53 protein-coding genes (2 of these 53 cut by a window edge) are annotated in these 56,773 nt (G+C 70.4%); 33 read left to right on the top strand and 20 right to left on the bottom strand.

Annotation, left to right across the window (positions count from 1 at the left end):
- Both ftsH and folE read left to right on the top strand, forming a co-directional pair.
- Positions 1-541 carry the 3' end of an ATP-dependent zinc metalloprotease FtsH gene (ftsH, locus tag V1460_RS34255; RefSeq protein ID WP_338677475.1) on the top strand. The gene continues 1,493 nt to the left of window position 1, outside the view, so the window shows 541 of its 2,034 coding nt (coding positions 1,494-2,034); its start codon lies beyond the left edge, outside the window; the stop codon is at positions 539-541.
- 123 nt (positions 542-664) lie between these two features.
- Positions 665-1,270, top strand: coding sequence for a GTP cyclohydrolase I FolE (gene folE / locus V1460_RS34250; protein ID WP_338677474.1), 606 nt, complete (start codon positions 665-667; stop codon positions 1,268-1,270).
- A gap of 95 nt (positions 1,271-1,365) precedes the next feature.
- Here the strand turns inward: folE and V1460_RS34245 are convergent, their stop codons facing one another.
- The 6 genes from V1460_RS34245 to V1460_RS34220 form a co-directional block, all read right to left on the bottom strand.
- Positions 1,366-1,860 carry a DUF3180 domain-containing protein gene (locus tag V1460_RS34245; protein ID WP_338677473.1) on the bottom strand — a complete coding sequence of 165 codons (495 nt, stop codon included), beginning with the start codon at positions 1,858-1,860 and terminating at the stop codon, positions 1,366-1,368.
- Positions 1,861-1,969: 109 nt separating this feature from the next.
- Positions 1,970-2,557, bottom strand: coding sequence for a 2-amino-4-hydroxy-6-hydroxymethyldihydropteridine diphosphokinase (gene folK, locus V1460_RS34240; protein ID WP_338677472.1), 588 nt, complete (start codon positions 2,555-2,557; stop codon positions 1,970-1,972).
- Positions 2,554-2,913 carry a dihydroneopterin aldolase gene (folB, locus tag V1460_RS34235; protein ID WP_338677471.1) on the bottom strand — a complete coding sequence of 120 codons (360 nt, stop codon included), beginning with the start codon at positions 2,911-2,913 and terminating at the stop codon, positions 2,554-2,556. The genes folK and folB overlap by 4 nt, the downstream gene beginning before the upstream one ends.
- Positions 2,914-3,177: 264 nt before the next feature.
- On the bottom strand, positions 3,178-3,684 hold the full coding sequence (locus V1460_RS34230; RefSeq protein ID WP_338677470.1) for a nuclear transport factor 2 family protein: 507 nt from the start codon (positions 3,682-3,684) through the stop codon (positions 3,178-3,180).
- A complete protein-coding gene (folP, locus tag V1460_RS34225) occupies positions 3,681-4,538 on the bottom strand; it encodes a dihydropteroate synthase (protein ID WP_338678336.1) in 858 nt (285 codons plus the stop codon). Before folP ends, V1460_RS34230 begins: the two co-directional genes overlap by 4 nt.
- Before the next feature lie 84 nt (positions 4,539-4,622).
- Positions 4,623-6,470: a phosphatidylglycerol lysyltransferase domain-containing protein gene (locus V1460_RS34220; RefSeq protein ID WP_338677469.1), complete on the bottom strand. Its 1,848-nt coding sequence runs from the start codon at positions 6,468-6,470 to the stop codon at positions 4,623-4,625.
- A 225-nt stretch (positions 6,471-6,695) separates the two neighbouring features.
- On the opposite strand from V1460_RS34220, the gene V1460_RS34215 reads away from it, so the two are divergent.
- Together V1460_RS34215 and V1460_RS34210 are read left to right on the top strand one after the other, a co-directional pair.
- The gene (locus V1460_RS34215; protein WP_338677468.1) at positions 6,696-7,808 is read left to right on the top strand and encodes an alpha/beta hydrolase-fold protein; all 1,113 of its coding nucleotides are present in this window, start codon (positions 6,696-6,698) and stop codon (positions 7,806-7,808) included.
- A gap of 147 nt (positions 7,809-7,955) precedes the next feature.
- On the top strand, positions 7,956-8,972 hold the full coding sequence (locus tag V1460_RS34210; RefSeq protein ID WP_338677467.1) for a hypothetical protein: 1,017 nt from the start codon (positions 7,956-7,958) through the stop codon (positions 8,970-8,972).
- Positions 8,973-9,144: 172 nt separating this feature from the next.
- Here the strand turns inward: V1460_RS34210 and V1460_RS34205 are convergent, their stop codons facing one another.
- Positions 9,145-10,287, bottom strand: coding sequence for an NADH-quinone oxidoreductase subunit D (locus tag V1460_RS34205; protein WP_338677465.1), 1,143 nt, complete (start codon positions 10,285-10,287; stop codon positions 9,145-9,147).
- A gap of 220 nt (positions 10,288-10,507) precedes the next feature.
- Positions 10,508-11,653 (bottom strand): SAM-dependent methyltransferase, encoded by a 1,146-nt coding sequence (locus tag V1460_RS34200; protein WP_407077571.1) that lies wholly within the window; start codon positions 11,651-11,653, stop codon positions 10,508-10,510.
- 95 nt (positions 11,654-11,748) lie between these two features.
- Between V1460_RS34200 and V1460_RS34195 the strand changes: the two genes are divergently transcribed.
- The 3 genes from V1460_RS34195 to V1460_RS34185 all read left to right on the top strand — a co-directional run bounded on the left by V1460_RS34195 (position 11,749) and on the right by V1460_RS34185 (position 14,522).
- Entirely contained in the window at positions 11,749-12,948 is a 1,200-nt protein-coding gene (locus V1460_RS34195) for a sensor histidine kinase (RefSeq protein ID WP_338677464.1), read from the top strand.
- 290 nt (positions 12,949-13,238) lie between these two features.
- Positions 13,239-13,946: a response regulator transcription factor gene (locus V1460_RS34190; RefSeq protein ID WP_338677463.1), complete on the top strand. Its 708-nt coding sequence runs from the start codon at positions 13,239-13,241 to the stop codon at positions 13,944-13,946.
- Between the two features lie 357 nt (positions 13,947-14,303).
- The gene (locus tag V1460_RS34185) at positions 14,304-14,522 is read left to right on the top strand and encodes a hypothetical protein (RefSeq protein WP_338677462.1); all 219 of its coding nucleotides are present in this window, start codon (positions 14,304-14,306) and stop codon (positions 14,520-14,522) included.
- Positions 14,523-14,698: 176 nt separating this feature from the next.
- Here the strand turns inward: V1460_RS34185 and V1460_RS34180 are convergent, their stop codons facing one another.
- Entirely contained in the window at positions 14,699-15,916 is a 1,218-nt protein-coding gene (locus V1460_RS34180; RefSeq protein ID WP_338678334.1) for a beta-eliminating lyase-related protein, read from the bottom strand.
- A 256-nt stretch (positions 15,917-16,172) separates the two neighbouring features.
- Between V1460_RS34180 and V1460_RS34175 the strand changes: the two genes are divergently transcribed.
- From V1460_RS34175 to V1460_RS34130, 10 genes are all read left to right on the top strand, one after another.
- Positions 16,173-17,111: a DUF2520 domain-containing protein gene (locus tag V1460_RS34175; RefSeq protein WP_338677461.1), complete on the top strand. Its 939-nt coding sequence runs from the start codon at positions 16,173-16,175 to the stop codon at positions 17,109-17,111.
- Positions 17,108-18,205 (top strand): pantoate--beta-alanine ligase, encoded by a 1,098-nt coding sequence (gene panC, locus V1460_RS34170; protein ID WP_338677460.1) that lies wholly within the window; start codon positions 17,108-17,110, stop codon positions 18,203-18,205. Before V1460_RS34175 ends, panC begins: the two co-directional genes overlap by 4 nt.
- Entirely contained in the window at positions 18,202-20,016 is a 1,815-nt protein-coding gene (locus tag V1460_RS34165) for an L-aspartate oxidase (protein WP_338677459.1), read from the top strand. Before panC ends, V1460_RS34165 begins: the two co-directional genes overlap by 4 nt.
- Complete coding sequence (gene nadC, locus V1460_RS34160) at positions 20,013-21,056, top strand: carboxylating nicotinate-nucleotide diphosphorylase (protein WP_338677458.1); 1,044 nt, start codon at positions 20,013-20,015, stop codon at positions 21,054-21,056. Before V1460_RS34165 ends, nadC begins: the two co-directional genes overlap by 4 nt.
- A complete protein-coding gene (locus V1460_RS34155) occupies positions 21,056-21,853 on the top strand; it encodes a type III pantothenate kinase (RefSeq protein ID WP_338677457.1) in 798 nt (265 codons plus the stop codon). Before nadC ends, V1460_RS34155 begins: the two co-directional genes overlap by 1 nt.
- Before the next feature lie 139 nt (positions 21,854-21,992).
- Positions 21,993-22,676 (top strand): hypothetical protein, encoded by a 684-nt coding sequence (locus V1460_RS34150; RefSeq protein ID WP_338677456.1) that lies wholly within the window; start codon positions 21,993-21,995, stop codon positions 22,674-22,676.
- A 13-nt stretch (positions 22,677-22,689) separates the two neighbouring features.
- A complete protein-coding gene (locus V1460_RS34145; protein WP_338677455.1) occupies positions 22,690-22,857 on the top strand; it encodes a hypothetical protein in 168 nt (55 codons plus the stop codon).
- Between the two features lie 467 nt (positions 22,858-23,324).
- Positions 23,325-23,867: a BlaI/MecI/CopY family transcriptional regulator gene (locus V1460_RS34140; RefSeq protein ID WP_338677454.1), complete on the top strand. Its 543-nt coding sequence runs from the start codon at positions 23,325-23,327 to the stop codon at positions 23,865-23,867.
- Positions 23,868-23,876: 9 nt separating this feature from the next.
- Complete coding sequence (locus V1460_RS34135; protein WP_338677453.1) at positions 23,877-24,416, top strand: amino-acid N-acetyltransferase; 540 nt, start codon at positions 23,877-23,879, stop codon at positions 24,414-24,416.
- A 167-nt stretch (positions 24,417-24,583) separates the two neighbouring features.
- The gene (locus V1460_RS34130) at positions 24,584-24,919 is read left to right on the top strand and encodes an Lsr2 family protein (protein WP_338677452.1); all 336 of its coding nucleotides are present in this window, start codon (positions 24,584-24,586) and stop codon (positions 24,917-24,919) included.
- Here the strand turns inward: V1460_RS34130 and V1460_RS34125 are convergent.
- A complete protein-coding gene (locus V1460_RS34125; protein ID WP_338677451.1) occupies positions 24,898-25,572 on the bottom strand; it encodes an SCO3374 family protein in 675 nt (224 codons plus the stop codon). The genes V1460_RS34130 and V1460_RS34125 overlap by 22 nt on opposite strands.
- Positions 25,573-26,046: 474 nt before the next feature.
- Between V1460_RS34125 and V1460_RS34120 the strand changes: the two genes are divergently transcribed.
- Together V1460_RS34120 and V1460_RS34115 are read left to right on the top strand one after the other, a co-directional pair.
- Positions 26,047-28,572, top strand: a complete 2,526-nt coding sequence (locus V1460_RS34120; protein WP_338677450.1) for an ATP-dependent Clp protease ATP-binding subunit — start codon at positions 26,047-26,049, stop codon at positions 28,570-28,572.
- A gap of 931 nt (positions 28,573-29,503) precedes the next feature.
- The gene (locus tag V1460_RS34115; protein ID WP_338677448.1) at positions 29,504-30,097 is read left to right on the top strand and encodes a M23 family metallopeptidase; all 594 of its coding nucleotides are present in this window, start codon (positions 29,504-29,506) and stop codon (positions 30,095-30,097) included.
- Between the two features lie 24 nt (positions 30,098-30,121).
- Here the strand turns inward: V1460_RS34115 and V1460_RS34110 are convergent, their stop codons facing one another.
- Entirely contained in the window at positions 30,122-30,694 is a 573-nt protein-coding gene (locus V1460_RS34110; RefSeq protein WP_338677447.1) for a helix-turn-helix domain-containing protein, read from the bottom strand.
- A gap of 190 nt (positions 30,695-30,884) precedes the next feature.
- Between V1460_RS34110 and V1460_RS34105 the strand changes: the two genes are divergently transcribed.
- Positions 30,885-32,510 carry an MDR family MFS transporter gene (locus V1460_RS34105; protein ID WP_338678333.1) on the top strand — a complete coding sequence of 542 codons (1,626 nt, stop codon included), beginning with the start codon at positions 30,885-30,887 and terminating at the stop codon, positions 32,508-32,510.
- A gap of 66 nt (positions 32,511-32,576) precedes the next feature.
- Here the strand turns inward: V1460_RS34105 and cseC are convergent, their stop codons facing one another.
- The 5 genes from cseC to V1460_RS34080 form a co-directional block, all read right to left on the bottom strand.
- The gene (gene cseC / locus V1460_RS34100; RefSeq protein ID WP_338677446.1) at positions 32,577-33,902 is read right to left on the bottom strand and encodes a two-component system sensor histidine kinase CseC; all 1,326 of its coding nucleotides are present in this window, start codon (positions 33,900-33,902) and stop codon (positions 32,577-32,579) included.
- Between the two features lie 240 nt (positions 33,903-34,142).
- Positions 34,143-34,847: a two-component system response regulator CseB gene (cseB, locus tag V1460_RS34095; RefSeq protein ID WP_338677445.1), complete on the bottom strand. Its 705-nt coding sequence runs from the start codon at positions 34,845-34,847 to the stop codon at positions 34,143-34,145.
- Positions 34,848-34,935: 88 nt separating this feature from the next.
- Positions 34,936-35,661: a hypothetical protein gene (locus V1460_RS34090; protein ID WP_338677443.1), complete on the bottom strand. Its 726-nt coding sequence runs from the start codon at positions 35,659-35,661 to the stop codon at positions 34,936-34,938.
- Complete coding sequence (locus tag V1460_RS34085) at positions 35,649-36,281, bottom strand: SigE family RNA polymerase sigma factor (protein WP_338677442.1); 633 nt, start codon at positions 36,279-36,281, stop codon at positions 35,649-35,651. The genes V1460_RS34090 and V1460_RS34085 overlap by 13 nt, the downstream gene beginning before the upstream one ends.
- 216 nt (positions 36,282-36,497) lie before the next feature.
- Positions 36,498-37,424: an A/G-specific adenine glycosylase gene (locus V1460_RS34080; RefSeq protein ID WP_338677440.1), complete on the bottom strand. Its 927-nt coding sequence runs from the start codon at positions 37,422-37,424 to the stop codon at positions 36,498-36,500.
- A gap of 307 nt (positions 37,425-37,731) precedes the next feature.
- On the opposite strand from V1460_RS34080, the gene V1460_RS34075 reads away from it, so the two are divergent.
- Positions 37,732-38,535 (top strand): hypothetical protein, encoded by an 804-nt coding sequence (locus V1460_RS34075; RefSeq protein WP_338677438.1) that lies wholly within the window; start codon positions 37,732-37,734, stop codon positions 38,533-38,535.
- 87 nt (positions 38,536-38,622) lie between these two features.
- Here V1460_RS34075 and disA read toward each other — a convergent pair whose 3' ends face one another.
- Complete coding sequence (disA, locus tag V1460_RS34070) at positions 38,623-39,756, bottom strand: DNA integrity scanning diadenylate cyclase DisA (protein WP_338677437.1); 1,134 nt, start codon at positions 39,754-39,756, stop codon at positions 38,623-38,625.
- A 44-nt stretch (positions 39,757-39,800) separates the two neighbouring features.
- A complete protein-coding gene (gene radA, locus V1460_RS34065) occupies positions 39,801-41,210 on the bottom strand; it encodes a DNA repair protein RadA (RefSeq protein WP_338677436.1) in 1,410 nt (469 codons plus the stop codon).
- Positions 41,211-41,462: 252 nt separating this feature from the next.
- Here radA and V1460_RS34060 point away from each other — a divergent pair, with 252 nt between their 5' ends.
- Positions 41,463-43,334, top strand: coding sequence for a BACON domain-containing protein (locus V1460_RS34060; protein ID WP_338678332.1), 1,872 nt, complete (start codon positions 41,463-41,465; stop codon positions 43,332-43,334).
- A 188-nt stretch (positions 43,335-43,522) separates the two neighbouring features.
- On the opposite strand, the gene V1460_RS34055 is transcribed toward V1460_RS34060, so the two are convergent.
- The gene (locus V1460_RS34055; RefSeq protein WP_338678330.1) at positions 43,523-44,350 is read right to left on the bottom strand and encodes a hypothetical protein; all 828 of its coding nucleotides are present in this window, start codon (positions 44,348-44,350) and stop codon (positions 43,523-43,525) included.
- 181 nt (positions 44,351-44,531) lie between these two features.
- Between V1460_RS34055 and V1460_RS34050 the strand changes: the two genes are divergently transcribed.
- The 4 genes from V1460_RS34050 (at position 44,532) to ilvD (ending at position 49,060) form a co-directional block, all read left to right on the top strand.
- Complete coding sequence (locus V1460_RS34050; protein WP_338677435.1) at positions 44,532-45,464, top strand: Ppx/GppA phosphatase family protein; 933 nt, start codon at positions 44,532-44,534, stop codon at positions 45,462-45,464.
- 82 nt (positions 45,465-45,546) lie between these two features.
- Entirely contained in the window at positions 45,547-46,407 is an 861-nt protein-coding gene (locus V1460_RS34045; RefSeq protein ID WP_338678329.1) for a sugar phosphate isomerase/epimerase, read from the top strand.
- Entirely contained in the window at positions 46,404-47,024 is a 621-nt protein-coding gene (locus tag V1460_RS34040; RefSeq protein ID WP_338677434.1) for a TetR family transcriptional regulator, read from the top strand. The genes V1460_RS34045 and V1460_RS34040 overlap by 4 nt, the downstream gene beginning before the upstream one ends.
- Before the next feature lie 185 nt (positions 47,025-47,209).
- Positions 47,210-49,060: a dihydroxy-acid dehydratase gene (gene ilvD, locus V1460_RS34035; RefSeq protein WP_338677432.1), complete on the top strand. Its 1,851-nt coding sequence runs from the start codon at positions 47,210-47,212 to the stop codon at positions 49,058-49,060.
- A 115-nt stretch (positions 49,061-49,175) separates the two neighbouring features.
- On the opposite strand, the gene V1460_RS34030 is transcribed toward ilvD, so the two are convergent.
- A complete protein-coding gene (locus V1460_RS34030; RefSeq protein WP_338677431.1) occupies positions 49,176-51,389 on the bottom strand; it encodes a serine/threonine-protein kinase in 2,214 nt (737 codons plus the stop codon).
- 159 nt (positions 51,390-51,548) lie between these two features.
- On the opposite strand from V1460_RS34030, the gene V1460_RS34025 reads away from it, so the two are divergent.
- From V1460_RS34025 to proC, 7 genes are all read left to right on the top strand, one after another.
- Positions 51,549-51,857: an SH3 domain-containing protein gene (locus V1460_RS34025; protein ID WP_338677430.1), complete on the top strand. Its 309-nt coding sequence runs from the start codon at positions 51,549-51,551 to the stop codon at positions 51,855-51,857.
- A gap of 48 nt (positions 51,858-51,905) precedes the next feature.
- Positions 51,906-52,460, top strand: a complete 555-nt coding sequence (locus tag V1460_RS34020; RefSeq protein WP_407077570.1) for a hypothetical protein — start codon at positions 51,906-51,908, stop codon at positions 52,458-52,460.
- Positions 52,461-52,536: 76 nt separating this feature from the next.
- The gene (sigJ, locus tag V1460_RS34015) at positions 52,537-53,403 is read left to right on the top strand and encodes an RNA polymerase sigma factor SigJ (protein ID WP_338677429.1); all 867 of its coding nucleotides are present in this window, start codon (positions 52,537-52,539) and stop codon (positions 53,401-53,403) included.
- Between the two features lie 48 nt (positions 53,404-53,451).
- Positions 53,452-54,579, top strand: a complete 1,128-nt coding sequence (locus tag V1460_RS34010) for an FAD-dependent oxidoreductase (protein ID WP_338677428.1) — start codon at positions 53,452-53,454, stop codon at positions 54,577-54,579.
- A gap of 65 nt (positions 54,580-54,644) precedes the next feature.
- Positions 54,645-55,454: an ABC transporter ATP-binding protein gene (locus V1460_RS34005; protein ID WP_407077569.1), complete on the top strand. Its 810-nt coding sequence runs from the start codon at positions 54,645-54,647 to the stop codon at positions 55,452-55,454.
- A complete protein-coding gene (locus V1460_RS34000) occupies positions 55,451-56,290 on the top strand; it encodes an ABC transporter permease (protein WP_338677427.1) in 840 nt (279 codons plus the stop codon). Before V1460_RS34005 ends, V1460_RS34000 begins: the two co-directional genes overlap by 4 nt.
- A 117-nt stretch (positions 56,291-56,407) precedes the next feature.
- On the top strand, positions 56,408-56,773 hold the 5' end (the start) of the coding sequence (gene proC / locus V1460_RS33995; protein ID WP_338678326.1) for a pyrroline-5-carboxylate reductase. Its footprint extends 444 nt past the window's final position; the window shows 366 of its 810 coding nt (coding positions 1-366); its start codon is at positions 56,408-56,410; its stop codon lies beyond the right edge, outside the window.

Here is a 56,773-nt window from a genome sequence, read left to right as displayed (position 1 = left end):
CTTCCACGACCCGACCACGGGCGCGGCGAACGACATCGAGAAGGCCACGACCACGGCTCGCGCCATGGTCACCCAGTACGGGATGACCGAGCGCCTTGGTGCGATCAAGTTCGGCGGTGACAACACCGAGCCGTTCCTGGGCCGCGAGATGGCGCACCAGCGCGACTACTCGGAAGAGGTCGCGGCGCTGGTGGACGAAGAGGTCAAGAAGCTCATCGAGACCGCGCACAACGAGGCCTGGGAGATCCTGGTCGAGAACCGCGATGTGCTCGACAACCTCGTCCTCGCCCTGCTGGAGAAGGAGACCCTCGGCAAGGAGGAGATCGCCGAGATCTTCGCCCCGATCGTGAAGCGCCCGGCCCGCCCGGCGTGGACCGGCTCCGCCCGCCGCACCCCGTCCACCCGCCCGCCGGTGCTCTCCCCGAAGGAGCTGGCCCTGACCAATGGCGCGGCCAACGGCACCGCCGGGACGAGCAGCACGGTGACGGATGTCACCAAGACCGCGGCCGAGCCGGTCGCGGAGGATCGACCGGAGACCTGACCAGGCGGTTTCGCCCCAGAGGTCCGATTTCCGGAATGAACACGGCACTCCCCGGGTTTTAACCTGGGGAGTGCTGCGTTATGCACGTTTTCACGCCGATGGCAGGACAGGAACGAGGCACACATGACCGACCCGGTGACGCTGGACGGCGAGGGCACGATCGGCGAGTTCGACGAGAAGCGCGCCGAGAACGCGGTGCGCGAGCTTCTCATCGCGGTCGGCGAGGACCCGGACCGTGAGGGCCTGCGGGAGACACCGGGGCGGGTGGCGCGCGCCTACAAGGAGATATTCGGCGGGCTCTGGCAGCGGCCGGAGGACGTGCTGACGACGACGTTCGACCTGGGGCACGACGAAATGGTCCTGGTGAAGGACATCGAGATCACCAGTTGCTGCGAGCACCATCTGGTCCCCTTCCGGGGTGTGGCGCACGTCGGCTACATCCCGTCCACCAGCGGCAAGATCACCGGGCTTTCCAAGCTGGCCAGGCTCGTGGACGTGTACGCCCGTCGCCCGCAGGTGCAGGAGCGGCTGACGACGCAGATCGCGGACTCCCTGATGAAGATCCTTGAGCCGCGCGGTGTGATCGTCGTGATCGAGTGCGAGCACATGTGCATGTCGATGCGAGGGATCCGCAAGCCCGGTGCCAAGACGATCACTTCGGCGGTCCGGGGGCAGCTGCGGGACGTGGCGACACGCAATGAGGCGATGAGCCTGATCATGGCGGACTGACGCGCCCCGTGCCGGCCGCCTGTCCGGCGGTTTCGGCGGCCGGGGTCCGGGCCCGCGGCGCCTGTCGCGCCCCACCGGGTCCGGTCCGGCCTTTTTCAACCGGTCGGTACGCGGCCCGCGCCGTTGTGCGCGTTGTCGCCGTCTTCCGGGAGTTTGCAGACCCGTTCCAGGAAGAGCGCCGCTGCGATCACCGCGAAGCCCGCGAGCACCGCGAAGCCGGCATAGATCGCCTGGTCGCGGCGCGCCGGGATGTCGAGGGAGCCGAGCAGGAAGACGGCGGTCCCCGCGTACATGCCGCTCACCAGCGCGGCGACCAGGGCGCTGGCCTGGCCGAAGACGACGGCGCGGGCGGCCATCATGGGTTCGACGCCCTTGGCCCCAGGGCGCCGTTCGCGCTGGGCGCGGAGGCGGTTGCGCAGGGAGAGCGCGGTGGCCGCCAGGACGGCGGCGATCACGGCCAGGACGATCGGCGCGGCGAGCGGCACACCCGGCAGCGTGCCGTACGCGTTCCACAAGCGCGCGGCGCCCCAGGACAGCACCCCCGCCGCCACGAAGAGCCCGGCCAGTACCCCGAGCCGCAGTTGCTTCACCGTGTGTCCCTGTGTCCCTTGTGTCTTCGCCGCGGTGCCACCGGAGGTGCCAGCCGTCCGGAAACACCAGCCGTCCCGGAGGTGTCGACGGCCCCGTAGAGCCTAACGACTACTCAGGCAGCCGGAGTTCCAGGTCGGCGCGCGCCACGACACCCTCCCGGCCGAGAGCCGCGAGCAGCTCGGCGATCGCTCCGCGACCCGGCAGCTGGGCGGCCGGGTCCACATCGCTCCACGGGGCGAGGACGAAGGCCCGCTCATGGGCGCGGGGGTGCGGCAAGGTGAGGAAGGGGTCGTCGGAGACGACTTCCGCATAGGACACGATGTCCACATCGATGGTGCGCGGACCCCAGCGCTCCTCGCGCACCCGGTCGAACGCCTCCTCGATGGCGTGGGCGCGCTCCAGCAGGGAGCCGGGCGGCAGGGTGGTCTTCACCACCACCACGGCGTTCAGATACGCGAGCTGGGAGCCGGGAGCGACGCCCCAAGGCTCCGTCTCGTAGACCGGTGAGACCGCCTTCACCCGGACTCCAGGGGTGTCCTCCAGGGCGTCCACGGCGCCCTGGAGGGTCTCCAGCCGGTTGCCCAGGTTGGAGCCGAGTGCGATCACGGCCCGCTTCGGGTTGGAGAGCGTGATGTCCGCGGCGTCGACCTGTTCGACGACGGCGGCGGGCACCGGCTGCACTGTGGGGTCGCTCATGCTCGGCTCCGGGTGATCGTGATGGTCACGTCGTCGAACGGGACGGTGATCGGGGCGTCGGGCTTGTGCACGACGACCTCGACCTGCTGGACCCCTTCGTGCTTGAGGCACTGCTGGGCGATCCGCTCCGCCAGTGTCTCGATGAGGTCCACCGGCTCGCCCTGGACGAGGGCGACGACCTCTTCCGCCACCACTCCGTAGTGCACCGTCTTCGAGAGGTCGTCGTCGGCCGCGGCGGGACGGGTGTCGAGGCTGAGCACCAGGTCGACGATGAAAGTCTGGCCCTCCTCCCGCTCCCGGGGGAAGACACCGTGGTGCCCGCGGGCCTTGAGGCCGCGCAGCGCGACACGATCCACGCGAATCACTCCAAGTCGTCGGTACGGCCCGCCGGACGTCCGGCGGGGCAGCGGTGGTGCGGCTGGCGCACGGTTCTGAATCTACCTGCGGGGTCCGACAGCACGGGCGCGCGGGGGAGTGGACGGCGCCGGGCAGCGGACTGGAAACGGCGCCTACCCGGCCGGGTCCGGATCAACCCGGGCAATTCCCGGTGCCCACCCGGGCCGGTGTGCCCTGCGGGTCCCTTCAGGGCCCTTCACGTCCTTCAGGGCCCCGCAGGCCCCTCAGGCGGGGGAATCGTCCTCGTCCTCGTCGTCGGATTCGGTCAGTACGGGTGACCCGTGATGTGACCAGATCCGCCAGCCGTCCGGTGTGCGGCGGAACACATTCGTCGCCACGACGAGCTGCCCGACCAGCGGTCCGAGCTCGCCCGCCTCTTCCGACGGCCCTCCGCTGAGGATGTTCTCGGTGCAGGTGACCACGGCTGTGTCGGCGGCCACGCTGACCCGTACGTCCGTGAGGAAGAACTGGATGTACTCGGTGTTCGCCATGATGAGCGCGTAGGAGCGGAGCACCTCGCCGCGCCCCGACAGCACGGGCCAACCGGGGTGCACGCAGGAGATGGCGTCCCCCTCGACGTCTCCGCCGCTGTCCGGGTTGTCGTCGAGCCAGAGGGTGGCGAGCTCCTCGAAGTCGCCGCGTTCCATCGCCTCGTAGAAGGCGGTGTTGGCGGTTTCGACCTCTTCGATGTCCGTGGGGGGCGTATGGGGCGTGGCGCCGGCGTCGCTCACAGGGCTCCCTCGACAGCGCGTGCGACCCGTACGGCGTCCGCCGTGGCCCGTACCTCGTGCACCCGTACCGCCCAGGCGCCCTCGTGCGCGGCGATCGCCGAGACCGCGGCGGTCGCCGCGTCGCGTTCACGGGCGGGCGGCGGGCCGGCCGCTCCTTCGGCGAGTACACGGCCGAGGAAGCGCTTGCGGGACGCCGCGACCAGCAGCGGTCGCCCGAGTGTGCGGAGCTGGGCCAGATGGGCGACGAGCGCGAGGTCGTGCTCGGCGTGCTTGGCGAAGCCGAGACCGGGGTCGATCACGATCCGTTCGGCGGAGACCCCGCCGTCGACCACCGCGTCCATCCGTTCGCGCAGCTCGGCGAGTACTTCGGCGACCACGTCCCCGTAGACCGCGCGGCTGTTCATGTCCTCGCTGAAACCGCGCCAGTGCATCACCACGAAGGGCACGTCCACGTCGGCGACCGCGGGGATCATCCGGGGGTCGGCGAGCCCGCCGGAGACGTCGTTGACCAGGGTCGCGCCCGCCGCGACGGCCCGCGCGGCGACGGAGGCGCGCATGGTGTCGACGGAGACGGTGATGCCTTCCGACGCCAGTCCCCGGACGACGGGGACGACGCGCCGCTGCTCCTCGTCCTCGTCCACCCTGGTGGCGCCGGGTCGGGTGGACTCGCCGCCGACATCGACCAGGTCCGCTCCCGCGGCCACCAGGTCGAGTCCGTGCTTGACGGCGGCCGTGGTGTCGAACCAGCGGCCCCCGTCGGAGAAGGAGTCCGGCGTCACGTTGACGACACCCATGACCGCGCAGCGGTCCCACTCCGGCAGGCCCCTGACCGTGCCACGGCCGCGCTCGTGCATTTCCCGCGACTCCCGCGACGACGTACTCATGCGTCCAGCGTAGTGCGGAGAGCCGCAGGGCCCACCGGGAAGCGGGGACAGCGGTTACGCCGCGCGCGCCTCGCCGTCCCCGACGACGGCGGTCGGCCGGATGCGCTGGACCTGGTGGACGCAGGGCCGCTCCGAGCGGGACCTGCGGCGGCGGAACGGGCGCGGCAGAGCGAAGGTCACGAAGCCCTCGGCCTGCATCGCGGCGAAGCCGATGCGTGGCAGGTCCCGGGTGTTGCGGAAGACCACGAACCGCGGCTCCCAGCGCGGCTGGAACTTCGCGTTGAACTTGTACAGCGACTCGATCTGGAACCAGCGGGACAGGAACACCAGCAGTCCGCGCCAGGTCCGCAGCACGGGCCCCGCGCCCAGCTTCTCGCCGCGGGCGAGCGCCGAGCGGAACATCGCGAAGTTCAGCGAGACCCGCTCGATGCCGATCTTCGGGGAGTCCTGGAGCGCGGCCACGATCAGCAGTTCGTTCATTCCGGGGTCGGCGGAGCGGTCGCGGCGCATCAGGTCCAGCGACATGCCGTCCGTACCCCAGGGGACGAAGTGCAGAACGGCCTTCAGGTCGCCGTACGGCGAGTCCGGGTCCTCCTTGTGCGCGGTGGCGATCACGCTGTCACCGTCGGAGGGGTCGCCGATCCGGCCGAGCGCCATGGAGAAGCCGCGTTCCGTGTCGGTGCCGCGCCAGTCCGCCGCGGCCCTGCGTATCCGCTCCAGCTCGCCGTCCGAAAGGTCACGGACGCGGCGTACCCGGGTCTCGTAACCATTGCGTTCGATGCGCTTCACCATCTGGCGCACATTCCGCATGGCGCGCCCGCTCAGGGAGAAATCCGCGACGTCCACCACCGCCTCGTCACCGAGTTCGAGGGCGTCCAGTCCGGTCTCCCGCGTCCACACCTGCCCGCCGGTCTCGGAGCAGCCCATCACCGCGGGGGTCCAGGAGTGGGCCTTGGCCTCGTCCATGAACCGTTCGATCGCGCCCGGCCATGCCTCGACGTCGCCGATCGGGTCGCCGCTGGCCAGCATCACACCGGAGACCACGCGGTAGCAGACAGCGGCCTTGCCGCTGGGGGAGAAGACGACTCCCTTGTCGCGGCGGAGCGCGAAGTGCCCGAGGGAGTCGCGCGTGCCGTGCCGGTCGAGGAGCTCGCGCAGCCGGGCCTCGTCGTCCTCGGTGAGCCGGGCGGCCGGCTGTTCGGGACGGAAAGCCAGATAGACCGTCGTCACGGCGGTGAGCAGGCCGAGCGCTCCCAGGGAGTAGCCGACGGTCCAGTCCACTCCGCCCGCGTACCCGACGGGGCCCTCGAAGCCGAAGAGACCGAACAGGACGTGCTCGAGCCGGTCGGTGAGGCTGGGGCTGCCGATGACCTTGTTCGGGTGGGCACTGACGATGACCAGCCCGAGGCCGATCGAACCGGCTCCCATCAGCACGAAGTTGGCGAGTGCCCGCCAGCGGCTGCTCGGGTCGGGCAGCGCGGCGAACTGGCTGCGGTGCCGCAGCAGCAGGGTGAGCAGCACCAGTGAAAGCAGCACGCCGATGACCGAGTTGCGGTACATGAACTGCGCGACCGCCCCGGCCGGCAGCAGGATCACCGCGGCGCGCCAGGCCCGGCGCTTGTTGCGCTTGAGGCCGTGCGCGAGCAGCAGCAGCAGTACGCCCGCACTGAGTGACAGCGCTGCGGCGAACGGTCCGAGCGCGCCCGGGAGCACCTCGGCAAGCGCGTGCATCCGGCTGTGCCGGAAGCGCGGGAACACGCCTGCGGCGATATCGATCAGGCCGATGAACGTACAGGCCGTACCGACCAGCGTGGGTACGTATTCGGCGCGCGGTCCCCGCAGGATCCGGCGTACCCGAACCGGAACCAGCCCCGACTTGTCCCCATCTACCGTGACAGACATCGCTTCCCGTACTCCGAGAGAGAGATTGTGAGTCCCTCGCCGCAGAATCGTCGGCGCGGACAGTGCGCTCTCTAGGACGACTCTTCCGGGCGGCGGGTTCATCCGCGCACAGGAAATTCTCAGGTGCCGGCTCCCTGTTCGCGTCCCTCACCATGTTCCGTATCCACGTTCCGCACGCACGTCCACGTACCTTTCCGCGTCTCACGGAAGTAGCTTGATCACCTCATGGGTCTCACCGGTAACAAGGTTCTGGCGCTGGCCGTACTCGCCGCCGTCGCGCTCTTCGCCATGACGATCTGGCTGTGGCCGCGACTGTCCCGTAACGGGTGGCGCAGTGTGCTCGGCCGGGTCGGCCTGCTGCTGGCGACCCAGTTGGCGCTCTTCGCCGCAGTCGGCCTCGCCGCCAACAAGTCCTTCCTGTTCTACGGCTCCTGGGCGGATCTCTTCGGCCAGGAGCAGGAGATGGGTGTGGTGGTCGACCACGCGGCGAGCAGCAAGCACGTCAAGGTGGTCGGCAAGCAGAAGACGGGGGTCCCGGGCGACTCACGGCCCGCGGCCGGCGGGCAGATCCACAAGGTCGTCATCAAGGGCGAGCGGTCCGGCATCGACAGCCCGGCCTATGTGTACCTGCCGCCGCAGTACTTTCAGTCCGAGTACGCTGCCAGGACCTTTCCCGCGACGGTCGTGCTGACCGGCTACCCGGGCACGGCAGAGAACCTGATCAAGGGCCTCAAGTACCCGAGGACGGCCTATGACCAGGCGAACAGCGGCAAGATGCAGCCGATGATCCTGGTCATGCTGCGCCCGACCGTCGCCCCTCCGAGGGACACCGAGTGCGTGGACATCCCGGGCGGGCCGCAGACCGAGACCTTCTTCGCCGAGGACCTGCGCGCAGCGATATCGGCGACCTACCGTGTCGGCAGCAAGCCCGCCAACTGGGGGTTCATGGGGAACTCGACCGGTGGCTACTGCGCGTTGAAGATCGCTCTGCACCACCCGCAGCGGTTCGCGGCGGGGGTGGGGCTGTCCGCGTACTACAAGGCGGCGGAGGATGCGACGACCGGGGACCTCTTCCACGGCGACAACGGCGCACGGAAGCGGGCGAACCTGCTGTGGAGCCTGAAGAACCGCCCCCAGGGCGCCTCTTCGTTCCTGGTCACCTCGTCCAAGCAGGGTGAGAACAACCTCGGTGGCACGCTGGAGTTCATCAAGCGGGTCAAGTCCCCGGCGAGGGTCTCCTCGATCATGCTGGACAGCGGTGGGCACAACTTCAACACCTGGGGCCGCGAGGTGCCCCCGGCGCTGGCGTGGCTCAGCGGGCGGCTCAGCGCCGAGTGACCCGTGGTGGTACGGGGCCTTTCGCCGGGGTGTTCGCGCGAAGTGGTTGCGGGACCCGATCGCTCAGCCGATGGACCGTTCGAACTGTCCGAAGAGATTGCCGGGCAGATCCCCCATTCGGCACCTACGCACGGTAAATTTCAGGCCATGCCACGTGGACGCCACCGCCATTCACCACCTCTGCACCAGCTCATGCCGCCTTCCGCGGTCGCTGGCGCTTCGGTTCTCACCGCCGCCGGCGCCTGGCTGTTCGCGGATACGCTCGTGCTCCGTTTCATGGTCGCGGCTGCGGCAGCCGCCGCGGTCACCGGCGCGGTACTCATGCGCAGTTGGGACCGGAGTGCGGGCCGCCGCGTCGCCGAACTCACCCGCGCACGCGCCAGTGATGCCTGGAAGACCGAGGAGCGCGTAGCCGAGCTGGAGTCCGATCTCGACGAGTCCCGCGAACTGCGCGCCAAGCTGGATGCCAAGCTCCGCGCCAAGCGGGTCGAGCTGGCGAAGCTGCGCAACGAGCACGCCGCACTGCTGAGGCGTTATGCGACCGCGGAGACCGAGCGCGCCAGCGCACTCGAAGGCCGCAGGCGGCTCGCGATCGAGGTTTCCGCGCCGAAGGAGCTTCCCGCGGGCGGCTCCACGCCGACGCCGTCCGCGTACCGGCGGGCCGCCGACGCGCTGGAGAACCTCTCGCGCAACGCCGCCGCCCAGCAGGCCAGGCACACCGTGGAGGAGGCCCGCCGCCGCGATCTGGCGGACCGGGCGCGTGAGGCGGACGAGCCGCAGGGGAAGCACGCGGCGGTCGGTGGGGGAGAGCAGCACACCCGCCCGTCGTCCGCCGGCCCCGCGCTTCCCGCGGTCCCCGTCCTTCCGGCGCTTCCCGCGCGGATGCCGGTGCCGATCGCCTCGGCGGTCGTGCCGTATGCGGCGCGCCAGCAGCGCCCGCTGGGGGGCTTCGACTTCTTCGGCGCGAGCCGTCTCGCCCCCGCCGAACTCGCGGCGGTCCAGGAGGAGGACCTCGCGGACGTGGTGGGTGAGGAGGCGCTGGCGGAGGCAGCGGGCGCCGACGCGGGAGGACAGGACCGTGCGGTCGGCGAGGTCATCGACCTGACCGAGCACGACGAGACGGAACAGCTCGATGTCACGGAGCTGCGCACCGCGATCTCCTGACCGACGGGGCGGCAGGCACGCAGTGAGGGCCGACCGGCATCAGCGCCGGTCGGCCCTCACTGCTTCGCGCCCGACGCCGGGGCGGCGCGGCCGACCGCCGGTGGACCCGGCTGCCTGCGCCACGGCCGGACGGTCTGCTCATGGCGACACGGTCTGCTCATGGTGGTACGGACTACTTGTCGATGTCTCCGACCACGAAGAACATCGACCCCAGGATCGCCACCATGTCCGCGACCAGCGTCCCCGGCAGCAGCTCGGTCAGCGCCTGGATGTTGTTGTACGAGGCCGACCGGAGCTTGAGGCGGTATGGAGTCTTGTCGCCCTTGGAGACCAAGTAGTAGCCGTTGATGCCCAGCGGGTTCTCGGTCCAGGCGTAGGTGTGTCCCTCGGGAGCCTTGAGTACCTTCGGCAGCCGCTGGTTGATGGGACCGGGCGGCAGCTCGGCGATGCGGTCCAGGCAGGCGTCCGCCAGCGCGAGCGCGTTGTGGGTCTGTTCCAGCAGGCACTCGAAGCGGGCCAGGCAGTCGCCCTCGGCGCGGGTGACCACATTCAGGGTGTCCTGGAGTTCCCCGTATGCGAGGTAAGGCTCGTCGCGCCGCAGGTCGAAGTCGACACCCGAGGCGCGGGCGATGGGTCCGGAGACCCCGTACGCGTGCGCCGCCTGCGGGGTCAGCACGCCGACGCCGCGGGTGCGGCCACGGAAGATCTCATTGCCGAGTACGAGCCGGTCGTACACGTCCATCCGCGAACGCACGTCGGCGACCGCCGCCCGGGCTCGCCCGGTCCAGCCGGCCGGCATGTCCTCCTTGAGCCCGCCGACCCGGTTGAACATGTAGTGCATCCGGCCGCCGGAGATCTCCTCCATCACGGTCTGGAGCTCTTCGCGCTCACGGAAGGCGTGGAACACCGCGGTGATTCCGCCCAGTTCGAGTGGGTACGACCCGAGGAACATCAGGTGGTTGAGGACGCGGTTCAGCTCCGCGAGCAGGGTCCGGGTCCAGACGGCGCGCTCCGGGACCTCCATGCCCAGCATGCGTTCGACCGCCATGACCACGCCGAGCTCGTTGGAGAAGGCGGACAGCCAGTCGTGGCGGTTGGCCAGCATCACGATCTGCCGGTAGTCGCGCGCCTCGAAGAGCTTCTCCGCACCCCGGTGCATATAGCCGATCACGGGCTCGGCGTGCTGGACGCGCTCTCCGTCGAGAACGAGCTTCAGGCGGAGCACACCGTGGGTGGAAGGGTGCTGCGGCCCGATGTTCAGCACCATGTCGGTGCTCTCCGCCGCGCCGCCGATGCCGACCGTCGTCTCCGTCATGGCGACAGTATCCCCCGGCCGTGCGGGTGACGGGGGCCCGGCCCGAAGAGCGGACACCCCGGGGGTCGCCGGCCGGTGGCGAGCGTGCCGTGCGCGGTGGTCCGCAGGGGCGTGCGCGGGGGTCCTCGGGGTCCTGGGCGGTTGGTACCTGAGGGCGTGCGCGGGGGTCCGCAGGGCTGTGAGCGGTGGGCTCTGGGCCGCCGGCGGTGGTCCGTGTTCGTCAGCGCCCGCTCGCCGGATACGGCACGGGCTGGAGCAGCCATACGAAATCGCCGAGCCCGCCCCGCGCCGTCAGCTCGGCCGCCTGGCCCGCTGCGGCGAGGGCACGCACGTATCCGGCGGGGTCGGATGACGCCAGGGCCAGCGGCGGACGCCCGCCCGATACGCCGAGACGGCGCAGCGCCTCGCGCTGGCTCAGCAACTTTGCACCGGTGCCCGTATGGGCGTCCGCACCGGCATGGAGGCAGGCGTCCAGGGCGACGTGCGCGGTGATGTCGCAGCCGCCGTCCGGTATCGGGCGGACCTCGCGCCCGTCGCGGAAGCCGGTGAGGCTGCCGAACGGCGGCCGGGTGCCGGTGGTGTGCGCGTAGTCGACGGCGACGGCGAGCCCGGCGCCCAGCGCGGCCACGGTGGTGGCCCACGCCTCGTCGCGCGCACGCCCGATCTCGGCCCTGAGCCCCGTCTCGGCCCTGAGCCCCGTCTCGGACAGGGCGCCGGGGGTGGCACCGCCGACACCCGAGACACTCCCGGCCGCGACCGTCGGCCACCATCGCGCCAGCCATTCCGCGTCCGCCCCGCTCACCGGCTCCCCGAGCCGCTCCGCGCCGTCCTCGGTGCGTACCAGGACGTAGCGGGTGACGCCCGCCTCGTCCACCTCGGCGACATCCACCGGCACGTTGTCCAGCCACTCGTTCGCGAAGAGCAGCCCGTTCGCACCGGCAGGGGGCCGCTCCGACCACTCGATACGCGGGTCCAGCCCGTGGGGCCGTGCGGCGCGCTCCACCGCGCAGGCCCGCACCGGCCGGCCGTCCGGCAGCCGCCCGCCGTCCGGCAGCGCCGCCAGCACACCGGTCAGCAGCTCCCCGCGGCCGGCGCCCATGTCGATCAGCGTGATCTCGGTCGCGTCCGGCAGGGTCGCGGCGGTTTCGGTCAGCAGCCTGGCCACAGCCCTGGCGTACAGCGGCGAAGCATGCACCGAGGTACGGAAGTGGCCGGCCGGCCCCTCCGGCCGCCGGAAGAATCCGGCGGGCCCGTACAGCGCCCGCTCCATCGCGATCCGCCAGGGCACCCAACCCTCCGCCTCCTGGGGCTGGTGCGTCGATGTACCCGCATCGCCCGGACTGCGGTCCGTCGCTTCATATGTCACGTGTGTCAGTGTCCACCTTGCGGAGTAGGTGTTCAGCGAACGGATCGGCCCTCCGGTTGACCCCGGCACCTTCCGCTTTCCCTACGCTGGGTTACGTGCAGCGCCTCTATGACTTTGTCCGCAGACACCCGACGGGGATCGACACCTTCTGGGCCGTCGTCCTGTTCGGGTTCTCCATGCTGTGGGTCGTCCAGGACACCGAGGGCAACCAGCCGCGCCCGGTGGCGGCTCTCCTCGTCCTGCTCCTCTGCCTCGCCGTGGCACTGCGACGCCGCGCCACGGAGCTGATGCTGCTGCTCGTGGCGGCCGTCGGGGTCGCACAGATCGCGCTGAACATCAAGATCAACGCGGCGGATTTCGCCATGCTGGTGATCATTTACACGGTCGCGGCTCATGAAGGTCCTCGCTGGGCCTCCCGGCTCGCACTCGCCGGCGGCCTCGCCGCCGCCCCGCTCGCCCAGATCCGCTGGCCTGAGGGGGGTATGGGCGTAGGCCAGCGGATCGTGGTCACCACCGTGATGGCGGTCCCCTTCGCTCTCGCCTGGGTACTCGGCGACTCCCTGCGCACCCGCCGTGCCTACTTCGCACAGCTGGAGGAGCGTGCCACGCGGCTGGAACAGGAACGTGAGGCCCAGTCCAAGGTCGCTGTCGCCGCCGAGCGCGCCCGAATCGCCCGCGAACTGCACGATGTCGTCGCCCACAACGTCTCCGTGATGGTGGTGCAGGCCGATGGCGCCGCGTACGTCATGGACACCGCACCCGACCAGGCGCGGCAGGCCCTGGAGACCATCTCCACCACCGGTCGTCAGGCCCTCGCAGAGATGCGCCGGCTGCTCGGGGTGCTGCGCACGTCGGATGCTCCTGAGAGCGGCGAGTATGTGCCGCAGCCTGACGTCCAGCAGATCGAGGACCTGGTCGAACGGGTACGTGAAGCCGGCCTCGAGGTCGACTTCAAGATCGAGGGCACCCCGCGCTCGCTGCCCAGCGGCGTGGAACTCACGGCGTACCGTATCGTCCAGGAGGCTCTGACCAACACCCGCAAGCACGGTGGGCCCGACACCGCAGCCAGCGTCCGGCTGGTGTACTTCGACGACGGTCTGGGCCTGCTCGTGGAGGACGACGGACGGGGCGCAGCCCGCGAGATGTACGAGGACGGCGGCGCCGACGGCAAGGGGCACGGGTTGATCGGCATGCGCGAACGCGTCGGCATGGTCGGCGGCACCCTGGACGCCGGGCCCCGTCCGGGCGGCGGCTTCCGCATCAGCGCCCTGCTTCCGCTCAAACCCGCCCACTAGGGCGTGCGGGAGCGGGCACAGGGCAGTGGGATCAAGCACAGGGCAGTGGGATCAGGCGGCCGACCGCGGTCCCCCGGACATCGCCGCGCGCCGAGTCCGCCCCACCTCGGCAACCGCCTCTCGCCGCACCCGCCTTCAGGCGCTGAGCCCGGTGCGGTGGGCGTTGCGGGACCGGCACCCGGGACACCGATGAGGGCCGCGGTGGCCGAGCTCGCCGGGTCCGGGGCCTGAGACCCGGCCGCGTCGGGCAACAGAAAGGCGGCCCGCGGCTCGTTGCGTACGCTGGCCGTATGACGCACGCGCCGGAAGAGTCCTCGGTAGGACACGTAAGAGTCATGCTCGTCGACGACCAGGTACTGCTGCGTACGGGCTTCCGTATGGTGCTGGCCGCGCAGCCTGACATGGACGTCGTGGCGGAGGCCGGGGACGGGGTCGAGGCGATCGAGCTGCTGCGGACCACGCCGGTGGACGTGGTGCTGATGGACGTCCGGATGCCGAGGATGGATGGCGTCGAGGCCACCCGTCGCATCTGCGCGCAGCCGAACGCGCCGAAGGTGCTCATCCTGACCACCTTCGACCTCGACGAGTACGCCTTCACGGGTCTGAAGGCGGGCGCGAGCGGGTTCATGCTCAAGGACGTGCCGCCGAGTGAACTGCTCGCCGCGATCCGGTCCGTGCACAGCGGGGACGCGGTGGTGGCGCCGTCCACCACCAGACGGCTGCTCGACCGCTTCTCGCCGATGCTGCCGTCCGCGGGGGAGCCTGAGCAGCACAAGGAGATCGGCAAGCTCACCGAACGCGAACGAGAGGTCATGCTGCTGGTGGCGCAGGGGCTCTCCAACGGGGAGATCGCCGGGCGGCTTGTGCTGTCCGAGGCCACGGTCAAGACGCATGTGGGCCGGATCCTCACCAAGCTGGACCTGCGGGACAGGGTCCAGGTGGTGGTGCTCGCCTACGAGTCCGGTCTGGTGCGGGCAGGCGGCAACGCCGGGGCGTGAGCGGACCGCTCCTGATCAGGGGCGTGAGCGGACCGCTCCGGATCAGCGGACTGCTCTGGACAAAGGGCCGTTCGGTGGCGGCAGGACATAGACCGTGCACGAAACAGGCTCGCAGGGCGGGCCACCGGGCATCTCCGCTCGGATCGGTCGGCCGTGCCCCAACTGGCCGAGCGCACAGCGGAGTCGGCCGGGCCGTGTCCGACACCGAACCCGGCAGGCCGCCGCGCCACAGCGCGCGGTGGTCTAAGGTCGGCTTGTCGCAAGTCCCTTTCCGTCGGTGCCGTTTGTCGCCGAACGCGGATGGGGAGGGTGGAGGCGACCGGCCCGGTCGGGCCGACTCATGACGGGGGTTTTGACATGTCGACGATCGCTGTGTTCTTCGGGCTGCTCGCGGGTGCGGTGGGAGCGCTCATCTGGGTGCTGCTGCGGCGGGACAACAGACCGACGGAGAACGTGGACGGGCTGCTGATCGAGCAGGAGCGGCGCCGGACGGCGGCCCAGGACCGGATCTCGTTCAACGCGGTGACCCAGCGCAGCATGCCGCCCGGCATGAGGGACAGCCGCCACAGGCGCTGAGCCTGCCGTCCCGGCTCCGGCCCGGTTCTCAGCGCAGGACCGTTCTCCAGGAAGTCACTGCCGACTGGGGCATATGGCCGCCGTTCAGCAGTACCTCCTCGACACCTGTCGCGCCTCCCGCACCGGCGCCCCGATGCCTCCGTCCCCGGGACTCCATGAGATCCTCCGTGTGCTGTTCAGCCGGCTGTGCGGCCCCCGCCGTCCGGGGCCAGAAAGCGTATGAACTCCGCCACGGCCGCCCGCACATCCTCGGCGGTCCACTCCAGCCCCTCCGCCGCCACGGTCAACTCCGTGACGGAGACGCCCGGCGGTCCCCAGGGCTCCGGAGCGAACCAGCGCCGGAAGAGGGTGGTGCCCGTCCGCTCCGCCTGGCGCAGCGACGCCTCGTTCAACTTGTCCGGTTCATATGGCAGCCACACCTGGAACTGGTGGGTGTGCGGGCGGGCGGGGTGGACCCGGAACCAGTCGATCTCAGGCGCGGCCCGCATCCCGTCCGCCAGTGCTGCCGCCACGGTCCGCGCATGGGCCACGTAGGAGGGCAGCCGCGGCAGTTCCCGCTGCAGGCCGAGCAGCGCGGACAGCGCGGCCGGATACTGCTGGAAGAGCTGCCCGCCGTATCGGTGCCGCCAGGCCCTTGCCTCGTCCACGAGGGTCCCGGTCCCCGCCAGCACGGCCCCGGAAAGCCCGCCCAGGGACTTGTAGAAGGACACGTACACGCTGTCGGCGAGCCGGGCGATCTCGTCCGTACCCCGTCCGAAGTGGGCGGTGCACTCCCACAGCCTGGCGCCGTCCATGTGCACCACCGCGTCCCGCTCCCGTGCGGCTTCCACCACGTCCACCAGTTCGTCCCAGGACGGGAGCAGGAACCCGGCTTCGCGCAGCGGTAGCTCCAGCATCAGCGTGCCGAACGGCTCCTCCAGGTCCCGGACCTCCTCGGCCGTCGGCAACCGGGGCGCTCGGGTCGGATGGACCGTGCGCAGCCCGCTCACCAGCCCGAGCGCACCTCGCTCATGCATCTCGGGGTGGGCCAGTGGATGGAGTGCGACCGTGTGGTTGCCCGTGCGGCCGGCCCAGCAGCGGAGCGCCACCTGCTGCGCCATCGTCCCGGTCGGGAAGAACGCGGCGGCGGGGAAGCCGAGCAGTGCCGCCACCCGGTCCTCCAACGCCTCCACGACCCCGTCGCCGTAGACGTCGACCTTGTCGCCCAGGTCGTGGACCGCGCCCGCGTCGGCGGCGAGCGCCGCCAGCCGCTCACCCAGGCGGAACTCCGCCGGTGAGCGCCACAGCACCCGCTTCGACGCCCGCCAGGCATCAATCCTGCGCTGGGTCTCGTCCTGCTCTCTCCACGTCACGCTCGCCGTGCCCGTGGCGTCCGTCGTGCCCGTGGCGCTCATGGCGCTCGCCGTGGCCGTGGCGCTTGTCGTGCCCGTCTCGTCCATCGTCATCACCGCCGCTCCCGTCGTCCTTCCGGCGTACTGAGATCATGGCGGGTTCCCGCCCTCTCCCGTACAGCCTGTGGATAACTCCTGAGCCGCCCGTGGCTGCCCTTCGGCGGTCTGTGGACGGCCGAAGGCCTGGCAAGGCGCTGGCGTAGCATGACGAGAAATCGTCCGGTACCCCCCGCGGACTGGAACGGAAGGCCGTCGCCGCGTGAACGCTCCATCACCGTCAGCACCTCACCCAGCATCCGAGCCCGCCGACCCCAGGGACCGGCCGGCGCGGCTCACTGTGGGCGTCGTCGGAGCGGGCCGCGTCGGCCCCGCCCTCGCCGTGTCCCTCCAGCTGGCCGGTCATCGTCCGGTCGCCGTCTCCGGTGTCTCGGACGCCTCGCGGCGCCGCGCCGCGGCCCTGCTGCCCGATGTGCCGCTCGTGACGCCCGAAGAGGTGCTTTCCCGCGCCGAGCTGGTGCTGCTCACCGTGCCCGACGACGCCCTTCCCTCCTTGGTCGACGGACTCGCGGAAACCGGGGCCGTCCGTCCCGGGCAGTTGCTCGTCCACACCTCCGGGCGCTACGGCACGGCCGTGCTCGATCCCGCCCGCCGTGCCGGGGCCCTGCCGCTCGCCCTGCACCCCGCGATGACGTTCACTGGGACAAGCGTCGACGTCCAGCGGCTGGCCGGCTGCTCCTTCGGGGTCACCGCGCCCGAAGAGCTCAGGTTGGCCGCCGAGGCGCTGGTCATCGAGATGGGTGGTGAGCCGGAGTGGATCGAAGAGGAAGCCCGACCGCTCTACCACGCGGCCCTCGCCCTCGGTGCGAACTACCTGGTCACCCTGGTCGCCCAGGCCATGGAGCTGCTGCGCACCGCGGGTGTCGCCGCACCGGACCGTATGCTCGGCCCGCTGCTCGGAGCCGCGCTGGACAATGCCCTGCGTTCGGGCGATGCCGCGCTCACCGGCCCGGTGGCCCGCGGCGACTCGGGCACGGTCGCGGCCCATGTCGCGGAGCTGCGCAAGCACGCGCCCGGAGCGGTCGCCGGATATCTGGCCATGGCCCGTACGACCGCGGACCGTGCCCTGGCACAGGGCCTGCTGAAGCCGGAGCTCGCCGAGGACCTGCTGGGCGTGCTCGCCGAGGGGGACAATCGATGAGCTCGCACGCCCGGCCGGGCCATGACTCCCGCGCTGACGTCACGTACGAGACCCAAGGCCCCGACGGGCCAAGTGGCGCGACCGGTGGCAGCGTGCGGGTGCTGCATCGCCGCCGAGACCTGGACCAGGCCCTGCAGAGCCTCACCCCGCGCGGCCGCACCGCCGTCGTCATGACCATGGGCGCCCTCCACGAGGGCCATGCCACTCTCGTGCGCACGGCTCGCACCCATGTCGGCCCCGGCGGCTTCGTCGTGGTCACGGTCTTCGTCAACCCGCTCCAGTTCGGCCCCGGCGAGGATCTCGACCGCTACCCCCGCACCCTGGAAGCCGACCTGAAGCTCGCCCGCGAAGCGGGTGCCGACGCGGTGTTCGCGCCGTCCGGAGACGAGGTCTACCCGGGTGGGCAGCCCCAGGTCCGTATCACCGCGGGCCCCATGGGCGAGTTGCTCGAAGGAGCCAGCCGTCCCGGCCACTTCGACGGCATGCTGACCGTCGTCGCCAAGCTCCTCCACCTCACCCGCCCTGACGTCGCCTTCTTCGGTCAGAAGGACGCCCAGCAGCTCGCGTTGATCCGCCGGATGACCCGCGATCTGAACTTCCCGGTGGAGATCATCGGCGTGCCGACCGTGCGTGAGCCGGACGGTCTCGCCCTGTCCAGCCGCAACCGCTATCTCTCGCCCGACGAACGCAGGACCGCGCTCGCCCTGTCCCGGGCCCTGTTCGCCGCCCGCGACCGGCTCGCTGCGCAGCAGGCGCTGCGAGCCCGCGCCGAGTCCGCCCCGGCTCCGCAGGCCCGCGCCGCCGCGCTGTCCGCGATCGGCGAGGCCCGTGCGGCAGCCGACGCGCACGCCGTGGCGGCAGCCCAGCCGGGCGGTGGGGCCGATGCCGTGCGCGCCGCGGCCCAGGTCGTGCTGGACGAGGCGGCCACGGCGGTGCCGCGGCTTGAGCTGGACTATCTGGCGCTGGTCGACCCGTCCGACTTCACCGAGGTCCCGGACGGCCACGAGGGTGAGGCGATCATGGCGATCGCCGCGCGGGTCGGTACGACGAGGCTGATCGACAACATTCCCCTGACCTTCGGAGCGCCGGTATGACCGCCAGGACCGTTGGAACCGGAATACGCCTGGACGCCCCCGCACCCGGCTGGGCCATCGAGGCGGACGTCGTGGTGGTCGGCTCCGGTGTCGCCGGTCTCACCGCCGCGCTGCGTTGTACGGCCGCCGGGCTGCGTACGGTCGTGGTCACCAAGGCCCTGCTGGACGATGGTTCCACCCGTTGGGCCCAGGGCGGTATCGCGGCGGCGCTGGGCGAGGGCGACAGCCCCGGGCAGCACCTGGACGACACGCTTGTCGCGGGTGCCGGGCTGTGCGACGAAGCGGCCGTGCGCGCCCTGGTCACCGAAGGTCCGGACGCTGTGCGGCGACTGATCGAGACGGGTGCCCGTTTCGACACGGAGACCGACGGCGGGATCGCGCTCACCCGCGAGGGCGGCCACCATCGGCGGCGTATCGCGCACGCGGGAGGCGACGCCACCGGTGCCGAGATCTCCCGGGCACTGGTCACCGCGATACGCGAGCGGGCCATCCGCATCATCGAGCACGCGCTCGTCCTGGACTTGTTGACCGACGACGAGGGCCGTACGGCCGGAGTCACGCTCCATGTCATGGGCGAGGGCCAGCACGACGGAGTCGGTGCGGTGCATGCGCCGGCCGTGGTGCTGGCGACCGGTGGCATGGGCCAGGTCTTCGCCGCCACCACCAACCCGGCCGTCTCCACGGGCGACGGCGTGGCGCTGGCGCTGCGTGCCGGGGCCGAGGTGAGCGATCTGGAGTTCGTCCAGTTCCACCCGACGGTCCTTTTCCTCGGCACGGACTCCGAAGGCCAGCAACCCCTGGTCTCCGAGGCGGTGCGGGGCGAGGGGGCGTATCTGGTCGACGCGGCGGGCACGCGCTTCATGGTGGGCAGGCACGAGCTGGCCGAGCTCGCTCCGCGCGACATCGTGGCGAAGGGCATCATGCGCCGGATGCGGGAGCAGGGCGCCGACAGCATGTTCCTGGACGCCCGCCACTTCGGCGCAGACATGTGGGAGCACCGCTTCCCGACGATCCTCGCGTCCTGCCGCGCCCACGGTATCGACCCGGTGACCGAGCCGATACCGGTCGCGCCCGCCGCGCACTACGCGTCCGGCGGGGTCCGCACCGACCTGCAGGGCCGCACCACCGTCCCCGGTCTCTACGCCTGCGGCGAGGTCGCCTGCACAGGAGTGCACGGAGCCAACCGGTTGGCCTCCAACTCGCTGCTGGAGGGCCTCGTCTTCGCGGAACGGATCGCCGCCGCGATCGCCCACGCCGCCGCCGAGGCCACCGGTACCGCCGCACCGGCCGCTCCCACGTACCCGGTCGACATTCCGGCACCGGGCGCCGACGGGCCCGTAACGCTGCTCGCGCCCGAGACCCGCCATGAGATCCAGCAGATCATGACCCAGGGCGCCGGCGTCCTGCGGTCCGCCGCCAGCCTCGACGCGGCGGCCCAGGCCCTGGACGCGCTCTATCTGGCGGCCGGTCACGACGCCGATGAGAGCACCCCGGCGGCCGGGATCGCCAAGGCGGCCGTGCCCGGGGTCGATTCCTGGGAGACCAGCAATCTTCTGCTGGTGTCCCGCGTGCTGGTCGCCGCCGCCCGTGAACGCGCCGAGACCCGCGGCTGCCACTGGCGCGAGGACCACCCCGACCGTGACGACATCGAGTGGCGCCGCCATATCGTCGTACGGCTCACCCCCGACCGGCGTCTCGTCGTCAGCCGCACCGACACCGAGTCGCTGGCGCCCGCGAAGTCCTCCAGCACGATTCACCCCAGAACGACCACCAGCCCGAACCCCCTTCTCCCCAGGGAGCCGCAACCGTGAGCACGCCCGAAGAACGCCCCGAGCCCGTGGACGTACCGCTGATCCACATCGGCGCAACCTCCTCCGCAGCCGACGGCACGGCGGGCTGCGGCGACGACTGCGGCTGCGCGGGTGACGCGGACGAGGTGTACGAATGCGGTCTCGACCCCGCGCTCGCCGAACTCCTCGCCGACGCCGGTCTCGACCCCGTACAGGTCGAGGACATCGCCCACCTGGCGATCGAGGAGGATCTCGACGGTGGCTTCGACATCACCACCGTCGCCACCGTCCCCGAGGACGCCGTGGCCACCGGCGACTTCACGGCGCGCGAGGCGGGGGTCGTCTCGGGTCTGCGGATCGCCGAGGCCGTGCTGTCCATCGTCTGCACCGACGAGTTCGAGGTCGAGCGGCACGTCGCGGACGGCGACCGGGTCGAAGCGGGCCAGAAGCTCCTGTCCGTCACCGCCCGCACCCGCGATCTGCTCACCGGCGAACGCAGCGCGCTGAACATCCTCTGCCGCCTCTCCGGTATCGCCACCGCCACCCGCGCCTGGGCGGACCTGCTCGAAGGCACCAACGCGAGGGTCCGCGACACCCGCAAGACGACGCCCGGCCTGCGCGCGCTGGAGAAGTACGCCGTGCGCTGCGGCGGCGGCGTCAACCACCGGATGTCGCTCTCGGACGCCGCCCTGGTCAAGGACAACCACGTCATCGCCGCCGGTGGGGTCGCCGAGGCGTTCAAGGCCGTACGGGAGACCATGGCCGCGATGGGCATCTCCGATCTGGCCGTCGAGGTGGAGGTCGACACCCTCCACCAGGTCCGCGAGGCCCTGGACGCGGGCGCCGACCTGATCCTGCTCGACAACTTCACCCCGGTCGAGACGGAAGAGGCGGTCACCCTCGCCAAGGGCCGTGCGGTGTTGGAATCATCGGGTCGGCTCACCCTCGCCAACGCCCGCGCCTACGCCGAGACGGGCGTCGACTACCTGGCCGTCGGGGCCCTCACCCACTCCTCCGCGATCCTCGACATCGGCCTCGACCTGCGAGAGGCCCAGGACTGATGCTGCTCACCATCGACGTCGGCAACAGCCATACCGTCCTCGGCCTGTTCGACGGCGAGGACATCGTGGAGCACTGGCGCGTCTCCACCGACTCGCGCCGCACCGCGGACGAACTCGCGGTGCTGCTCAACGGTCTGATGGGTATGCACCCACTGCTCGGTGAGGAACTCGGCGACGGCATCGAGGGGATCGCGATCTGCGCCACCGTCCCCTCCGTGCTGCACGAGCTGCGCGAGGTCACCCGCCGCTACTACGGCGATGTCCCCGCGGTTCTGGTCGAGCCAGGCGTCAAGACGGGCGTGCCGATCCTCATGGACAACCCGAAGGAGGTCGGCGCGGACCGCATCATCAACGCGGTCGCCGCCGTCGAGCTGTACGGGGGACCGGCGATCGTCGTGGACTTCGGGACCGCCACCACCTTCGACGCCGTCAGCGCACGCGGTGAGTACGTGGGCGGGGTGATCTCCCCCGGCATCGAGATCTCGGTCGAGGCGCTGGGCGTCAAGGGCGCCCAGCTCCGCAAGATCGAGCTGGCCCGCCCGCGCAGCGTGATCGGGAAGAACACGGTCGAGGCCATGCAGGCGGGCATCGTGTACGGCTTCGCGGGGCAGGTGGACGGTGTCGTCCAGCGCATGAAGCGCGAGCTCGCCGACGACCCGGACGAGGTCACCGTGATCGCCACCGGCGGTCTCGCGCCGATGGTGTTGGGCGAGGCCGGCGAGATCGACGAGCACGAACCCTGGCTGACCTTGATCGGGTTGCGGCTGGTGTACGAGCGCAACGCCTCCCGTAAGTGACCGTCCGCACCGCACCGGACCGTCCTTCCGCACCATCCGCCCCTGGCCCCTGACCTGGCCCAGGCCGCAGAGCAGGTGCACGCCGCGCCGTAGATGCGCGCTAAACGAATTTTGTCCGATTAGCGCGTATCGTCGGCCCATGCCCACGCCATACGGATCCCGCGGCGGCATGGCGTTCAGTGCAGACGAGCTGCGTGTGCTCCGACGCGCCCTCGCCGTCGCCCTCCATCCCGACCAGCCCCGTGAGGGCGCCACCCTCGCCCAGGACTGCCTGCGGCTCGCCGAGTCCGTGGACGAGGTCGTACGCGAGGCGGACCGGCAGCGCGCGTTCCTCCTCGCCGATCTGGTCCGGTATCGCGACGCCCTCCCCGGCTCGGCAGGGGGTTATCTGGAGCTGCTCCAGGAGGCCCTGGCCACCGGCTACGATCCAGGGCCCGACGACCTGGCCGCTCTGCGGACCCTCCCGCACCGCGCGCCGGCCGCACCGGCCCTGCTGGATCGCTGCCGAAGGCTTGCCGAGCAGTCGGTACGTGCCCGGCTCGCGGCGCGCGTCACTCCCGGCTCCGCCGTCATCGGCCCTGCCGCCGCCCCTGGTGCTCCCCGCGCCTCCAGGGTCCGGCTGCAGGCGCTGCCGGGTGGCCGGGCGGGCTCCGCGGGACGGCCGCCGACGTGGGACGGTGAGAAGCGGGACCCGCGTCCGGCGGACCCCAAGCCGGCTCCAGGGCCTGCGCCGAGGCCGGATCGCCCGATCCCGACGCCCGGCGAGGTGTTCCCGCCGCGCCGAAAGCCCGCGCCCCCGGCGAAGAAGCGGGTGGCCGGATAGCTACTCTGGGGGTATGGACTACGTATCCGCTCTCCTGCCCCCCGTCGTGATGGCCTGTTTCTTCATCGGCATCGTCGTGACGATCGTCAAGAGCCAGGGCGGCCCGAACAAGGCCAAGGAGGACGCCGCTGTGGACGCGGCGCTGGCCCGCTCGGAGAGCGCTCCGCAGTCCGGCCTCTAGGGCGTGTTGCGAAAGTCCCTCCTGACCCGCGACGTCTGGCACGCACGCTCGCTGCGTTGTCGGAGTCATCCAGGTACGTCCAGTACGAGGATGATCCTCCGCCTTGCGATCGCACGCACCAGACGCCGCAGGCCCCGCCCTGCGGGCGGACGGAGCTACTTTCGCAACACGCCCTAGTGCTGCGGCGGACCGCAAGGCCGCCGGGGTCTGGTCCCTCGGTCGTGCGATCCGAGGCTGACCGGGAACGCGATTCGGGTCCTCGGCGGCCCTTGGTGGCGGCTCGCTGCGTCGATTCCACCCGATACAGCCCAGCTTGATCGGTCTTGAATGCTTTCGGTCGATTATTGCTGGGATTTGATGGTGACGTACTCGCTGGACGTGCGGCCGTCTACGGCCGTACATCCTTTTCCGTGCGCGAACTACGTCAATAGCCATCCTTTCCGACATCTCCGACTATGGTGGCGGATGTGCCCCGCCAATTGGGAGAGCTCGAAGACGCCGTCATGACGCGCATCTGGCAATGGAACCGCCCGGTGACGGTGCGGGAAGTCCTGGAAGACCTCCAGCAGGAACGCTCCATCGCCTACACCACGGTCATGACCGTTATGGACAATCTCCATCAGAAGGGCTGGGTGCGCAGGGAAGTCGAAGGCCGTGCCTATCGATATACCGCCGTCTCGACGCGAGCCGCCTACTCGGCCGCGCTGATGAACGAAGCCTGGTCGCAGAGCGACAACCCGGCAGCGGCTCTTGTCGCCTTCTTCGGCATGATGTCGCCGGAGCAGCGCGAGGCACTCCAGGACGCGATCCGCATCGTTCAGCCGCGGATGGCGGATGCCTCGCCTGAACGCGAGGCGGGCCGCGGGGAGGGACATGAGGCGGGGTCGAGTGCGCGACCTCCTCGGCCTGAGGGCGGCGGAGACCCGCACGGCGGGCAGGACGTCCGGCAGGGCGGTGGGGATGGGGAGCGGCGGGGGGCAGGGGGTGAAGCGGATGACGCGGGGGGATAGCGTCCGCACATGTCCTCAGCGCATCCAATCCCCAATGCCGTAGCAAATGCCGTGACCGTCCGACGGGCCAGGACCAGCGATGTACCGGCGGTGCGCCGGCTTGTCGACCCGTACGTAAGCGAAGGCATCCTGCTCGACAAAGCACCGGTGACGCTTTACGAAGACATCCAGGAGTTCTGGGTGGCGGAACGGGATGCCGATGCCCGAGTAGTCGGTTGCGGTGCGCTGCACGTGATGTGGGAAGATCTCGCGGAAGTCCGGACGCTGGCGGTCGACCCCCAGGTCAAAGGCCTGGGTGTGGGGCATCAGGTGCTGGGGCAGCTGTTGCACACTGCACGCTGGCTCGGAGTGCGGCGGGTTTTTTGCCTCACCTTTGAAGTGGACTTCTTCGGTAAGCACGGCTTCGTGGAGATCGGGGAGACTCCGGTCGACGGGGATGTCTACAGCGAGCTCCTCCGCTCCTATGACGAGGGAGTCGCGGAGTTCCTCGGCCTCGAACGGGTGAAGCCGAACACCTTGGGCAACAGCCGCATGCTCCTGCGGCTGTGATCGAGCCCGTCCGGAACGCGATGCTGCCCCCGGACCCGAACGCCAGATGTCCGAATCGCGCACGTTTCCCGCGTTCTCGAGGATCTGAACCTCTCCCAGGGGTTTGTGTTTTTCCGAGAAAAGCGGTTTCCTTTCCGCGTACTGCATTTTCGATGAAAGGAAATCCGGTGGCACAGAAGGTTCAGGTCCTTCTTGTCGATGACCTCGACGGTGGCGAGGCGGACGAGACCGTGACGTTCGCACTGGACGGCAAGACCTACGAGATCGACCTCACCACCGCTAACGCCGACAAGCTCCGCGGTCTGCTTGAGCCGTACACCAAGAGCGGCCGGAAGACCGGTGGTCGTGCCGCGACGGCTCGCGGTAAGGGTCGTGTCGCCGCTTCGGGTAACAAGGACACTGCCGAGATCCGCAAGTGGGCCAAGGAGAACGGTTACAGCGTGAACGACCGTGGCCGTGTCCCGGCGGAGATCCGCGAGGCCTACGAGAAGGCCAACGGCTGATTTTCCCGCTGGTTGCGGGTGCTGCGGGTATCGCATTTCTTGCGGTTACCGTTGGTACGGACCGCCGCGGTCGCTATGGCCGCCGCCGCGGCCGTACGCAGCAGCCGGGCGCGGTGGCACGCTGTTGCCGCCGTGCTCACGAGCCGTACGAGGTCGGGCACGCCCCCGGAGCCGGTAGGACGTCCGACGGGGGCCAGTGCCGGTAGCGACGGTTCGACCTCACCTCCTGGCTCCGGGGGCCGCAGCCAGTCCGCGGCCCCCTGCGGGGCGCTGATCCGCTCGCCTCTGCCGATCGCGGTCAGCTCAAGATCGATCCCGCTCCACTCCAGCCAGTCGAGCAGTCCGGGCAGTTCGTCCGCACTGCCCGCTGCGACCAGTAGGCGTACTCTGCGCCCCGCGAGGGCGACCGGACCCGTACGGGCGTACCGCCTCAGCAGAATGAGCCCGGCGTCGGCCGGCAGTTCCAGGACGTCGAAGCGCAGCCCGGTCAGCAACTGCACGGGCGGTCCGTCCACCGTCGCCCAGCCCAGTTCGTTCTCGTACCAGCGCGCGACACCGTCGGGGGACGGTGCCGGATGCGGCAGGGGGGTACGGGGGAACGGCAGGGCGGGCGCAGTGGGTGCGGGAGACGCGGAGGGCGCGATGACGGCCATACCCGGGCAACTCTCCGGAACTTCGGTTGGTTACGCAGTGTGGGCTAATGGCCGCATAACGTGTGGGGTATGTGGCGGGCCCGCCCGGAAATCCCCCGGCCAAGGGGGCGCGCAAAGGGCGTGAAGGGGGCTTCTGGAGGCCCAAGGATGTTCGCCCGTAGCTGAGGGAACCGGCGTGCGCGGCATGGACCGTCCGTACATACGGGTAAGACATCCCTAGTGGGGACGGACGAACACGCGGGCTGCCCGGTCTCACGTTCGCCATCGGCGTACACGCGGCGGGGCTAACGGCTTGGCCTGCGGGAACATCGTCTCGCACCATCGGGTTGGAGCATTTGTCGGCGTTCGGGGCAGGAGGCCAGCGACGGGTGTCGGCAGTTGGAATGAGCGGTCCCCGCTTGCGGGACTAAGCTGCGGAAGGACAGGGAGGGGATCGACCCCTAACTGACTGACCGCTCTGAGGAGCGATTAACGATGTTCGAGAGGTTCACCGACCGCGCGCGGCGGGTTGTCGTCCTGGCTCAGGAAGAAGCCCGGATGCTCAACCACAACTACATCGGCACCGAGCACATCCTCCTGGGCCTTATCCACGAGGGTGAGGGTGTCGCCGCTAAGGCCCTGGAGAGCCTCGGGATTTCGCTCGAGGCGGTCCGCCAGCAGGTGGAGGAGATCATCGGCCAGGGCCAGCAGGCTCCGTCCGGGCACATCCCCTTCACCCCTCGTGCCAAGAAGGTCCTGGAGCTCTCGCTCCGGGAGGCTCTCCAACTGGGCCACAACTACATCGGCACCGAGCACATCCTGCTCGGCCTGATCCGCGAGGGCGAGGGCGTCGCCGCCCAGGTCCTTGTGAAGCTGGGCGCCGATCTGAACCGGGTGCGGCAGCAGGTCATCCAGCTGCTCTCCGGTTACCAGGGCAAGGAGGCCGCCACCGCGGGCGGACCTGCCGAGGGCACGCCCTCGACCTCCCTGGTCCTCGACCAGTTCGGCCGGAATCTCACCCAGGCCGCTCGTGAGTCCAAGCTCGACCCGGTCATCGGGCGCGAGAAGGAGATCGAGCGGGTCATGCAGGTGCTTTCCCGCCGTACCAAGAACAACCCGGTGCTCATCGGCGAGCCCGGCGTCGGCAAGACGGCGGTCGTCGAGGGCCTGGCGCAGGCCATCGTCAAGGGCGAGGTGCCCGAGACCCTCAAGGACAAGCACCTCTACACCCTGGACCTGGGTGCGCTGGTCGCCGGCTCCCGCTACCGCGGTGACTTCGAGGAGCGCCTGAAGAAGGTGCTCAAGGAGATCCGTACTCGCGGTGACATCATCCTGTTCATCGACGAGCTCCACACCCTGGTGGGTGCGGGTGCCGCCGAGGGCGCGATCGACGCCGCCAGCATCCTCAAGCCGATGCTGGCCCGCGGTGAGCTCCAGACCATCGGTGCCACCACACTCGACGAGTACCGCAAGCACCTGGAGAAGGACGCGGCCCTGGAGCGCCGCTTCCAGCCCATCCAGGTCGCCGAGCCGTCGCTTCCGCACACCATCGAGATCCTCAAGGGGCTGCGCGACCGTTACGAGGCGCACCACCGCGTCTCGATCACGGATGAGGCCCTGGTCCAGGCCGCCACCCTGGCCGACCGGTACATCTCGGACCGCTTCCTGCCGGACAAGGCGATCGACCTGATCGACGAGGCCGGATCGAGGATGCGCATCCGCCGGATGACCGCTCCGCCGGACCTCCGCGAGTTCGACGAGAAGATCGCGGGTGTCCGCCGGGACAAGGAGTCCGCGATCGACTCCCAGGACTTCGAGAAGGCGGCCTCTCTCCGTGACAAGGAGAAGCAGCTGCTGGCGGCGAAGGCCAAGCGGGAGAAGGAGTGGAAGGCCGGCGACATGGACGTCGTCGCCGAGGTCGACGGTGAGCTGATCGCCGAGGTCCTGGCCACGGCGACCGGTATCCCGGTCTTCAAGCTGACCGAGGAGGAGTCCTCCCGGCTGCTCCGCATGGAGGACGAGCTCCACAAGCGCGTCATCGGCCAGAAGGACGCCATCAAGGCGCTGTCCCAGGCGATCCGCCGGACCCGCGCGGGTCTGAAGGACCCGAAGCGCCCCGGTGGGTCGTTCATCTTCGCCGGGCCTTCCGGTGTCGGGAAGACCGAGCTGTCCAAGACGCTCGCCGAATTCCTCTTCGGTGACGAGGACGCACTGATCTCCCTCGACATGTCGGAGTTCAGTGAGAAGCACACGGTTTCGCGGCTCTTCGGCTCCCCGCCCGGATACGTGGGCTACGAAGAGGGCGGCCAGCTCACCGAGAAGGTGCGTCGGAAGCCGTTCTCCGTCGTCCTCTTCGACGAGGTCGAGAAGGCCCACCCCGATATCTTCAATTCCCTTCTCCAGATTCTGGAAGACGGCCGTCTGACCGACTCCCAGGGCCGGGTCGTGGACTTCAAGAACACGGTCATCATCATGACGACCAACCTCGGGACCCGGGACATCTCCAAGGGCTTCAACCTGGGCTTCGCCGCCCAGGGCGACGTCAAGACCGGTTACGAGCGGATGAAGGCGAAGGTCAACGAAGAGCTCAAGCAGCACTTCCGGCCGGAGTTCCTCAACCGTGTGGACGACACGGTCGTCTTCCACCAGCTTTCGCAGGACGACATCATCCAGATCGTCGACCTGATGATCGCCAAGGTGGACGAGCGTCTGAAGGACCGCGACATGGGCATCGAGCTCAGCCAGGAGGCCAAGCTCCTGCTGGCGAAGAAGGGCTACGACCCGGTCCTCGGCGCCCGCCCGCTGCGCCGGACGATCCAGCGCGAGATCGAGGACCTGCTCTCCGAGAAGATCCTCTTCGGTGAGCTGCGTCCCGGTCACATCGTGGTGGTCGACACCGAGGGTGAGGGTGAGGAGAAGAAGTTCACCTTCCGCGGTGAGGAGAAGTCCGCGCTGCCGGACGTCCCGCCGATCGAGCAGGCGGCAGGCGGCACCGGGCCGAACCTGTCGAAGGACGCGTAAGCGCGCCACGCGCGCGGGCAGTGCGCCGAAGGGGCTGCCCCGGACCTTGAGGGTCCGGGGCAGCCCCTTTTTGCCTGGGCGGGATGCGCACCGCACATCGGGAAGGTCTGCACCGGACGCTCCCGGTCTTTCACGGCCCGGCCTTTCACGGCGCGGTCTCTCACGGCGCCGGTCGCCCTGGTGAAGCACTCAGCGGGCGGCTGACGGTGGTGCGCCGGGTGCCCGGGCGCTGGGGCGCCGCGTGAAGCTGTTCGCCGGGCCGGCTCTTGTCCGAAGGCCGCCGCCCGACGCGTCGTCCATGTCCGGGCCGCCGAACGCGTGAGCCGGCCGGACGTGGGCGGATGGGACCTGCGGGAGCCCTCCATGTCGCGACGCCGGCATTCCGCGCCAGGAGGCCCCTTGAATGACGGCGCCGTGGCCGTGGTCGGCCCGGTGCCGTTCAGGGAGGGATCCACAGGCGATCCCTCTGACGCGGAACAGCGTCATCCACCCCTGCTGGGACAGGCGGTAGACGCGTGACCCAGGTCGCATCGGCGGGCGGTCAGCCGTGACAAGGCGCACAGGCGTTTTGCGCCTACTAGGTGGCCTAGTGGGGGTCGCGCGGCTCCCGGCGAGCGGTGTGGGCTCATATGGCCGTGATTCCAGGCCGGCTGAAACGGACAAATCGGAAATGGCGTATGGCGGGCGACCTCGCCGGGCCCCTATCTGGAGCTAAACCGGCTGTCATCTGACGAATTCACAGGAAACCGGACATTGCGGAGGGTGGGGTCGGGTGGCGTCAAGGGTCCCGCTCACAAGGGGTGCTGTCTACGACGGAATATCGTAGATGGGGGGTTTGAGGTGGATTGCCGGTTCGGGTTACCAAGGTTCGGCACCCGGTGCTCCTGCGCCGGGTCGGTTCATGCCCGATCAGCCCGGAGGTTCTCCCCGCATGTCGAAGCGCAACATCAACCGTCTCCGCCCGTCCGTGCTCCGTACCCGTGGCGCCGTCGTGGCCGCCGGACTCAGCGCCGTGATGGTCGTCGGAGCCGGCGCCGGTGTCGCCGCCGCCGACACGGTCAAGGCCGCCCCGGTCGCCGCCAAGGCGAAGGCCGCGAAGAAGGCCCCCTCCTGGGTCAAGCCGGTGAACGGCTACACCCTGTCCGCCAGCTTCAACCAGGGCGGCGCCATGTGGTCCCACAAGCACTCCGGCCAGGACTTCGCCGTGCCGACCGGCACCGCGGTCAAGGCCGCCAGCTCCGGCGTCGTCGTGAAGGCCGGTCCGGGCGGTGGCGGTGACGGCTCCGCGTACGGCAACGCCGTGGTCATCAAGCACGCCAACGGCAAGTACTCGCAGTACGCCCACCTGTCGAAGGTCAACGTCCACGTGGGCCAGGCCGTGAAGACCGGCCAGCGGATCGCGCTCTCGGGCAACACCGGCAACTCGTCCGGCCCTCACCTGCACTTCGAGATCCGTACGACCCCGAACTACGGGTCCGCGCTCAACCCCGCCAGCTTCCTGCGCTCCATGGGCGTCACCCTCTGACGCACGCGCGCGTGGCAGACCCGATCAGGACCGTGGCCCGTGATGGGCCTGGGTGATCAGATCGATGGCGACCTCGAGGATGGCTTCCCGCTTCTCCTCCGGGTCGCCTTCGGCGTTCTGCATGAAGAACATCCCGGCGTGCATGGTGAACAGTGCGCTCACGCAGCGCACGCGGTCGACCATCGGAAGGTTCGGCCCCTGGAGCAGCTGGGACATGGCGATCATGCGCTCCTTGGAGGTCTCGCCGATGCTCAGCTCACGCATGGTGGCCTGGTTCTCCTGCATGAAGCGGAAGAGTGGCGCGGCGTCGCCGAGTGCCGCCTGATAGCGGCGCAGGATCTCCTGCTTGGTCTCCAGGGTGCGCGGCTGCGGCTGCTTCTCCGCCCAGGCGATCAGCTCGTCGAGAGGACGGGTCAGATCCTGGAAGAGGCTGATGACGATGTCTTCCTTGGTCTTGAAGTGGTAGTACAGCGCCGCCTTCGTGACGTCCAGCTTCTCCGCGATCTCGCGCAGCGAGGTCTTCTCGTAGCCCTGTTCGGCGAAGAGTTCCAGGGCGACGTCCTGAATGCGCTGCCGGGTGTTGCCTCTGGTGGTCATGAACTCTCCTGGGGACGCGATCTGACGCGCTCGTATGAACTTACTTGACGCCCGGCAAGTGACGGGTCTACCGTCCCTCAGTGTAGTGAACTAGCCGGGCGGCAAGTAAGTTCCCTGGGGGAGTGGACTGACAGTGACAGGACGGAAGTCAGAGGAGGCCGCGGTGGCGGCGCGGCAGGAACCGGAAGCCGTGGAAGCGGTGGGGGACCCTGAAGCTGTGGACGGGCCGCCGCAGCGCAGCGTGCGCGTCGTCCTCCTCGCCCTGATGATCGCGATGCTGCTCGCGATGTTGGACAACATGATCATCGGTACGGCGATGCCCACCATCGTCGGCGAGCTCGGCGGTCTTGAACATCTGTCCTGGGTCGTCACCGCCTACACCCTCGCCACCGCCGCCTCCACCCCCATCTGGGGCAAGCTCGGCGACATGTACGGCCGCAAAAACGTCTTCCTCACCTCGATCGTGGTCTTCCTGATCGGCTCGGCGCTCAGCGGAATGGCCCAGGACATGGGTCAGCTCATCGGCTTCCGCGCCGTGCAGGGCCTGGGGGCCGGCGGTCTGATGGTCGGCGTCATGGCCATCATCGGCGATTTGATACCGCCCCGGGAACGCGGCAAGTACCAGGGAATGATGGCCGGGGTCATGGCCCTCGCCATGATCGGCGGTCCGCTGGTCGGCGGCGGGATCACCGACCACTGGGGCTGGCGCTGGAGCTTCTACATCAACCTGCCGCTCGGCGCCGTCGCGCTCGCCATGCTCACCGCCGTGCTGCACCTGCCCAAGCGTGAGCGCGGGGCGCACCGCGATCCCATCGACTACCTGGGCGCCGCCCTGCTGACCGTCGGCATCACGTCGACCGTGCTGGTCACGACCTGGGGCGGTACAGAGTACGCCTGGGACAGCGCGGTCATCATGGAGCTCATCGCGATCGGCGTCGCCTCGCTCGTCGGCTTCGTCTTCGCGGAGACCAAGGCCACGGCGCCCATCATCCCGCTGCACATCTTCCGCAGCAGGAACTTCACGCTGATGTCGGTGATCGGTTTCCTCACCGGCTTCGTGATGTTCGGCGCCATACTGTTCCTGCCGCTGTACCAGCAGTCCGTGCAGGGGGCATCGGCGACCAACTCAGGGCTCCTGCTGCTGCCGATGCTGCTCTCGATGATGGCCGTCTCGCTGGTCGCGGGCCGGGTCACCACCAACAGCGGAAAGTACAGGATCTTCCCGATCATCGGCGGCGCGCTGATGGTGGTCGGTCTCTTCCTGCTGGCCCAGATGGATACCGGTACCTCCCGGCTCACCTCAGGTCTCTACATGGCCGTGCTCGGCGCGGGCATGGGCTTCCTGATGCAGATCACGATGCTGGTCGCGCAGAACAGCGTCGAGATGAAGGACATGGGCGTCGCCTCCTCGTCCACGACCCTGTTCCGCACGCTCGGTTCCTCCTTCGGCGTCGCGATCATGGGTGCGCTCTTCACCGCGCGGGTGCAGGACGAGATGGCCGCGCGCGGCGGCGCCGGGATCACCCAGCAGTCGGCGCAGCTTGACGCGGCGAGCCTGGCCAAGCTGCCCGAGCAGGTGCGTGAGGCGTACCAGTTCGCGGTGTCGGCGGGCACGCACAACGCGTTCCTGCTCGGTTCGGCGGTCGCCGTGGTCGGCTTCCTCGCGGCGTTCTTCGTCAAGGAGGTGCCGCTGAAGGGCGCGGGCCCGGTGACGTCCGAATCGCCCGCTCCGCGAAGCGATGGAGCGGCTTCCGGTGCGGAGGCGCCGCGTGACGGCCAGTCCGCCGCCGGACTGGCCTCCGCCAAGACGGTCTGAGGCGCCGGGACACCCGCAAGGTGCCCTGGGGCAGGAACCGCACGGTGCCCCGGGGCAGGAGGCCGGTCAGTCCGCGAGCTGCGGCAGCGTGAAACTGCCGCTGTTCGTCGGCGCGTGCTCCGGAAGCCAGAGCACCGCGATCGCTCCGCTCGTCGCTTCGCCTGGACCGGTCACATCGTGGCCGGCGTTACGGAAGGTCAACCGGGCCCCGAGCACGCGCGCCTGACCCGCCGCGATCGTCAGCCCCAGACCGTGGCCCTGTCCCGCCCGGTCGCTCGTGCCGGTACGGAACCGGCTCGGGCCGTCGCGCAGCAGCGCTTCCGGGAAGCCGGGCCCGTTGTCCCGTATCCGTACCACCCGGCCCTCCACGGTCACCTCGACCGGAGTGCCCCCGTGCTTGGCGGCATTGGTGAGCAGATTCCCCAGGATGCGTTCGAGCCGGCGCGGGTCGGTGTTGACCCATGACTCGTGGACCACGCGTACGACCGCGGCCGGATCCAGCACCCGGATCCGGCGGCTGACGAACTCGCCCAGCGCGATCTCCTGCAACTCGGCGCGTTCGGATGCGCCGTCCAGCCGCGCCACCTCCAGCACGTCCTCGACCAGGGTGCGCATCGCCTGCGCCCGGTCCCGTACCAACTCGGTGGGACGACCGGGCGGTAGCAGCTCAGCCGCCGTGAGCAGTCCGGTCACCGGAGTGCGCAGCTCGTGCGCGATATCGGCGGTGACCCGGCGCTCGGCCTCTATCCGGGAGTTCAGGGCATCGGTCAGGGCGTCGACGGCCCGCGCCAGCTCGTCCGTCTCATCCCGGACCACCCCGCCGACGGCCTCGCGGACCCGCACCTCCGTGTTCCCCTGGGCGACCTTGCCGGCCGCCGCTGCGGCCTTGCGCAGTCGGCGCGAGAGCTGTCCGCCGATGAGCACGCCGAGCGCCGAGCCCGCGAAGACCACCGAGACCGAGCCGATGACCAGGGCGCGGTCGAGTGCCTTCATCATGTCGGCACTGCGCGTCGGGAACCGGCTGTGCAACGACAGCACATCGCCGTTGTGCAGTGGTATGGCGGCCCAGATCTCGGGCGAGCCGCCGCGGTCCGCCTCCACGTAGGTCGCCCGGCGGCCGGCTTCGAGCAGGCGCCTCAGCTCGCGGGGCAGCGCCGGGTCATTGAGCTTGGCCCCGCCGAATTTGGGCTCGGCCTTCGGCTTGCTGCTCTCGTAGATCCGCTGGGCGATCTCCAGCCGGTCCATGTTCAGACCACGGGCGTTGTCGAGCATCGAGACCCGCGCGGAGTTGTGGACGACCAGACTCAGCGCGAACGCGATCAGCGCACCGACGGCGGCGATGGCGAAGCTGATCTTCCAGCGCACGCCGGTGCGAATGGCGAGGCGGGTCATGCGGCGTCCAGTCCTGTCCGGGGGCGGGGGGCCGCCCCCGGCAGATACAGCCGACGCACGCCGGTGTGCAGGGCGAGGCGCGTCATGCGGGTCCTGTTCCGGTCCGGGTCGCGATGGCTGTGGGACCTGTGGGGCGAGCGGGGTGCCCGGCGCGTGTGGAGCGTCAACAGCCGAGACGCCCGCGCGGGCGTCTCGGGTTGCCTGTGGGGATACGGCATCAGCACCCGCATCGGCTCAGTCTCAGGCCCTGAGCTTGTATCCGAAGCCCCGAACCGTCTCGATCCGGTCCTGGCCGATCTTGGTGCGGAGCCGCTGCACATGGACGTCCACGACCCGGGTGTCCCCGCCCCAGCCGTAGTCCCAGACCCGTTCCAGCAGCTTGTCCCGGGACAGCACCGTACCCGGCGCCGAGGAGAACTCCAGCAGCAGGCGCATCTCCGTCGGCGTCAGTGCGACCGGTCGTCCCGCGCGGCGCACCTCCATGCCCTCGGTGTCGACTTCCAGATCGCCGAAGGTCAGCACACCGCCGTCGCCCGCCTGCCCCGGCTCGTCCTGGTCACCCTGCGAACCGCCGGCGTGGCCGAAGCGGCGCAGCACCGCCCGGATACGAGCGACCAGCACGGCACCGTCGAACGGCTTGGTGACGTAGTCGTCGGCGCCTGCCTCAAGCCCGAGTACGACATCGATCGAATCCGCGCGTGCGGACAGCATGATCACGGGCACGGTCGACTCGTCCCGGATACGGCGGCACAGGCTCACTCCGTCGAGCCCCGGCAGCATCACGTCGAGGAGCGCGATGTCAGGCCGGTCGGCGCGGAAGGCCTCAAGCCCGCTGAGCCCGTCCGGCATGGCGGTCACCGTGAAGCCGTCCCGCTCCAGCGCGAGCTGCGTGGCCTCACGGATGACGTCGTCGTCCTCCACGAACAGGACATGTGTCTCGGCCATCGGGCTGTACTCCGCTGCTCTCTCGGTTCTCGTTCTCTGGTGGCAGTGCTCAGGTGCCGCTCGCCGGCCGTGAAGCAGGGCCCGGGGCTCAGCTGTCCTGCGGCGTCGGGAAGAGCTCGTCCCCGCCGCCGTTGCCGCCGGCGCTCCTGCTGTACTCGTTCTCGACCCGGTCCTGCTCGGTGAACCTGTTCCCCGACCAGCGATACGTGATCACTATCTGGCCCGACGGGTACGAGACCGTGTCGCCCTTCGCGTACACCTGCTTGGTGACGATCAGATCGCCGCGCTCGATCGTCGCGTAGACCGCGGCCTCCTCGGCGGCGAAGACGTTCGCGTATGCGTCGCCGCTCTTGCGGTACACGTATGTGCCCTGACCCACGGCCGAATCCCCGCACATCAGCACGTTGACCACCACGTCCGGCACGGGAGCACTGGTGATATTGCCGTACGAGGTGTCGATCGGATGGCCTTCATCGGCGCAGCGCTTGAGATCGGACTTGACCCGCCCGCTGACCTTCGGATCCTCCAGCACCAGCCGGAACGCGTCGACCTTCCGTATCGGCGTCGCGCTCGTCGAAGGCTCAGAGGTCGTCCGCGGCTGCGCCACCGGGTCACTGGGAGCGGCGCCCTCGTCGCGGGTGCCCGTACCACCGGTCGAGCAGCCGGCCGCGAGCAGCCCGAAGGCGGCGAGCGCGGCCATCGCCGTACCACTCGCCGCCCATCGGACGATGCGCCTTCCGGCGCGGCTCCCGTCCGCATCCGCGTCTGCGTCCGCGTCCGGGTCTGTTACGGAGTCCTCGGCTAGGCCGCGCACCGCTCCTGCCCCCGTTCCTCACGACGTGCGTACGTACGATCCCCACGCTGTGCGGGCACCCGCGGTGCCGGGACCTCCGCCAGCCCCGCAGCCGTCGCCCTTCGGCTTTCCAGCCCCCGGCCCTCCCGCTCGCGCGCCTCCAGCTCCTGCCGGAGCCGGGCGAGCGCACGGTGCAGCGTGCTCTTCACGGTACCGGTCGACATACCGAGCGCGGCGGCGGTCTCCTCCGTGCTCATCTGCTCCCAGTGCCGCAGCACCACGACGCTGCGCTGCTTCGGCGCGAGCACCTTCAGCACATCCATCAGCAGCGCACGGTCGGCGTGCTGCTCCGTGGTGTCCGACACGGTCGCGTCGGGGAGTTGCTCGGTGGGCACTTCCTCCAGCTTGCGGGAGCGCCACCACTCCGTGCGGGTGTTGATCATGACGCGGCGGAGGTAGGCATCGGCGAGCGACTTGTCCGCGATCCCCTCCCAGCGACCGTAGGTCCGCACCAGCGCGGTCTGGAGAAGGTCCTGGGCGTCCACGGGGTCCGGAACCAGCCGCCGCGCACTGCGCAGCAGCGCGTCCTGCCGGGTACGTACATACTCCTCGAACTCGAGTACCTCGCCGCCCTGCGCCATGTCCAACCGCCTCCATGCCCGTGAGCAAGCCCCGTGGCAACCGCGTGTGTTGCCGTGCCTTCTCGTCTGGTGTCTGTCGTCGTCGAGTGGTCGGTCCCGACAGCACAAGAAGCTACGGAGCGGTTGTCACGGGGCTGTGCGGGGAAGCCGTCGGAGTCCGCACGGCCACCCATCGGTTGTGTAACAGAGGTACTGGTCGGGGTTTAGCGGTGAATCTCAGGTGAGAGGCAACCGGAACTGGTCATTCTCCAGAGGTTCGATCAAACCATCCGAAACGAGCCCGTCCAGGGCGCGGGCCCGCTGGACCGGTTCGTCCCAGACCCGGTCCAGGACCGCCCGAGGCACGGGGCTCGTCGCCTCCCGCAGCACGGCCAGCAGCTTTCCGCGTACCTGGCGGTCCGTACCCGCGTAAGTCTGCCCGCGCCGCGGCGGACCGTCATGAGCCGGCTTCCCGGCCAGTCGCCAGGCGCACAGCCCGGCGACGGGGCAGCGCCCGCAGTCCTCGTTGCGAGCGGTGCACACGAGCGCGCCCAGCTCCATCGAGGCCGCCGCCCAGCGCGCCGCGGTCGCCTCGTCGTCCGGCAGCAGGGCACGAGCCAGACGGCGTTCGGCGGCCGTGGTCGCGTTCGGCGGGTACTGGATGCCGGTGGCGGCGCGGGCGAGCACCCGGCGGACGTTGGTGTCCAGGACCGGGTGCCGCTGCCCGTACGCGAACGACGCCACCGCCGCCGCGGTGTACTCCCCGATGCCCGGCAGCGCGAGCAGCTGCGCGTGTTCCCGGGGCACGTCGCCGCCGTGCCGCTCCGTTATCGCGACCGCTGCGCCGTGCAGCCGCAGCGCACGCCGCGGATAGCCGAGCCTGCCCCAGGCCCGTACGGCCTCGCCTGGCGCCTCGGAGGCCAGGTCCGCGGGGCGTGGCCAGCGAGCCAGCCACTGCTCGTACACAGGGAGCACCCGGCTGACCGGGGTCTGCTGCAGCATGAACTCGCTGACCATCACACCCCAGGCGCCCGCGTCGGGGCGGCGCCAGGGGAGGTCGCGGGCATGCTGGTCGAACCAGGCGAGGACTGGGGAGTGCAGCGCGGTCGCGTCCTCGATAGTCGCGGGCGAGGTCTGGGGGGATGGCATGTCGGTCGCAGTCATGGCACTTCCGATCCTGACACGGCGGGCGCCGACTGCGGCGCATGCGCTCCGTGCCGTGGCCGAGAGGCTGCCGAAAGGTCGCCGGAGCGGTTGCCGGCCCGGCGGTCGCGTGGCGGTCGCGTGGTGGTGGCGGGGCCCTCGACGGGTGATCGGGGAGGCGTACATGTCACCGGACTCACCTATGTACACGAAGGGGGTCGATACGACGGCGCTCCCCTACGACCCCGTGATGATGATCGACAGAATCGCGCCCCATGGGCGGCGGGTGGGGCGGGAGTTGCCCCCGATCTCTCGTACAGTTCGGTACGTGGGATCTCTGCGCAATCCGATCGGGCCGCTTCCCTCCTCCATCTACTGGCGCCGGAGGGCAGTCGCGCTGACCCTCCTCGCGCTGCTCGCCATGCTGGTCGCCTGGGCGGTCAGCTTCGGTGACGGAGGGAGTGGCACCGGTGACGACGGCAAGCCGGGCGCGGGTCCGGCGCCCTCCATCACGCCCGGAGACGAGCCTTCCGGTCCCGCGATCAGCGAACGGCCTGGTGGCCGTGACGAAGCCGATGGAGGCGCTTCGAGCGGGAACACCGGGGGCGACGGAGGCGGTGGCACCGGAGCCCCCGACGGCGGTGCGGAGGGCGAAGAAGGCACCGGCAAGAACGGCGACGGCGACCCGAGCGCGAGCGGCGGCCTGCGGGTGCCCGCGAACTCGCCCCTGCCGAACTGTGCCTCCGGCGCCCTGAAGTTGACGCTGCGCAGCGCCAAGATCTCGTACGCCCTGGGGGAGAAGCCGCGCTTCGAACTCATCGCGCGGAACACCTCGGCCGTCACCTGCAAGGCGGACTTCGGCCCCAAGGCCGCGGTGCTGACGGTCACCGACGACGCCGACGACGCTGTCTGGTCCACAAAGGACTGCCCGCAGGGCGGTGGCAGCGTGCTGCTGAGCGTCCCGGCGAACTCGACCGTGTCCCACTTCGTCGACTGGGACCGGCGCCCCAGCGCCCCGGCCAAGTGCGCCACCCCGCCCGCGGGACAGGCGCGGCCCGGCACGTATCTGGTGGAGGCCAGCTTCCCCGGGGCGAAGATCGTCCCCGCGTCCTTCCGCCTTGAGAAGGACTAGAAGGACTGGAAGGACTGGGTCGACGCGTTGTCCAAGGTCCGGTCCCCTGGGGCGAAAGCCCCGACGGGGACCGGACCTGAGAAGAACTCAGACGTAGCGCTCCAGGATCGAGGACTCCGCCAGTCGGGACAGCCCCTCCCTGACGCTGCGCGCTCTGGCCTCGCCGACACCGTCGACCGCCTGGAGGTCGTCCACGCTCGCGGCCAGCAGCTTCTGGAGTCCCCCGAAATGCTCGACCAGGCGCTCGATGATCGCGCCGGGCAGCCGCGGCACCTTCGCCAGCAGACGGTAACCCCGCGGCGAGACCGCGGAGTCCAGGGTCTCAGGTGATCCGCTGTAGCCCAGCGCCCGTGCCACGGTGGGCAGTTCGAGCAGCTCGGGATGCGTCAGGTCGTTCAGCTCGGCCAGGGCCTCGTCCACCGTGCGCGACCGCTTCGCCGTCGGCTCCGGGACATAGTCGCGGATGACCAGCTCGCGCTCCGGTTCCACGCCCGCGATCAGCTCGTCGAGCTGAAGGGCGAGCAGACGTCCGTCGGTGCCCAGCTCCACCACGTACTCGGCGATCTCCGTGGCGATCCGGCGCACCATCTCCAGTCGCTGTGCGACCGCCGTGACATCGCGGACCGTCACCAGGTCCTCGATCTCCAGCGCGGACAGCGTCCCGGCGACTTCGTCAAGACGCAGTTTGTAGCGCTCAAGGGTCGCCAGTGCCTGGTTCGCCCGGGACAGGATCGCGGCCGACTCCTCCAGGACCCGCCGCTCCCCGTCCACGTACAGAGCGATCAGCCGCATCGACTGGGAGACCGAGACCACGGGGAAACCGCACTGCTTGGAGACCCGGTCGGCGGTCCGGTGCCGGGTGCCCGTCTCCTCCGTGGGGATGGAGGCGTCGGGGACCAACTGCACACCGGCCCGGTGGATCTTGGTGATGTCCTTGTCGAGGATCAGGGCCCCGTCGAGCTTGCACAGCTCACGCAGCCGCGTCGCGGTGAACTCCACGTCCAGCACGAAGCCGCCGGTGCACATCGATTCGACCGACTTGTCCATACCGAGGACCAGCAGCCCACCGGTGTTACCCCGCAGGATGCGCTCCAGTCCGTCGCGCAGGGCGGTGCCCGGAGCGACCGCACTCAGAGAGGCGCGCATCAGCCACTCCTTGCCGGACCCCCCGGAGCCTCCGCCGGACTTTCCGGGGGCCGAGCCCCGGTCGTTGGCTGCCACTGCTCTCCTCCGGCTCGTACGGATGGGCGAGACCAGGGCAAAGTCTACCGGCGTACCTCGTCCATTCGTGGGGCCTCTGCCCTGCGCCCGCGCGGGAGCACCCTCAGCGCGTCCCCCATGTCGGCGACTTCCGTGACCTTCATACCAGGCGGGACCTTGCCGGGATCTGCCGGAACGAGAGCGTGCGTGAAGCCGAGGCGGTGTGCTTCGGCGAGTCTGCGCTGCACACCAGTGACCCGTCTCACTTCGCCGGCGAGCCCCACCTCTCCGATCGCCACCAGGTTCTTGGGCAGCGGTGTGTCACTCGCCGCCGACGCCAGAGCAAGCGCGATCGCGAGATCGGCTGCGGGCTCGGAGAGCTTCACCCCGCCGACGGTCGCGCTGTAGATGTCCCTTTTGCCCAGGGAACTGATGCGGCCCCGCTGCTCCAGCACGGCCAGCATCATCGAGACCCGGGAGGTCTCCAGACCGGAGGTGGTGCGCCGGGGTGAGGGGATCTGGGTGTCCACGGTGAGCGCCTGGACCTCGGCGACCAGAGGGCGGCGCCCCTCCAGTGTGACCGTGAGGCAGGTGCCGGGGACGGGCTCGTCCCGCCGGGTCAGGAACAGGCCGCTGGGGTCGGCGAGTCCGGTGATGCCCTCGTCGTGCAGCTCGAAGCAGCCGACCTCGTCCGTCGTGCCGTAACGGTTCTTGACGCCCCGGACCAGCCGCAACCGGGCATGCCGGTCGCCCTCGAAGTGCAGCACGACGTCCACGAGGTGCTCCAGCAGCCGCGGACCCGCGATGGCGCCGTCCTTGGTGACGTGTCCCACCAGCAGGGTGGACATCCCGCGCTCCTTGGACGCGCGGATCAGCGCACCCGCCACCTCGCGCACCTGCGCCATGCCGCCCGGTGCCCCGTCGATCTCGGGGGACGCCACCGTCTGCACGGAGTCCAGGATGAGCAGCGAGGGCTTCACGGCGTCCAGATGCCCGAGAACGGCGGAGAGGTCGGTCTCGGCGGCCAGATACAGATGGTCGTCCAGTGCGTGGATCCGGTCCGCGCGCAGCCTCACCTGACTGGCCGACTCCTCACCCGTGACATAGAGGGTGCGGTGTTCGTCGCTCGCGGCCTTCGCCGCCACGTCGAGCAGCAACGTGGACTTGCCCACGCCGGGCTCGCCGGCCAGCAGCACCACCGCGCCCGGCACCAGGCCCCCGCCGAGCACCCGGTCGAGCTCGTCGACACCGGTCGTGCGGGCCGTGGCCTGCCGACCGTCGACCTGCGCGATCGGCACCGCGGCGCTGGTGACCCTCCCGGCGGCCGTCGTACGGACCGCGGGCGCGCCGTACTCCTCGACCGTGCCCCAGGCCTGGCACTCGGGGCAGCGACCGAGCCACTTGGCGGTCGTCCAACCGCATTCGGTGCAGCGATAGGACGGCCGGTCCTTCGCGGATTTCGTACGGGCAGCCATGCGGAGAACCGTAGCGGCCCCCACTGACATCGGCCGAGGGCGGCCGAGGGGGAGCGCCGCGATCGCACGACGGCCGCCGGGGGAAGGCACCGGCGAGAGCGCCGGAGAAGGGCGCCTGGCACCGGGGCATCCGCGCCGGGCACATGCCCCGGTCCTCTTTTAACAGAAACGTTCACCCGTAAGGAGTAAATGCCCCTAAGTGGCGCGAACTGAGTGCCCTTCGGCGCCTACGGTCAAACTGTGACGAGCAGCATGCTGGAACCACCCGAGACCCTCGTGCAGGCGTCGCCCGCGCGCTACGAGGCGTATCTGGACGGGCTGTTCACCTACTGCCTGGCGGCGCTGTGCGACCACGAAGCGGCGACGGAGGTGCTCGGCGACGTCCTGGCCATCTCCGAGCGTCAGCACCGGCGTTGCCCGAGCGGCGAGACCGAGCGCAAGGCATGGCTGTACGCGCTCGCCCGCTGGGCCTGCCTGCGAGCCCTCGCCGAGCAGCGGCGGCACAGGCGGCGTCGGGGCACGGGCGGCGGCGCGCACGGCAAGCGCTCAGGTGGGTTACGCGCGGATGCCGAGGGGACCCGCGGTGCGCACGGCTCCCGTGCGCAGGGCCGCGCCCATGCCCGGTCCGCGCGGTCCGGCTGTGACGAGACGGCGCCCACGGAGTCCGTGCGCACCATCCCGCCCGATGTCGCCGAGCGGCATCGGGCCGAACTGGCCAGGCTCGCCTGGCCGGAGGCTGCCGGCACCACCCCCGAGCAGCGCGAGGCGCTGGAGCTCGCCGTACGTCACCGCCTCGTACCGCGCCAAGTCGCCGCCGTACTGGGCATGGAGCCCGTGCGCACCCGTGAGCTGCTCGCGTCCGCGGCTTGCGAGGTGGAGCGCACCCGTGCGGCACTCGCCGTGGTGGAGGCCGGCGACTGCCCCTCGATCGCCAGGCTCACCGAGGACCACCAAGTGCTGCTCTCGGCCGGTCTGCGGCGCGAACTCGTGCGGCATGTGGACGACTGCCCGCGCTGCCGCCGCGCCGCCGAGCGCGCCGGGGCCGGCGGGCCCTGGCCCGGCTCATCGGTCACTCTGCCGGAAGGCGCGGAGGGGGCGCCGGCTCCGGCCGGCGCACCCGATTCGCCGAGGCGGACATTCGGAGGGCCGGTCGGGCAGTTGCCCCTCGTCCCCGCGCCGCGTGCCGAGGCCTACGCGGCGATGCCGCACGTACCGCGAGAGCGCGCCGGATCACCGCGCTTCGGCCGGGACGGGTTCCCCGTGGACCCGAGGAGCCACGCGGCTCAGCGCGGCCGGTTGCGGACCAGGGCGGTCACCACGGCCGTCGTGGCGGCGGTCGTGGCCGCGCCCGTGCTTGCGCTCTGGGGGGCCTACCGCGGTACCTCCACCGACGGTGACCACCAAGGCGGTTCCCCGCTGTTCGCCGGGGAACTCGACGGTGCCGCCGACGAGGACGGTGCGGAGCGACCGGACGGCTTCCGCCGTGACGGCCGCGGCTACGGCGACTACGAGACCGCCGGCAACGCGCAGCGCGGTCCCGGCGGGCGAGCCGTGAGCGTGGGCAGCCACCCCGTCGCCACATCCGGCGGGGTGTCCATCGAGGTCATCAGCCCCGGGCAGCCGCTGACCGGCTCCACTGCCTTCGGGCGTGGGCCGGGCCGTCTCACGGTCGAGGCCCAGCCGTCCGGCGACACGACGATGATCACCCTCACCGCGTCGGGTGGCGCCCCGGTGTCCTGGTCACTGTGGACGGACGCGCCCTGGCTCTACGCGAGTGTCACGTCCGGCGTCCTACGGCCGGGGGAGTCCTTCACCGTCCATGTGTACGTGGACCACGCCGCCGAGCCGGAAGGCCCTTGGACGGCACGTGTGGGCGTCGACCCCTCGGGCGCGGTCCTGGAGCTGGACGGGCATGGCGAGACCGATCCGGCCCCGCCCGCCGAACCGCCCCCGCCCTCCGAGGAACCGTCCATGCCGGAGCCGCCCCCGGCGACGGAACCACCGCCCGCCAGCGAACCGCCTCCGGCAACCGACCCCCCGCCCGGAGAGACACCGCCGCCGTCCGACCCCGCGGAGCCGCCGCCGGGCGATCCTGCGCAGCCGTCGGCCCCGTCACCGAACTGAGGAAGCGTTTCCCCGGACCGTGTGCGGCCTCCTGCCGGGCGCGCACCGGCCCCGGGGCGCCCACTCGGAGGCAGCCACCGGGGCCGCGCGCGTGAGCCGCATCCGCCCGATGCACGCAGACGAGGCGGGCAGGGCGGGGTCGGCCGCATCGGCCGGAGGCAGGCCGGGGCAGATGGTTCGCCCGGGGATCAGGCCGGGTTGGTACGCCCGTCCCTCGGGGCCGCCGGATCCGCGGGATGCGGGGCCAGCAGCGGCAGCCCCCTGGCCAGTCGTGCCTCGCACAGCTCCACCAGTACGCCGTACGCCGCCTCGCCCATCAGCTCCACGAGCTCAGGGCGGTAGGTCACGTACACCGGCTCGCCCGCGCCGTGCGCCGAGGTCGCCGATGTGCACCACCAGTGCAGGTCATGCCCGCCAGGGCCCCAGCCCCTGCGGTCGTACTCGCCGATCGAGATCCGCAGCACCCGGGTGTCGTCGGGGCGGTCGACCCAGTCGTACGTGCGCCGCACGGGAAGCTGCCAGCACACGTCGGGCTTGGCCTCCAGCGGCTCGCGGCCCTCCTTGAGAGCCAGGATGTGCAGCGAGCAGCCGGCGCCGCCCGAGAACCCCGGGCGGTTCTGGAAGATGCAGGACCCTTCCCAGCGCCGGGTCTGGAGCTCACCGTCCTCGTCCTTCTGCGTCCAGCCCGTCCGGGTGCCCACATCGTGGAACTGCCACAGTTCGGGAGTGAGTCGTGCCACGTTCCGGGCGACCCGCTTCTGGTCGTCCTTGTCCGAGAAATGCGCCCCCAGCGTGCAGCAGCCGTCGTCGGCACGGCCCGCCTGGATGCCCTGGCAGCCGCTGCCGAAGATGCAGTTCCAGCGGGAGGTCAGCCAGGTCAGGTCGCAGCGGAAGACCTGTTCGTCGTCCGCCGGGTCGGCGAACTCCACCCAGGCGCGTGGGAAGTCGAGACCCTGTTCGTCGGGTCGGCCGGGCCGATCGGCCCGGCCGGGTGCGGAGGTCCGCCCGGGCTCCAGGGGCCCCACGGATTCCACTGACCCGACGGTTTCCACCGACTCCACGGATTCCACCGACTGCGCGGGCTTTCCGAGCTTCACCGGCTGCCCGGCACTCTCCCGGTTTGCTTTGCCCTGCTTCGTCTTTTTCGTCTTTGGCACGGGTCAAGCGTATGCGCGAGACAGCAGTAGCGTTCCGTTCATGAGACTCGGAGTCCTCGACGTCGGTTCGAACACGGTGCACCTGCTGGTGGTGGACGCACACCCCGGTGCGTGCCCTCTGCCTGCCCACTCCCACAAAGCTGAGCTGCGGCTCGCCCAGCTCCTCGACGAGGACGGAGCCATCAGCGCCAAGGGCGTCGACCAGCTCATCGCCACCGTCGAAGACGCACTCCAGGCCGCCGAGGACAAGGGCTGCGAGGACGTCCTCCCCTTTGCGACGTCCGCGGTGCGCGAGGCGACCAACGCCGACGCCGTATTGGCGCGCGTCCGCACCGTGACCGGGGTCGACCTCACCGTGCTCACCGGCGAGGAGGAGGCCCGGCTCACCTTCCTGGCCGCCCGCCGCTGGTTCGGCTGGTCCGCCGGCCGGCTGCTGGTCCTGGACATCGGGGGCGGCTCGCTGGAGATCGCGTTGGGGATCGACGAGGACCCGGACGCCGCGGTCAGCCTGCCGCTGGGCGCCGGACGGCTCACTGCCGCGATGCTCCCGGGCGACCCGCCGCAGCCCGACGACGTGCGTGCGTTGCGCCGCCATGTACGGGCGCAGATCGCCCGTACGGTCCATGAGTTCAGCCGTTTCGGCCGCCCGGACCATGTGGTCGCCACTTCCAAGACGTTCAAGCAACTGGCCCGTATCACCGGCGCCGCGCGTACCGCCGACGGCCTGTACGTGCAGCGCGCGTTGAACCGCGCCGCCCTGGAGGAGTGGGTGCCCAAGCTGGCCACCATGACCTCCGCCCAGCGTTCGATGCTGCCCGGGGTCTCTGAGGGCCGCTCGGGCCAGCTGCTCGCCGGGGCTCTGGTGGCGGAAGGGGCCATGGACCTCTTCGGCGTCGATGAGCTGGAGATCTGCCCCTGGGCGCTGCGCGAAGGTGTGATTCTGCGCCGCCTGGACCACCTGCCCACGGACTGACGTCCGACTGATGCCCTCTCCCCACCTTCAGTCGCGGCAGCACCGGGCCCGTAATCTGTCTCTCGTGGCAGATCCAGATCCAGTGGTGCGTATCCCGGATGCGAAGGTCGCCCTGTCGACGGCCTCCGTCTACCCGGAGTCGACGGCGACGGCCTTCGAGATCGCCGCGCGCCTCGGATACGACGGGGTCGAGGTCATGGTCTGGACCGACCCGGTCAGCCAGGACCTGGAGGCGCTGCGCAGGCTCTCCGACTACCACGAGGTGCCGATCCTCGCGGTCCACGCGCCGTGCCTGCTGGTCACTCAGAGGGTCTGGTCCACCGACCCTTGGGTGAAGCTCCAGCGCGCGCAGGCCGCGGCCGAGCAACTGGGCGCGTCGACCGTCGTGGTGCATCCGCCGTTCCGCTGGCAGCGGCAGTACGCGCGCGACTTCGTGTCCGGGATCTGGCGGATGGCGAACGAGACGGACGTGCGGTTCGCCGTCGAGAACATGTACCCCTGGCGCTACCGCGACCGCGAGATGCTGGCGTACGCCCCCGACTGGGACGTCACCAAGGAGGACTACCGGCACTTCACGGTCGACCTGTCGCACACCGCCACCTCCCGTACGGACACCCTGGCCATGGTCGACCGGATGGGCGACCGGCTCGCGCATGTGCATCTGGCCGACGGCAAGGGCTCGGCCAAGGACGAGCACCTGGTGCCGGGACGCGGCGACCAGCCGTGCGCCGAGCTGCTGGAACGGCTGGCCCGCAGCGGCTTCGACGGGCATGTCGTGATCGAGGTCAACACCCGTCGGGCGATGTCGGCGGCGGAGCGTGAGGCGGACCTTGCCGAGGCGCTGGCGTTCACCCGGCTGCATCTGGCCTCGGCCGCCGCCTCGGACGACGAGCCGGAAGGGGCGGAGGCGGACGCCTTCGGCGGCACCGCGGGCGGATCATGACCGCCGCGGCCGCCCCGAGGCGGCGTGGTCGCGGCCGTCCCGCCCGCACGGAGGCGGACAGCGGGCCGGGTGCCCGGGAACGCATCCTCCAGGCGGCCCGTGCAGAGTTCGCCGAGCGTGGCTACGACAAGACATCCGTGCGCGGAATCGCCAAGGCCGCGAACGTCGATCCGGCGCTCGTCCACCACTACTTCGGCACCAAGGACGAGGTCTTCGCCGCGGCCATCGAGGTCAGTTTCGAGCCCGCGATGCTCGTACCGGCGATCCTCGAAGAGGGCACCGGGCACATCGGCGAGCGACTCGTACGCCACTTCATCGGCGTCTGGGAGAACCCGGCGACGAGAGCGCCGCTGCTGGCGATCCTCCGGTCCGCGCTGACGCATGACGCAGCGGCGAAGGTGCTGCGCGGATTCGTCCTGCGGCGGCTGCTGGAACGGGTGGCGGCGGACCTCGACGTGCCGAACCCCAAGTTCCGCGCCGAGCTCGCCGCGTCGCACATGATCGGGATCGCGGTGCTGCGCTATGTGATCAAGGTGGAGCCGCTGGTCAGCGCGGACCCGGAGGAGATCATCGCGATGGTCGCACCCACGCTTCAGCGGTATCTGACGGAGGACTGAGGCGGGCACGAGTCCGCTCCCAGCGCGCCGATCGAAGCTGATCGCCCGACGGGTCCGCCTTTCGGTCCGCGTGCCGGGTTGCCCGAAAGGCGGAACACCGTCCCGTATCGCGGACTCGATGTCCAGATCTTGGAGCAGCGGCGTAGGCTCGATGGAGCCAGCACTGTCAAAAGGAGCGAGCGACGATGCCCGAGCTGAGGTCCCGCACAGTCACCCACGGCCGCAATATGGCGGGCGCCCGCGCCCTGATGAGGGCTTCGGGCGTAGCGAGCGCGGACATCGGCAAGCCGATCATCGCGGTCGCCAACTCCTTCACCGAGTTCGTGCCGGGCCACACCCACCTGGCACCGGTCGGCCGGATCGTCTCCGACGCGATCCTCGCCGCCGGCGCGGTCCCCCGTGAGTTCAACACCATCGCCGTGGACGACGGGATCGCCATGGGACACGGAGGGATGCTCTACAGCCTGCCGTCCCGCGACCTGATCGCCGATTCGGTCGAGTACATGGTCGAGGCACACTGCGCGGACGCCCTGATCTGCATCTCCAACTGCGACAAGATCACTCCCGGCATGCTGATGGCCGCCATGCGTCTCAACATCCCGGCCATCTTCGTCTCGGGCGGTCCGATGGAGGCGGGTCAGGCCACCCTGGTCGACGGCACGGTTCGCAAGCTGGACCTGATCAACGCCATCGTGGACGCGGTCAACGAGAACGTGTCGGACGAGGACGTGCTCCGTATCGAGGAGAACGCCTGCCCCACCTGCGGATCCTGCTCCGGCATGTTCACCGCCAACTCGATGAACTGCCTCACCGAGGCCATCGGCCTCTCCCTTCCCGGCAACGGCTCCACCCTCGCCACCCACACCGCCCGCCGGGCCCTCTACGAGACCGCGGGCCGCACGGTCGTCGAGATCACCAAGCGCTACTACGGGCAGGGCGACGAGTCCGTCCTGCCCCGCAACATCGCGACCCGTGCCGCCTTCGAGAACGCCATGGCCCTCGACATCGCCATGGGCGGCTCGACCAACACGATCCTGCACTTGCTGGCCGCCGCCCAGGAGGCCGAGCTCGACTACGACCTCACCGACATCGACGCGGTCTCGCGCCGCGTCCCCTGCCTGGCCAAGGTCGCACCGAACATCGCCCCCGGCGGCACGTACTACATGGAGGACGTCCACCGAGCCGGCGGCATCCCCGCCATCCTGGGCGAGCTCTACCGAGGCGGGCTGCTCAACGAGGACGTGCACACCGTGCACTCCGCCTCGCTCGCGGACTGGCTCAAGACCTGGGACGTGCGCGGTGGCTCCCCGTCGGCCGAAGCCGTCGAGCTGTGGCACGCGGCGCCCGGTTGCGTGCGCTCGGCGACCGCCTTCTCGCAGTCGGAGCGCTGGGACTCCCTGGACACCGACGCCGAGAACGGCTGCATCCGTTCCGTCGAGCACGCGTACTCCAAGGACGGCGGGCTGGCCGTGCTGAGGGGCAATCTCGCCGTCGACGGCTGCGTGGTGAAGACCGCGGGCGTGGACGAGTCGATCTGGACCTTCGAGGGCCCCGCCGTGGTCTGCGAGTCCCAGGAGGAGGCCGTCGACAAGATCCTGAGCAAGGTGATCAAGGAAGGCGATGTCGTCGTCATCCGCTACGAGGGTCCGCGCGGCGGCCCCGGTATGCAGGAGATGCTCTACCCGACCTCCTTCCTGAAGGGCCGCGGCCTGGGCAAGGCCTGCGCCCTGGTCACCGACGGCCGCTTCTCGGGCGGTACCTCGGGCCTGTCGATCGGCCACGCCTCGCCCGAGGCGGCGTCCGGGGGCACCATCGCCCTGGTCGAGGACGGCGATCTGATCCGCATCGACATCCCGAACCGTTCGATCGAGCTGGTCGTCGGAGATGCGACGCTCGCTGCCCGACGGGAGGCGCTGGACGGGGTGTATGCGCCGAAGAACCGCGAGCGCAGGGTCTCCGCAGCGCTGCGGGCTTACGCGGCGATGGCGACGAGCGCGGACAAGGGCGCGGTCCGGGACGTCTCCAAGCTCGACTGAGCTGCCCCTTGCTTTCCGGTCAGGGCTGAGCCGCCCCTGCCTGCCTGCCCGTCCTGACTGACCGGCTTCGCGCGGGGTGACCGGCTTCGCGGGTGCACGCGTACCGCGAAGCCGGTCACCAGCGCGCGGGGTCAGCAGCGGGTACGGCGAACACCGAGCCGTCGGGGGCACCGGCGAAGACCCTGCCGTCCACGGCCACGGGCGCGGGCAGCGACGAGGCGACGGTCGCACTCGCTGCGGGTATCCGGGGTCTGGTCTGGCCGAGCAGGGCACCCCGCTCGGCGTCGACCGCCAGCAGTCGCCCGTCGGCGCCGCTCACATAGACCCGGCCTTCGTGGACCGTCGGCTGCGACGACCGGGTCAGGTAGGTCTCCAGCCGCCACCGCTCGGCTTCACCGCGTTCCGCCGTTGTGTCCAGGGCCATCAGCGCGCCCCCCGCGCCCACGACGTAGGCAGTCCCGCCCGAGGACGCCACCTGGGCCTGGTCGACCCGTAGCGGCAGCGGGACACGCCGCGCCTGGCGCGATGGGGAGTCGAGACGGACGAGCGCGCTCGTGAAGCCGTCGTCATCCTCCGTGAGCAGCAGCGAGCCCTGACTCCCGCCCGTACCCGGAGCGTCCACCGCCACGGGCTTCAGCGTGCCCTTGAGCTGCTTCTCCCAGCGCACTTCACCGCTGTCCACTGCCACGACCCGGACGAGCGTGCTCCGGCCCTCGGGTTCCGGTGTGACGGCGAAGATCTCCCCGGGCGTCCCGGAGCTTCGTGAGCCTTCCGGAGCGGACATCCACTGTGTACCAGGCCCGCCGCGCCGCGCCCGCCAGCGCTCCCTGCCCGATGCACCGTCGAGCGCCCGCACGTTCCCGTCCGGCCCCATCAGCAATATGATCCCCCCGCTGAAGGCAACCGGCGCGTACGCGCCGAGATCCCGGCCCCAGCGGGTGGCGCCGGTCTCCGGGTCCAGGACATCGAGTCGTCTGCCCCCGTTCGTGGAGACGTACAGCAGCCCGTCCGACAGCAAGGGCGCCCGGTCGGTGGTGCCGGCGCCGACAGGCGCCTGGCGCGACCAGAGCCGCGTGCCGCCCGCCATCGACAGCCGCGCGGCCATGACCCCCGGTGCCGAGCAGTACAGGCCGGTGCCGTCGGAGACACACGCGGGAGTGGCCCGTGAACCCCCGCCTCCGTCCCCGGCCGTTGCCGTGTTGCCGGATGCGAAGCTGCTCCGCCAGGGTGCGGTGGCGGTCTTACCGGTGTCGGGCTCGGCGCCCCCGGACGAGGCCTGAACGGGGTCCGAACCGGTTGCGCGGATACCCGTGTAGGCGGCGGTGAGCAGACCGGCGGCGGCGAGGCCCACGACGGCGTAGCGCAGCCGCAACCGCAGCCGCGTGGTGCTCCGCGGTGCGGGGCCGGCGCAGGCTTCCGGTTCAGGGTCCGGCCGGTCCGGCAGATCCGCTGCCACCCGCGAAAGGAAGGCGGTGTCGACCTCGCCGACCGGTGATCGAAGTTCTGCCATCACCTCACCTGGAGTGGGCCTGTTCTCGGGCTCCTTGGCGAGACAGCGCGTCAGCAGTGGTACGAGTTCGGTGGGCACCCCCGCCAGATCCGGTTCGTTGTGCACCACCTGGTACGCCACGATGTACGGGCTGTCCGACCCGAAGGGCCCGCGTCCGGTCGCCGCATGCACCAGGACCGCCCCGAGCGCGAACACATCGGCGGCGGGACCGACGTCGCGAGGGCGCTGGAACTGCTCGGGAGCCATGAACGGCGGGGTGCCGATCAACTTCCCCGTCTCGGTCCGGAGATCGCTGTCCGACGGGCGCGAGATCCCGAAGTCGATGACTTTCGGCCCGTCGGCGGCGAGCAGCACATTGCTGGGCTTGAGATCGCGGTGCACGACACCCGCGCGATGGATGTCCCGCAGGGCCTCGGCCAGTCCTGCGCCGAGCCTGCCCAGCTCTCCGAGCCCCAGCGGACCGTTCCGCTTGACGCGCTCGGCGAGGGTCGGGCCTTCGATGAACAGCGTGGCCATCCAGGGCCTCGGCGCATCCGGATCGGCGTCCACGACCGGCGCGGTGAAAGCACCGCTGACCCGCCGAGCCGCGGCCACTTCCTGCCGAAAACGCGCCCTGAACTCGGGATCCGAGGCGTGCTCGGTATGGACGACCTTGATGGCGAGGCGCAGCCCCGACGCGGATGTGGCCAGGTGTACGACACCCATGCCGCCCGAGCCGAGACAGTCCCCGAGCCGGTACTGCCCGGCGTCTTCCGGCTGCTCCGGCCCGGTCGGCCGTTCCGCTTCCGGATTCGGCCCGGTGCTGCGCAGCGGTGGCATCGCCCACCCCCGTGTTCGTCGTTGCGCACGCGCGACGCACGGAGCCTAGTCGATGGTTCGTGCGAGACCGAGGCGGCTTGCTAGCCTGCGCGGCGCACGCATTTTGAGCCATTGTCAGCAGATGCCGGCCAGTGCCGGATCAAGTGGGGGAGGCCGGTCATGGCTGTCGAGGAGACCGAAGGTGCCGAACGAAACGAGGGGGCCGCTGCGTCGTACGCCGTCCCTCGGTACCCGGTCGCCCCGGGCTACCGCCTGAATGTTCGCAGCGGGCCTGGCACGCGTTACCAGATCCTCAGGGTGCTGCCGTACGGCTCCCAGGTTCCGATCAACTGCCAGAAGCCCGGCGAGCGGGTGACCGGCCCGTACGGGACCTCGAACCTCTGGGACAACATCGCCAACGGCGAGTTCGTCTCCGACGCCTACGTGAACACGGGCAGCGACGGATATGTGGCGAGCCGCTGCACCTGACGCCTCGCCCCCGGCGTTCCTTCGCTCGCACCGGAGATAATCGATCTCGTGAGCGAGAACCACGACGACGACCGAAGCAGTGGCACCCGCGGGGGCGACCGGACCGGCGAGGGCGATGGGAGCAGCGGCCCGCAGCCCGAGCCGATTCGCTTCTTCGGCACCACCTGGGTCGCCCACGACGGCGGCTACACGATGCGCCGGGTCGCCGTCGCCGCCGGTTCGCTGGCGGCGGCTACCGCCGGCTGCCTCGTCCTGCGCTTCGCCTACCAGAGCCTGGCGGCGGGCGACATGGGCGGCTTCGTCAACCTGCTCCTCGTCGTCACGTTCGCGGTGTGCAGCGCCCTCGCCTTCCGCAAGACCTGGGAGGGCTTCACCCGGCGCCCTGCGGACCCCGCGCGGGACGAGGCGCTGCGCAGCCTGAAGATGATCGGTTTCATCGGCTCGCTGCTCGCCTACTTCCTCCGCTCCCTCACCGAGGCTCCCGGGGAGAAGCTGCACCGCACCGAGTACGGGACGGCACGCGCACAGTACGAGAAGCGCAGGGTGAGCCGCACCGGCAACCCGGCGGCCCGGCGCAAGAGGAAGCCGAAGCCCGGCAGCTGAGGTCGGATGTCACATTTCTCGGCACTCCGGCGTCCCTCTGTCGACATAGCGCACGCGCAGGAGGGAAGGCCGGACCATGGCAGAGCTCGCACTCTTCGAGGAGCAGCGCGACCGCCTGTGGGGCATCGCCTACCGCATCACCGGGTCGGTCGCGGACGCCGACGACGCCGTACAGGAGTCCTGGCTGCGCTGGCAGCGCCTGCCCGATGGGGAAGCCCGGGACCCACGGGCGTATCTGACCACCGTCGTCAGCAGGATCTGCTACGACCAACTCGGCTCGGCCCGGGCACGCCGTGAGGCCTACGTCGGCCCCTGGCTGCCCGAACCTGTGGTCACCGAATCAGGGCCCGAGGACCGGGTGACTCTGGACGAGTCGGTCGGGATGGCGCTGCTCACCGTCCTGGAGCGGCTGACTCCGGCCGAGCGCACGGCGTTCATCCTCCATGACGTGTTCGCCGTGCCCTTCACGGAGATCGCCGAGACGGTCGGCCGTACACCCGACTCCGTACGCCAGCTCGCCTCACGGGCCCGCCGCCGGGTGCGGGCCGAGGCGCCGCGCCGCTCGGTCGACCGCGTCGAGCACAGGCGCGCCGTGGACGCCTTCCTCACGGCGGTGCTGGGTGGCGACTTCGAAGGCCTGCTGGAGATCCTCGACCCGGATGTGGTCTGGCGTTCGGACGGTGGCGGAAAGGTCAGCGCGGCCAGGGTGCCGGTGCTGGGCCGGGTGAAGGTCGCTCGCTTCACCCAGGGGCTCATGCGCGCCTTCGATCCGGCGTCGATGGCGTTCACGGTACGGGACGTGAACGGCGCTCCCGGACTGGTCTTCACCGACACGGCGACCGGAATGACCGGCGTGTACGCGTTCACGGTGCTCGACGGGCGGATCACCGAGGTCGACGCCGTCCTCAACCCCGACAAGCTGCGACACCTGGCGTCGGAGTAGCAGCCCGGGGGAGTGTCACACTTCCCGGACCCGCGTCGTCCCCCTTGTATGACGACGAAGAAGAAGAACAAGATCGCGAACGAGAACGCGCCGCGGGTTCTGGTGATCGGGGCGGGCTACGCGGGGCTGATGGCCGCACTGCGGCTCGCCCCGCACGCCCATGTCACCCTGGTCGACCCCAGCGACCGCTTCAGCGAGCGCATCCGCGAGCACGAGCTCGCCGCCGGCCGCCCCGACGCCACGCACTCGCTCGCCGGGTTCCTGCACTCCACCGGCATCCGGCACATCCCGGCCCGTGCGATCGCCATCGACCTCGCCGCACGCGCGGTGACCACCGACGACGGTCACCGTGTCCCGTATGACCGGCTGGTCTACGCACTGGGCAGCCGTACGTCAGCGGCGCCCGCGGACATCGGCGGGCGTGTCCACACCCCGGAGTCGGCGGAAGCACTGCACAAGCGGCTGCTGGACGGTCCCGGCTCACTCGCGGTCGTCGGCGGCGGACTCACCGGTATCGAGCTCGCCACCGAGCTTGCCGAGGCTCATCCCGGCTGGAGTGTCCGGCTGCACTCGGCCGCCGAGATCGGCCCCGGTCTGTCAGCAGGTGGGCGTGACCATGTGCGCGGCGTGCTGACGGCTCGCGGCGTGCGCGTCCATGAAGGTCACCGGGTCGCGCATGCCGACGACGTCGACGCCGACGAGGTGGTGTGGACGGCCGCGATGGCGCCCAACAGCGAACTCGCCGCAGCCGCCGGGCTGGCCATCGACCCCTCCGGCAGGGTCGCGGTCGACGGCGTGCTGCGCTCCCTGTCCCACCCGGAGGTGTATGTCGCGGGGGACGCGGCAGCAGCCCACTCGCCCAAAGCCGGTGCACTGCGCATGGCGTGCGCGACCGCGATCCCCACGGGCTCGCACGTCGCCACCTCGCTCATCGCCGAGTTCCGCGGCAGTCGGCCGCGTCCGCTGGATTTCGGGTTCCTGCTGCAGTGCGTCAGCCTCGGCCGCCATGACGGGCTGGTGCAGTTCGTCCGCCCGGACGACAGCCCGCGTGACCGATTCCTCAAAGGCGCCCCGGCAGCCCTCGTCAAGGAACGGATCGTGCGCTCCACGGTCGGCACGCTGCGGCTTGCCGCCAAGCGGCCCTGGGTGGTGCCGCTGGTCCCCGGCATGTCCTGAGTCGGGCCCGGCGCGTGCCGCCGAACGCCTTGACGCCCCCGGCACCCCGGAGCATTATTCATCGCATGATGAATAATGCTCCGGGGTCGACTGACAAGGCAGAGGACGCCGAGAACACCGAGGGAGCGGCCATCCACGCCCGCGCCCTCACCGTCATCCGCGGCACCCGGAAAGTGCTCCGAGGGCTCGACTTCGACGTGCCGCGCGGCCGGATCACCGGCCTGCTCGGCCCGTCGGGCTGCGGCAAGTCGACCCTCATGCGCGCCATCGTCGGCACCCAGGCCCAGGTCGGCGGCACCCTCCGGGTCCTCGGCCGGCCCGCAGGCGACGTCTCGCTCCGCTCCCGCATCGGCTACGTCACCCAGGCGCCCTCCGTCTACGACGATCTGACCGTTCGCCAGAACCTGGAGTACTTCGTCGCGATCCTCGACCCCGGCCGCACGGCCGCCGAACGCCGCCGCACCCATGTCACCCAGGCCATCGCCGACGTCGACCTCACCGGTCACGCCGATGTCCTCGCCGGAAACCTCTCCGGAGGCCAGCGCAACCGCGTCTCGCTCGCCGTCGCCCTACTCGGCACCCCTGAGCTGCTCGTACTGGACGAGCCCACCGTCGGCCTCGATCCCGTACTGCGCCGGGACCTGTGGGACCTCTTCCACCGCATCGCCGGCGAGCGCGGCACCACGATCCTGGTCTCCTCGCACGTCATGGACGAGGCCGAACGCTGCCACCGGCTGCTGCTCCTGCGCGAGGGCGAACTCCTCGCCGACGACACACCCGAAGCCCTGCGCCACCGCCATGACACCCGGACCGTCGAGGGCGCCTTCCTCCACCTCGTGGACACGGCCAAGGCTTTCCAGGAGGCAGCCCGATGAACGCCCACCCGTCACCCGCGACCACCGCCACCGCCACGGCGAAGGGCACGAATCGCCCGGCGCCCGACGCCACCGGCCCCGGACACTCCCGCCTCGCACGCTCCCTCTCGCGCACCCTCGCCACCGCGGCCCGCGTGCTACGCCAGCTGCGCCACGACCCGCGCTCGATCGCGCTGATGCTTCTCGTGCCCTGCGTGATGCTCTTCCTGCTGCGCTACGTGTTCGACGGCAGCCCGCGCACCTTCGACTCCATCGGCGCGTCACTGCTCGGGATCTTCCCGCTGATCACCATGTTCCTGGTGACCTCCATCGCCACCCTGCGCGAACGCACCTCCGGCACTCTCGAACGGCTACTCGCCATGCCGCTGGCCAAGGGCGACCTCATCGCCGGCTACGCACTGGCCTTCGGACTACTCGCCGTCATCCAGTCAGCCCTGGCCACCGGCCTCGCGCTGTGGTTCCTCGGCCTCGACGTGGTGGGCTCGCCCTGGCTGCTGCTGCTCGTGGCCCTGCTGGACGCCCTGCTCGGAACGGCACTCGGCCTCTTCGTCTCCGCCTTCGCCGCCTCCGAGTTCCAGGCGGTCCAGTTCATGCCGGCCGTGGTCTTCCCGCAGCTGCTGCTCTGCGGACTGTTCGCACCTCGCGACACCATGCAGCCCGTGCTCGAAGGACTCTCGGACGTGCTGCCGATGTCATACGCGGTCGACGGTATGAACCAGGTACTCCGCCACACCGACATGACAGGGGACTTCATCCGTGACGCCGCAGTCGTCGGCGGCTGCGCGCTCCTGGTGCTCGCTCTCGGCGCGGCCACCCTCCGTCGCCGCACGGCATGACCGCACGGGGGACCGCCCATCGGACACCGCCGACCCCGGCAGCTGCACGGTGCAAGGATGTCCATGTCCACGGACGAACGGACCGCGGACATGGACCACTCTGGCGAGGTGACCCGCATGCCCCAGACCGTCGCAGTGCTCGGAACCGGAAAGATCGGTGAGGCCCTGCTCAGCGGAATGATCAGGTCGGGCTGGCCGACCGGCGCGCTCCTGGTCACCGCCCGGCGCACGGAGCGGGCCGAGGAACTCCGCAACCGCTATGGAGTCGAGGTCGTCGGCAACGCCGAAGCGGCCAAGCGTGCCGACACCCTCATCCTGGCGGTCAAGCCCCAGGACATGGACCGGCTGCTGGACGAACTCGCCCCGCATGTCGCCCCCGACCGCCTGGTGATCAGCGCCGCGGCCGGTATCACCACCGCCACCATCGAGGGCCGCCTCGCTGCCGGAACCCCCGTCGTCCGGGTCATGCCGAACACCCCGGTT

This window comes from Streptomyces sp. SCSIO 30461, from assembly GCF_037023745.1.
In the GTDB taxonomy this organism is placed as follows: domain Bacteria; phylum Actinomycetota; class Actinomycetes; order Streptomycetales; family Streptomycetaceae; genus Streptomyces.
This window is presented reverse-complemented; position numbering and strand designations above follow the sequence as displayed.

Bases quoted from the DNA above. Each gene is read 5' to 3' on its own strand.
- folE (WP_338677474.1), top strand. From the start codon at position 665: ATGACCGACCCGGTGACGCTGGACGGCGAGGGCACGATCGGCGAGTTC.
- folK (WP_338677472.1), bottom strand. From the start codon at position 2,557: ATGAGCGACCCCACAGTGCAGCCGGTGCCCGCCGCCGTCGTCGAACAG.
- folP (WP_338678336.1), bottom strand. From the start codon at position 4,538: ATGCACGAGCGCGGCCGTGGCACGGTCAGGGGCCTGCCGGAGTGGGAC.
- V1460_RS34220 (WP_338677469.1), bottom strand. From the start codon at position 6,470: ATGTCTGTCACGGTAGATGGGGACAAGTCGGGGCTGGTTCCGGTTCGG.
- V1460_RS34215 (WP_338677468.1), top strand. From the start codon at position 6,696: ATGGGTCTCACCGGTAACAAGGTTCTGGCGCTGGCCGTACTCGCCGCC.
- V1460_RS34210 (WP_338677467.1), top strand. From the start codon at position 7,956: ATGCCACGTGGACGCCACCGCCATTCACCACCTCTGCACCAGCTCATG.
- V1460_RS34205 (WP_338677465.1), bottom strand. From the start codon at position 10,287: ATGACGGAGACGACGGTCGGCATCGGCGGCGCGGCGGAGAGCACCGAC.
- V1460_RS34190 (WP_338677463.1), top strand. From the start codon at position 13,239: ATGACGCACGCGCCGGAAGAGTCCTCGGTAGGACACGTAAGAGTCATG.
- V1460_RS34185 (WP_338677462.1), top strand. From the start codon at position 14,304: ATGTCGACGATCGCTGTGTTCTTCGGGCTGCTCGCGGGTGCGGTGGGA.
- V1460_RS34180 (WP_338678334.1), bottom strand. From the start codon at position 15,916: ATGAGCGCCACGGGCACGACGGACGCCACGGGCACGGCGAGCGTGACG.
- panC (WP_338677460.1), top strand. From the start codon at position 17,108: ATGAGCTCGCACGCCCGGCCGGGCCATGACTCCCGCGCTGACGTCACG.
- V1460_RS34165 (WP_338677459.1), top strand. From the start codon at position 18,202: ATGACCGCCAGGACCGTTGGAACCGGAATACGCCTGGACGCCCCCGCA.
- V1460_RS34155 (WP_338677457.1), top strand. From the start codon at position 21,056: ATGCTGCTCACCATCGACGTCGGCAACAGCCATACCGTCCTCGGCCTG.
- V1460_RS34150 (WP_338677456.1), top strand. From the start codon at position 21,993: ATGCCCACGCCATACGGATCCCGCGGCGGCATGGCGTTCAGTGCAGAC.
- V1460_RS34145 (WP_338677455.1), top strand. From the start codon at position 22,690: ATGGACTACGTATCCGCTCTCCTGCCCCCCGTCGTGATGGCCTGTTTC.
- V1460_RS34135 (WP_338677453.1), top strand. From the start codon at position 23,877: ATGTCCTCAGCGCATCCAATCCCCAATGCCGTAGCAAATGCCGTGACC.
- V1460_RS34125 (WP_338677451.1), bottom strand. From the start codon at position 25,572: ATGGCCGTCATCGCGCCCTCCGCGTCTCCCGCACCCACTGCGCCCGCC.
- V1460_RS34120 (WP_338677450.1), top strand. From the start codon at position 26,047: ATGTTCGAGAGGTTCACCGACCGCGCGCGGCGGGTTGTCGTCCTGGCT.
- V1460_RS34115 (WP_338677448.1), top strand. From the start codon at position 29,504: ATGTCGAAGCGCAACATCAACCGTCTCCGCCCGTCCGTGCTCCGTACC.
- V1460_RS34110 (WP_338677447.1), bottom strand. From the start codon at position 30,694: ATGACCACCAGAGGCAACACCCGGCAGCGCATTCAGGACGTCGCCCTG.
- cseC (WP_338677446.1), bottom strand. From the start codon at position 33,902: ATGACCCGCCTCGCCATTCGCACCGGCGTGCGCTGGAAGATCAGCTTC.
- cseB (WP_338677445.1), bottom strand. From the start codon at position 34,847: ATGGCCGAGACACATGTCCTGTTCGTGGAGGACGACGACGTCATCCGT.
- V1460_RS34085 (WP_338677442.1), bottom strand. From the start codon at position 36,281: ATGGCGCAGGGCGGCGAGGTACTCGAGTTCGAGGAGTATGTACGTACC.
- V1460_RS34080 (WP_338677440.1), bottom strand. From the start codon at position 37,424: ATGACTGCGACCGACATGCCATCCCCCCAGACCTCGCCCGCGACTATC.
- radA (WP_338677436.1), bottom strand. From the start codon at position 41,210: ATGGCTGCCCGTACGAAATCCGCGAAGGACCGGCCGTCCTATCGCTGC.
- V1460_RS34060 (WP_338678332.1), top strand. From the start codon at position 41,463: ATGCTGGAACCACCCGAGACCCTCGTGCAGGCGTCGCCCGCGCGCTAC.
- V1460_RS34050 (WP_338677435.1), top strand. From the start codon at position 44,532: ATGAGACTCGGAGTCCTCGACGTCGGTTCGAACACGGTGCACCTGCTG.
- V1460_RS34040 (WP_338677434.1), top strand. From the start codon at position 46,404: ATGACCGCCGCGGCCGCCCCGAGGCGGCGTGGTCGCGGCCGTCCCGCC.
- ilvD (WP_338677432.1), top strand. From the start codon at position 47,210: ATGCCCGAGCTGAGGTCCCGCACAGTCACCCACGGCCGCAATATGGCG.
- V1460_RS34030 (WP_338677431.1), bottom strand. From the start codon at position 51,389: ATGCCACCGCTGCGCAGCACCGGGCCGAATCCGGAAGCGGAACGGCCG.
- V1460_RS34025 (WP_338677430.1), top strand. From the start codon at position 51,549: ATGGCTGTCGAGGAGACCGAAGGTGCCGAACGAAACGAGGGGGCCGCT.
- sigJ (WP_338677429.1), top strand. From the start codon at position 52,537: ATGGCAGAGCTCGCACTCTTCGAGGAGCAGCGCGACCGCCTGTGGGGC.
- V1460_RS34010 (WP_338677428.1), top strand. From the start codon at position 53,452: ATGACGACGAAGAAGAAGAACAAGATCGCGAACGAGAACGCGCCGCGG.
- V1460_RS34005 (WP_407077569.1), top strand. From the start codon at position 54,645: ATGATGAATAATGCTCCGGGGTCGACTGACAAGGCAGAGGACGCCGAG.
- V1460_RS34000 (WP_338677427.1), top strand. From the start codon at position 55,451: ATGAACGCCCACCCGTCACCCGCGACCACCGCCACCGCCACGGCGAAG.